Origin of the sequence: Mycobacterium sp. E183, assembly GCF_001667735.1 — a bacterium.
GTDB lineage: Bacteria > Actinomycetota > Actinomycetes > Mycobacteriales > Mycobacteriaceae > Mycobacterium.
Genome location: NZ_LZJN01000138.1, coordinates 1 through 57061, shown reverse-complemented (window position 1 = coordinate 57061; position 57061 = coordinate 1). Strand labels below are relative to the sequence as shown.

52 protein-coding genes and 3 pseudogenes are annotated in these 57061 nt (G+C 70.3%); 17 read left to right on the top strand and 38 right to left on the bottom strand.

Going from position 1 to position 57061, the window contains the following annotated elements; genetic code table 11:
* Positions 1-260: 260 nt before the first annotated feature.
* The 4 genes and pseudogenes from A5691_RS15460 to A5691_RS15445 form a co-directional block, all read left to right on the top strand.
* Positions 261-1922: a PP2C family protein-serine/threonine phosphatase gene (locus A5691_RS15460; protein WP_067758618.1), complete on the top strand. Its 1662-nt coding sequence runs from the start codon at positions 261-263 to the stop codon at positions 1920-1922.
* Positions 1919-3016, top strand: coding sequence for a B12-binding domain-containing protein (locus A5691_RS15455; protein ID WP_067886771.1), 1098 nt, complete (start codon positions 1919-1921; stop codon positions 3014-3016). The genes A5691_RS15460 and A5691_RS15455 overlap by 4 nt, the downstream gene beginning before the upstream one ends.
* Entirely contained in the window at positions 3013-3378 is a 366-nt protein-coding gene (locus A5691_RS15450; protein ID WP_067886768.1) for an STAS domain-containing protein, read from the top strand. The genes A5691_RS15455 and A5691_RS15450 overlap by 4 nt, the downstream gene beginning before the upstream one ends.
* A 39-nt stretch (positions 3379-3417) precedes the next feature.
* Positions 3418-4095: pseudogene (locus tag A5691_RS15445) on the top strand (phosphoribosyltransferase); the annotation flags it as partial.
* A 3-nt stretch (positions 4096-4098) separates the two neighbouring features.
* Here A5691_RS15445 and A5691_RS15440 read toward each other — a convergent pair.
* The 20 genes from A5691_RS15440 to A5691_RS15345 all read right to left on the bottom strand — a co-directional run bounded on the left by A5691_RS15440 (position 4099) and on the right by A5691_RS15345 (position 26526).
* On the bottom strand, positions 4099-4452 hold the full coding sequence (locus tag A5691_RS15440) for a hypothetical protein (protein WP_067758607.1): 354 nt from the start codon (positions 4450-4452) through the stop codon (positions 4099-4101).
* A 96-nt stretch (positions 4453-4548) separates the two neighbouring features.
* Positions 4549-5355, bottom strand: a complete 807-nt coding sequence (locus tag A5691_RS15435; RefSeq protein ID WP_067758604.1) for a DivIVA domain-containing protein — start codon at positions 5353-5355, stop codon at positions 4549-4551.
* 316 nt (positions 5356-5671) lie between these two features.
* Entirely contained in the window at positions 5672-5962 is a 291-nt protein-coding gene (locus tag A5691_RS15430; protein ID WP_068018198.1) for a YggT family protein, read from the bottom strand.
* A 145-nt stretch (positions 5963-6107) separates the two neighbouring features.
* Positions 6108-6749, bottom strand: coding sequence for a cell division protein SepF (locus A5691_RS15425; protein ID WP_067274456.1), 642 nt, complete (start codon positions 6747-6749; stop codon positions 6108-6110).
* 62 nt (positions 6750-6811) lie between these two features.
* A complete protein-coding gene (locus tag A5691_RS15420) occupies positions 6812-7582 on the bottom strand; it encodes a YggS family pyridoxal phosphate-dependent enzyme (protein WP_067758685.1) in 771 nt (256 codons plus the stop codon).
* 5 nt (positions 7583-7587) lie between these two features.
* A complete protein-coding gene (pgeF, locus tag A5691_RS15415) occupies positions 7588-8295 on the bottom strand; it encodes a peptidoglycan editing factor PgeF (protein ID WP_067758601.1) in 708 nt (235 codons plus the stop codon).
* 101 nt (positions 8296-8396) lie between these two features.
* A complete protein-coding gene (gene ftsZ, locus A5691_RS15410) occupies positions 8397-9548 on the bottom strand; it encodes a cell division protein FtsZ (protein ID WP_067758682.1) in 1152 nt (383 codons plus the stop codon).
* A 219-nt stretch (positions 9549-9767) separates the two neighbouring features.
* Positions 9768-10709 carry a cell division protein FtsQ/DivIB gene (locus tag A5691_RS15405; protein WP_067758598.1) on the bottom strand — a complete coding sequence of 314 codons (942 nt, stop codon included), beginning with the start codon at positions 10707-10709 and terminating at the stop codon, positions 9768-9770.
* Positions 10706-12166: a UDP-N-acetylmuramate--L-alanine ligase gene (gene murC, locus A5691_RS15400; RefSeq protein ID WP_068018197.1), complete on the bottom strand. Its 1461-nt coding sequence runs from the start codon at positions 12164-12166 to the stop codon at positions 10706-10708. The genes A5691_RS15405 and murC overlap by 4 nt, the downstream gene beginning before the upstream one ends.
* Complete coding sequence (murG, locus tag A5691_RS15395; RefSeq protein WP_067758591.1) at positions 12163-13374, bottom strand: undecaprenyldiphospho-muramoylpentapeptide beta-N-acetylglucosaminyltransferase; 1212 nt, start codon at positions 13372-13374, stop codon at positions 12163-12165. Before murG ends, murC begins: the two co-directional genes overlap by 4 nt.
* A complete protein-coding gene (gene ftsW, locus A5691_RS15390; RefSeq protein ID WP_067758588.1) occupies positions 13371-15008 on the bottom strand; it encodes a putative lipid II flippase FtsW in 1638 nt (545 codons plus the stop codon). The genes murG and ftsW overlap by 4 nt, the downstream gene beginning before the upstream one ends.
* Before the next feature lie 7 nt (positions 15009-15015).
* The gene (gene murD / locus A5691_RS15385) at positions 15016-16473 is read right to left on the bottom strand and encodes a UDP-N-acetylmuramoyl-L-alanine--D-glutamate ligase (protein ID WP_369827138.1); all 1458 of its coding nucleotides are present in this window, start codon (positions 16471-16473) and stop codon (positions 15016-15018) included.
* A 1-nt stretch (position 16474) separates the two neighbouring features.
* Positions 16475-17554 (bottom strand): phospho-N-acetylmuramoyl-pentapeptide-transferase, encoded by a 1080-nt coding sequence (gene mraY / locus A5691_RS15380; protein WP_067758585.1) that lies wholly within the window; start codon positions 17552-17554, stop codon positions 16475-16477.
* Entirely contained in the window at positions 17551-19164 is a 1614-nt protein-coding gene (gene murF, locus A5691_RS15375; RefSeq protein WP_082950338.1) for a UDP-N-acetylmuramoyl-tripeptide--D-alanyl-D-alanine ligase, read from the bottom strand. The genes mraY and murF overlap by 4 nt, the downstream gene beginning before the upstream one ends.
* On the bottom strand, positions 19161-20741 hold the full coding sequence (locus A5691_RS15370) for a UDP-N-acetylmuramoyl-L-alanyl-D-glutamate--2,6-diaminopimelate ligase (RefSeq protein WP_067758677.1): 1581 nt from the start codon (positions 20739-20741) through the stop codon (positions 19161-19163). The genes murF and A5691_RS15370 overlap by 4 nt, the downstream gene beginning before the upstream one ends.
* A 151-nt stretch (positions 20742-20892) precedes the next feature.
* On the bottom strand, positions 20893-22932 hold the full coding sequence (locus A5691_RS15365; RefSeq protein WP_156670197.1) for a penicillin-binding protein 2: 2040 nt from the start codon (positions 22930-22932) through the stop codon (positions 20893-20895).
* A 14-nt stretch (positions 22933-22946) separates the two neighbouring features.
* The gene (locus tag A5691_RS15360; RefSeq protein ID WP_067758576.1) at positions 22947-24134 is read right to left on the bottom strand and encodes a hypothetical protein; all 1188 of its coding nucleotides are present in this window, start codon (positions 24132-24134) and stop codon (positions 22947-22949) included.
* A complete protein-coding gene (gene rsmH, locus A5691_RS15355; RefSeq protein WP_156675691.1) occupies positions 24131-25288 on the bottom strand; it encodes a 16S rRNA (cytosine(1402)-N(4))-methyltransferase RsmH in 1158 nt (385 codons plus the stop codon). The genes A5691_RS15360 and rsmH overlap by 4 nt, the downstream gene beginning before the upstream one ends.
* Positions 25263-25694: a division/cell wall cluster transcriptional repressor MraZ gene (gene mraZ, locus A5691_RS15350; RefSeq protein ID WP_007170790.1), complete on the bottom strand. Its 432-nt coding sequence runs from the start codon at positions 25692-25694 to the stop codon at positions 25263-25265. The genes rsmH and mraZ overlap by 26 nt, the downstream gene beginning before the upstream one ends.
* Positions 25695-26121: 427 nt before the next feature.
* On the bottom strand, positions 26122-26526 hold the full coding sequence (locus A5691_RS15345) for a DUF3040 domain-containing protein (protein WP_067274495.1): 405 nt from the start codon (positions 26524-26526) through the stop codon (positions 26122-26124).
* A gap of 326 nt (positions 26527-26852) precedes the next feature.
* On the opposite strand from A5691_RS15345, the gene A5691_RS15340 reads away from it, so the two are divergent.
* Together A5691_RS15340 and A5691_RS15335 are read left to right on the top strand one after the other, a co-directional pair.
* Positions 26853-27461 (top strand): N-acetyltransferase, encoded by a 609-nt coding sequence (locus A5691_RS15340; RefSeq protein WP_068018194.1) that lies wholly within the window; start codon positions 26853-26855, stop codon positions 27459-27461.
* A gap of 140 nt (positions 27462-27601) precedes the next feature.
* The gene (locus tag A5691_RS15335; RefSeq protein WP_067758674.1) at positions 27602-28249 is read left to right on the top strand and encodes a DUF3153 domain-containing protein; all 648 of its coding nucleotides are present in this window, start codon (positions 27602-27604) and stop codon (positions 28247-28249) included.
* Here the strand turns inward: A5691_RS15335 and A5691_RS15330 are convergent.
* Positions 28246-29142, bottom strand: a complete 897-nt coding sequence (locus A5691_RS15330) for a mycobacterial-type methylenetetrahydrofolate reductase (RefSeq protein WP_067782927.1) — start codon at positions 29140-29142, stop codon at positions 28246-28248. The genes A5691_RS15335 and A5691_RS15330 overlap by 4 nt on opposite strands.
* Positions 29143-29406: 264 nt before the next feature.
* On the opposite strand from A5691_RS15330, the gene idsA2 reads away from it, so the two are divergent.
* Both idsA2 and A5691_RS15320 read left to right on the top strand, forming a co-directional pair.
* On the top strand, positions 29407-30456 hold the full coding sequence (idsA2, locus tag A5691_RS15325) for a bifunctional (2E,6E)-farnesyl/geranyl diphosphate synthase (protein ID WP_067758557.1): 1050 nt from the start codon (positions 29407-29409) through the stop codon (positions 30454-30456).
* Positions 30457-30460: 4 nt separating this feature from the next.
* A complete protein-coding gene (locus tag A5691_RS15320; protein WP_067758553.1) occupies positions 30461-32008 on the top strand; it encodes an alpha-(1->6)-mannopyranosyltransferase A in 1548 nt (515 codons plus the stop codon).
* Positions 32009-32041: 33 nt separating this feature from the next.
* On the opposite strand, the gene A5691_RS15315 is transcribed toward A5691_RS15320, so the two are convergent.
* Positions 32042-32446, bottom strand: coding sequence for an Rv2175c family DNA-binding protein (locus A5691_RS15315; RefSeq protein ID WP_067758550.1), 405 nt, complete (start codon positions 32444-32446; stop codon positions 32042-32044).
* Positions 32447-32525: 79 nt separating this feature from the next.
* Between A5691_RS15315 and A5691_RS15310 the strand changes: the two genes are divergently transcribed.
* Positions 32526-33815, top strand: a complete 1290-nt coding sequence (locus A5691_RS15310) for a protein kinase (RefSeq protein ID WP_068018186.1) — start codon at positions 32526-32528, stop codon at positions 33813-33815.
* Here A5691_RS15310 and A5691_RS15305 read toward each other — a convergent pair.
* Genes A5691_RS15305 through A5691_RS15295 form a run of 3 tightly spaced genes read right to left on the bottom strand, consistent with a single transcriptional unit; the run spans position 33812 to position 36669 of the window.
* Positions 33812-35200 carry a class II 3-deoxy-7-phosphoheptulonate synthase gene (locus A5691_RS15305; protein ID WP_067758544.1) on the bottom strand — a complete coding sequence of 463 codons (1389 nt, stop codon included), beginning with the start codon at positions 35198-35200 and terminating at the stop codon, positions 33812-33814. The genes A5691_RS15310 and A5691_RS15305 overlap by 4 nt on opposite strands.
* Before the next feature lie 60 nt (positions 35201-35260).
* Positions 35261-35782, bottom strand: a complete 522-nt coding sequence (locus A5691_RS15300; protein WP_067782938.1) for a polyadenylate-specific 3'-exoribonuclease AS — start codon at positions 35780-35782, stop codon at positions 35261-35263.
* Positions 35783-35802: 20 nt separating this feature from the next.
* Positions 35803-36669 (bottom strand): hypothetical protein, encoded by an 867-nt coding sequence (locus A5691_RS15295; RefSeq protein ID WP_156670200.1) that lies wholly within the window; start codon positions 36667-36669, stop codon positions 35803-35805.
* 108 nt (positions 36670-36777) lie between these two features.
* Here A5691_RS15295 and A5691_RS15290 point away from each other — a divergent pair, with 108 nt between their 5' ends.
* Complete coding sequence (locus A5691_RS15290; RefSeq protein WP_068018183.1) at positions 36778-38061, top strand: glycosyltransferase 87 family protein; 1284 nt, start codon at positions 36778-36780, stop codon at positions 38059-38061.
* Between the two features lie 10 nt (positions 38062-38071).
* Here A5691_RS15290 and A5691_RS15285 read toward each other — a convergent pair whose 3' ends face one another.
* From A5691_RS15285 to A5691_RS15265, 5 genes are all read right to left on the bottom strand, one after another.
* Complete coding sequence (locus A5691_RS15285) at positions 38072-38809, bottom strand: 1-acyl-sn-glycerol-3-phosphate acyltransferase (RefSeq protein ID WP_067758531.1); 738 nt, start codon at positions 38807-38809, stop codon at positions 38072-38074.
* Between the two features lie 84 nt (positions 38810-38893).
* Entirely contained in the window at positions 38894-39274 is a 381-nt protein-coding gene (locus A5691_RS15280; RefSeq protein ID WP_067758528.1) for a hypothetical protein, read from the bottom strand.
* Positions 39271-40539: an ArsA family ATPase gene (locus A5691_RS15275; RefSeq protein ID WP_197694445.1), complete on the bottom strand. Its 1269-nt coding sequence runs from the start codon at positions 40537-40539 to the stop codon at positions 39271-39273. The genes A5691_RS15280 and A5691_RS15275 overlap by 4 nt, the downstream gene beginning before the upstream one ends.
* On the bottom strand, positions 40536-40970 hold the full coding sequence (locus tag A5691_RS15270; RefSeq protein WP_067758522.1) for an SRPBCC family protein: 435 nt from the start codon (positions 40968-40970) through the stop codon (positions 40536-40538). Before A5691_RS15270 ends, A5691_RS15275 begins: the two co-directional genes overlap by 4 nt.
* Positions 40971-41085: 115 nt before the next feature.
* Positions 41086-41475 (bottom strand): polyketide cyclase / dehydrase and lipid transport, encoded by a 390-nt coding sequence (locus tag A5691_RS15265; RefSeq protein WP_067758671.1) that lies wholly within the window; start codon positions 41473-41475, stop codon positions 41086-41088.
* Positions 41476-41609: 134 nt separating this feature from the next.
* On the opposite strand from A5691_RS15265, the gene A5691_RS15260 reads away from it, so the two are divergent.
* A complete protein-coding gene (locus A5691_RS15260; RefSeq protein ID WP_068018177.1) occupies positions 41610-43412 on the top strand; it encodes a long-chain fatty acid--CoA ligase in 1803 nt (600 codons plus the stop codon).
* Between the two features lie 140 nt (positions 43413-43552).
* On the opposite strand, the gene pimB is transcribed toward A5691_RS15260, so the two are convergent.
* From pimB to A5691_RS15240, 4 genes are all read right to left on the bottom strand, one after another.
* Positions 43553-44695, bottom strand: a complete 1143-nt coding sequence (gene pimB / locus A5691_RS15255) for a GDP-mannose-dependent alpha-(1-6)-phosphatidylinositol monomannoside mannosyltransferase (protein WP_068018173.1) — start codon at positions 44693-44695, stop codon at positions 43553-43555.
* Positions 44696-44743: 48 nt separating this feature from the next.
* Positions 44744-45595: a hypothetical protein gene (locus A5691_RS15250; protein WP_068018260.1), complete on the bottom strand. Its 852-nt coding sequence runs from the start codon at positions 45593-45595 to the stop codon at positions 44744-44746.
* 25 nt (positions 45596-45620) lie between these two features.
* Positions 45621-46772, bottom strand: a complete 1152-nt coding sequence (gene ripC, locus A5691_RS15245; RefSeq protein WP_067758514.1) for a peptidoglycan hydrolase RipC — start codon at positions 46770-46772, stop codon at positions 45621-45623.
* 184 nt (positions 46773-46956) lie between these two features.
* Positions 46957-47211, bottom strand: a complete 255-nt coding sequence (locus A5691_RS15240; RefSeq protein WP_067758511.1) for a hypothetical protein — start codon at positions 47209-47211, stop codon at positions 46957-46959.
* A 168-nt stretch (positions 47212-47379) separates the two neighbouring features.
* On the opposite strand from A5691_RS15240, the pseudogene A5691_RS15235 reads away from it, so the two are divergent.
* Positions 47380-49212 (top strand): annotated as a pseudogene (locus tag A5691_RS15235) (DEDD exonuclease domain-containing protein); the annotation flags it as partial.
* Here the strand turns inward: A5691_RS15235 and trpD are convergent.
* On the bottom strand, positions 49150-50259 hold the full coding sequence (trpD, locus tag A5691_RS27395; protein WP_231968675.1) for an anthranilate phosphoribosyltransferase: 1110 nt from the start codon (positions 50257-50259) through the stop codon (positions 49150-49152). The pseudogene A5691_RS15235 and the gene trpD overlap by 63 nt on opposite strands.
* A 138-nt stretch (positions 50260-50397) precedes the next feature.
* Between trpD and A5691_RS15230 the strand changes: the two genes are divergently transcribed.
* From A5691_RS15230 to A5691_RS15215, 4 genes are read left to right on the top strand one after another with little or no spacing between them, the layout of a single operon-like run.
* The gene (locus tag A5691_RS15230) at positions 50398-51009 is read left to right on the top strand and encodes a heme-copper oxidase subunit III (protein WP_067274561.1); all 612 of its coding nucleotides are present in this window, start codon (positions 50398-50400) and stop codon (positions 51007-51009) included.
* A 40-nt stretch (positions 51010-51049) separates the two neighbouring features.
* Entirely contained in the window at positions 51050-51904 is an 855-nt protein-coding gene (locus A5691_RS15225; RefSeq protein ID WP_082950336.1) for a cytochrome c, read from the top strand.
* The gene (locus A5691_RS15220; RefSeq protein ID WP_067758505.1) at positions 51901-53112 is read left to right on the top strand and encodes a ubiquinol-cytochrome c reductase iron-sulfur subunit; all 1212 of its coding nucleotides are present in this window, start codon (positions 51901-51903) and stop codon (positions 53110-53112) included. The genes A5691_RS15225 and A5691_RS15220 overlap by 4 nt, the downstream gene beginning before the upstream one ends.
* Complete coding sequence (locus A5691_RS15215) at positions 53109-54806, top strand: cytochrome bc complex cytochrome b subunit (RefSeq protein ID WP_067758502.1); 1698 nt, start codon at positions 53109-53111, stop codon at positions 54804-54806. The genes A5691_RS15220 and A5691_RS15215 overlap by 4 nt, the downstream gene beginning before the upstream one ends.
* Here A5691_RS15215 and A5691_RS15210 read toward each other — a convergent pair.
* Complete coding sequence (locus tag A5691_RS15210) at positions 54803-55261, bottom strand: DUF5994 family protein (RefSeq protein ID WP_067758662.1); 459 nt, start codon at positions 55259-55261, stop codon at positions 54803-54805. The two genes, A5691_RS15215 and A5691_RS15210, sit on opposite strands and share 4 nt — an antisense overlap.
* 338 nt (positions 55262-55599) lie before the next feature.
* Here A5691_RS15210 and A5691_RS15205 point away from each other — a divergent pair, with 338 nt between their 5' ends.
* Positions 55600-55833 carry a hypothetical protein gene (locus A5691_RS15205; RefSeq protein ID WP_067758499.1) on the top strand — a complete coding sequence of 78 codons (234 nt, stop codon included), beginning with the start codon at positions 55600-55602 and terminating at the stop codon, positions 55831-55833.
* Positions 55834-55840: 7 nt separating this feature from the next.
* Here the strand turns inward: A5691_RS15205 and A5691_RS15200 are convergent, their stop codons facing one another.
* Entirely contained in the window at positions 55841-56482 is a 642-nt protein-coding gene (locus A5691_RS15200) for a DUF2561 family protein (protein ID WP_068018171.1), read from the bottom strand.
* Positions 56482-56757 (bottom strand): annotated as a pseudogene (locus A5691_RS15195) (MmpS family transport accessory protein); the annotation flags it as partial. The pseudogene A5691_RS15195 and the gene A5691_RS15200, both read right to left, overlap by 1 nt.
* Positions 56758-57061: the final 304 nt, after the last annotated feature.

Sequence of the window (57061 nt, the reverse complement as noted above, 5' to 3'; positions counted from 1 at the left end):
CGACTGAGGCGAGGAAATGAACGCTCGCGTTTATTTCCGAGCCGATGGAGTGTGTTGAGCGGCGAAGCCGCAATCACACGCGTGGCGCAGGTCTTCAGGTCCGGGCCTGCCGCAGTCCCGTACTCGGGGTCGAGAAATGGCTCCTGCACTGCATCTTCGACGCACGGCCCGCACGAGCGAATCTCTCCCGCAATTCCGCACACGTACAGTCGGACGTAACGCTAGCCAACTCCGACTCCCCGCGTTGACAGGTCAACCGCATGCATGATGGTGCCCACGTAGGCGTCGAGATCGACCTCGACGGCTTGTGGGCCGCTGTGCCCTGTCCCACCCTGGTCATCGACCGCGCGGGAATCGTGCAGGCCTTGAGCGGGTCCGCCGAGTCCTTGTTGCCAGGCGCGGCCCAGGGCGGTCGAATCGACGAGACGGTCGAATGGCTTTCGCACGCGCACCATCGCCTCGTGCAGCTGCATCCCGACTCGGTCGGCCCGGACGCCTCGCTGGTATCGGGAAACGTGGGCAGCCGCAAGTTCGATGCGCACGCGGCGGTGCTGCCCAGCGGCGAGGTGGCATGGTCGCTGGTCGAGGACACCGGTCAGCTGTTGCGCGAGGCCCAAGAAGCGCTGGCACGGGAACAGGAGCGCACCGCGATCCTGCTCGAGGCGTCGTCGGTGCTGACGGCCTCGCTCAACGTCGACCGCTGCAGGGAAGCGACTGTGCAGATGGCCGCCCAACACCTGGCGGACGCGGCGGTACTGGTGGCCCCCGCGGGCCGCGGCCGTCGGCTTCCGGTCTTCTACAGCGCCGCGGCCGGGGCGGTGGAGCAGTGCAGTGTGGACGCCGACCCCGCGATGGTGGCGGGGTTGAGCGAGGCGCTGCATGGGTTCCCGCCGGTCTCCTCGAGCTGGATCGACCCCGTTTCGGTTCCGGATTGGCTCCTCCCGCAAGACTTCTCAGGTGCGGCCGGGTCCGTGATGATCCTGACGCTCCCGGGCCACGGCGTGTCGGCCGGCGCGTTGGTGTTGCTGCGGCGCACCGGTCGGCCGGTGTACACCGCCGACGAGGAGACCTTCGCCGGCTTGTTCGCCGCCCGGGCGGGGGCTGCGCTGTCCGCCGCGCGGCTCTACGCCGAGCAGGCCGCCATCACCCGCACGCTGATGCGTGACCTGCTACCCCCGCCGCTGCACGGGCTGCACGGCATCGAATTCGCCGGCGGCTACCGGGCGTCCAAGGATTACGAGGTCGTCGGCGGCGACTTCTACGACTTCCATCCCGCGCAACGTCCCGAGGACGAGACGCTGGTGGTGCTCGGCGACGTGTGCGGGAAGGGCCTGGAGGCCGCCGTGATGACCGGCAAGATCCGCAACACGCTGCAGGCGCTGACACCGCTGGCGCAGGACCACGAGGGCGTGCTCACGCTGCTCAACCGTGCCATGTTGTCGTCGGACCACACGCGGTTCGCGACGTTGGTGCTGGCGTCGGTCGCCTACCGGGACGGTCAGGTGGTGCTGCGCCTGACCTGCGCCGGGCATCCCCCTCCCTTGATCGTGCGCGACAACGGGCAAGTGGAAGAGGCCAACACCAAGGGCACACTGGTCGGCGCCCTGGAGCGCATCACTGTGCAATCTTTCGAGACCTCGCTGGCGCCGGGCGAGACGTGCGTGCTGTACACCGACGGCATCACCGAAGCGCGCGGCGGCCCGCTCGGCGACGACTTCTTCGGCGAACAGCGCCTGGCGGCCGCGCTGACCGGTTGCGCCGGGATGCCGGCCGAGGCGGTCGTCGAACGCGTCCTGATGCTGGCCTCGGACTGGGTGGGGCAACGCGTGCACGACGACATCGCCGTCGTCGCCATCACCGCCCCGCAGCGGACCCACCTCAGCGCCGTCGACGGGCACACCCGGGGCAGGTACGTGGCATGACGTCCTACGACACCGACATGACGTCCGCCACCGGTGCCGCGGACGATCTCGTTGTCCGCGAACGGCTCTGGGGGGCCCTGACCGACCGTGACGAGTACGCCGCGGCCGCCACCGTGTTCGCCGCGATGGAAGCGGGCATGACGCCCGAGGACGTGCTGCTGGAGGTGATCGCCCCCGTCCAGCACAAAGTGGGCGCGGAATGGGCCGCGAACAGGATCAGCGTCGCGCAGGAACACGCCGCCTCGGCGATCAACGATCGCGTCATCGCCGCGCTGGCCCATCACGCCGCCGGCAAGGTCTCCAGCCACGGCGGCCGGGTCACGCTGGCGTGCGTCGACGGCGAGTGGCACGCTTTGCCCGCCCGGCTGCTGGCTGAGGTCCTGCGGCTGCGTGGCTGGCAGGTCGACTTCCTCGGCGCGCAGGTGCCCACCCCGCACCTGGTCGCCCACCTGCACCAGCACGGCCCGGACGTCGTCGCGCTCTCCTGCTCGATCCCCACCCGGTTACCCAACGCGCACGCCGCGATCGTCGCGTGCCAATCCGCCGGCTTCCCCGTCCTGGCCGGCGGCGCCGCGTTCGGCCGTGACGGCCGCTTCGCCCGCCAGCTCGGGGCGGACGCGTGGGCGCCGGACGCGCGCACCGCCGACGAGCGGCTGAGCCGCGGGTTAAGCCCCGTTCGGCGGGCGTCCAACCGCCAGCCCGTCGATGACCTGCCGCATCTGGCCGACCAGGAATACACCATGGTGAGCCGGAGTGCGGCGCGGCTGGTCAAGTCCACCGTCGCCGACCTGGAGGACCGCTTTCCCGCCATGCGCGCCTACTCCCCGCTGCAGCATCAGCGCACCGTCGAGGACATCGCCCACATCGTCGACTTCCTCACCGTGAGTCTCTACACCGACGACGACGCTCTGTTCACCGACTTCATCAGCTGGACCGCCGAAATCCTCACCGCGCGCGGCGTTCCGGCGGCTTCGCTGCACCCGGCGCTGGATTCGCTGACAGTGCAGCTCAACGAGTTTCCCCGCGGCCAGCGCCTACTGACCGCAGCAAACGATGCCCTCACCGCCATCGCAGGCCCAGGAGCGTCCGAATGAACCTGTCTCTGAACACCACCACCTCCGGGCGGTCGGCCTGCGTGCGGGTCTCCGGTGATCTGGTCTACGAGACCGTGGACGCGATGGTCGAGGCCGCCGTCCAGCTCCTCACCCGCCAGCCCAACCTCGCTGACCTGCATCTCGACCTGGCCGAACTCGTCTTCTGCGATTCCGCAGGCCTGTCCGGCCTGCTGCTGGTCCACCGCCGAAGCGCTCAGGCCGGTGTGCTCCTGCACCTCGACCATCGACCGCGATTCCTCGACCGCATCCTGGACGTCACCGGCACGTTCGAGCACCTCGTCACCGCGTCCGTCTCGGATGCGGGCGGCCAGAACGCCCCGGGAGAAACCGGGGTTCGCTGACCCCTCGGCCGCCGGGGCGAGAGCCCGTAGGCTGGAACGCGACCGATGGCACCCGACGGATTTCTCCGGCACTCTGCGACGCGCACCTTCCGCGACCGCCGCGAGGCCGGTCGCGCGCTGGCCGAGCAGCTGGTGTCCTACCGCGACAGGGACGACGTGCTGGTGTTCGGGCTCGCCCGCGGCGGCGTGCCGGTGGCGTGGGAGATCGCCGCCGCGCTGCACGCCCCGCTGGATGTGTTCCTGGTCCGCAAGCTCGGGGTGCCGCGGTGGTCGGAGCTCGCGATGGGCGCGTTGGCCAGCGGCGGCGTCGTCATGAACGACGACGTGGTTTCGAGCCTGCAGATCAGCGACGAGCAGGTCCGTGAGGTAATCCGAAGCGAGACAACCGAACTCGCCCGCCGTGAGCGCGCGTACCGGGGCGATCGCGCGCCGTCCGACCCCCGCGGCCAGGTGGTGATCCTGGTCGACGACGGCATCGCGACCGGGGCCAGCATGCTGGCCGCCGTCCGGGCGGTGCGAGCCGCGGGCCCGAGATCGATCGTCGTCGCGGTGCCGGTGGGACCGCGGTCGACCTGCCGTGAGCTCACCCTCGAGGCGGACGAGGTGGTCTGCGTGACGATGCCGCCCGGATTCGAAGCGGTCGGCCAGGTGTACGACGACTTCCATCAGGTGAGCGACGACGAGGTGCGTGAGACACTCGCCACGCCCACCTGCTGACTGTTACTTGGCGGCCTCGTCGCCGCGGCCCTCCGCGGCCACCGCCGACTGTTCGGTCGCCTCCGCCGATGGCGGCGCGCCGGCTTCCGCCGGCGCTTCGTGGGCGCCCTCGTCGGGCGCTTCCTCGGTTGCTTCCTCGGGGTAGTCGACGGCCTCTTCGCCGGCCTCATCCTCGTGTTGCTCCGTGGCGCCCGCGTCGCGGCGCTGCCGCTCCTGCAACGCGTCGATGATCAACAGGACCACGCCGAGCACGCTGGCGCCGATGCACACCCAGGCCACCAACTCGTTGCTCGTGACGACGGCGAACACCAACGCGACGAGCCCGACCAGGGCCAGCACCAGCGCAATGATCAGCATCGGTCATCCTCCAAGCGGCGAGCGGGAGAGCCAGTTCGTGTGCAGGTCTAGTGTGCCGACCGCGCAGCTGGGCGAGTGTCCGGCACGCCTGTGAGGCTAGTTGTTACCCCGATTGAATTGGTCGAACCCGCCGGCGTCGGCACTGGAGTCGACGGGCGCCGCCGATCCACGCTGGCCGAGCTCCTCCAGCTGCGATTCCAGGTAGGTCTTGAGCCGGGTCCGGTATTCGCGTTCGAAGGTACGCAGCTGCTCGAGCCGGCCTTCCAGGACGGTGCGCTGCTGGTTGATCGTTCCCATGATCTCGGAGTGCTTGCGCTCGGCGTCGGCCTGCAGGGCGTCGGCCTTCTCCTGCGCCTGGCGCAGCTGGGTCTCGGAACGGGTTTGGGCGTCGGCGAGCATCGCGTCGGCGCGCTGCCGGGCCTCGGTGACCGTGGTCTCGGCCGTCTGGCGGGCCTCGGAGAGGATCTGGTCGGCGTTGGCGCGGGCATCGGCCAGCATCTTGTCCGACTCCGCCTTGGCCGTGCTGGTCAGCCGGTCGGCGGTGTCCTGGGCCAGGCTGAGCACCCGAGCCGCCTTCATGGCCTGTTCCTCGTTGCTCGACGAGGACGCGGCAGGCGCGGCCACCGGCGCCGCCTTGGGGGCCGGCTCCGGCTCGGGGACGGGAATCGCCTGAGTGGGGGCGGCCGCGGCGGCTGGGGCGGCGCTCGCGCCGCCGCCGGAGGCCAGCTCCTGGTCCAGCTCCTCGATCCGCTGACGCAGATCGCTGTTCTCTTCGATGAGCCGCGTCAGCTCGGCTTCCACCAGATCGAGGAAGGCGTCGACCTCGTCTTCGTTGTACCCCCGCTTGCCGATCGGTGGCTTACTGAACGCCACATTGTGGACGTCGGCTGGTGTAAGCGGCATTGTTTCGTCCCCTCAAGTTCCTGTCTAACGTTCTGGAAAGTGTAGAACGCAGTGGTAGCCGTCGTGCAACTGCCGTCCATCCTGTCACACCAGGCGCGACCGTTGCTGTTTAGGCCAATAAATAAGAACCAATTTCAAACGCTCAGGGCAATAAAATCCGAAACCTTAGAATTTTTAAATCGCAGCCACCAAACCGAGGCGAAAACGTGGCCGAACCGTCTCCGGGCACCGAAGCCGGCCCGCGGACAGGGACCGAAACGGCCCGGAGACAAGGCGCCGGAGACAGGGCGCCGGAGACAGGGCGCTGGAGACAAGGTTAGGCCGCGGCGCCGAAGGCGAGCTGCATGCCGATGAACGCGACCAACAGCAGCACCATGATGGACAGGTCGAAACGGAGCGCCCCGATGGTGAGTTGAGGGATCAGCCGGCGCAGCAACTTCACCGGCGGATCGGTGATCGACATGATGATCTCGAGGATCACCACGGTGATGCCGGTGGGATGCCAGTCGCGGCTGAACGATCGGATGAACTCGACGACGACCCGGGCGATGAGCAGCAGCCAGAAGATGAACAGCGCAAACCCAAGGATCTGAAAGAACAGCACCAACTGAAGAGCCCCGACCTTACCGATGAGATGTCATGCGCCGCAGGCATGCGCGGCGCCTGCCAGCGTACCGACTCCGGGCCCTCGACCACATCTCAGCTCGCCCGGCCAGCGAAGGTGGCGGCCGACCGCCGCCGCCGAGCCGGGTTTATTGGTAAGCGTAGAAGCCGGTTTCGGCGATCCGGCGACGCTCCTCCGGGGACACGTCGACGTCGGCGGGCGACAGCAGGAACACCTTGGTGGCCACCTTGTCGAAGGAGCCGCGCAACGCGAAGGCCAGGCCCGCCGCGAAGTCGACGAGCCGCTTCGCGTCGGCGTTGTCCATCGACACCAGGTCCATGATGACGGGGGTGCCGTCGCGGAACCGCTCGCCGATGGTGCGGGCCTCGCTGTAGTCCTTGGGCCGCAGCGTGGTGATCTTGGAGAGCGGGTGGCCCTCCTCGAACATCATCGCCATCCGGCGCGGGTCCATCGCCAGCGCGCCGCGGGTCGAATTGCGCAGCCAGGACCCGAAGCGCGGCCTGCCCATCTCGGGCCGCTCGAACTCGCGGGGGTGGACGGCGCCGTACCGCGACTCCTCCGCGTAACCGCCGCGGTAGCCGCCAGGCGGCGGGTAGTCCGCGGGCTCGCGCGGGTCGTCGTAGTCGCGCCCCTCGTAGCGGCCGTACCCGTCGTCGAAACGGGGGCGCGGGAATCCGCGGGAGGGCGCGTGGTCGTCGTAATACTCGTCGTCGTAGTCGTCCATCGGGGCCATACCGAAATAGGCCTTGACTTTGTGCAGTGTGCTCATTGCGTTGACCCCTTCTAGCCCCTGATGCTTGGTGTCAGTGATGAAGATGTGACTACAGTGACTTAATACGGTGACGGTAGCGGCCGCGGGCCCAATAGCGCGGTACCGACACGCACACATGTCGAACCGTGTTTGACGGCAATTTCGAAATCGTCGGACATGCCGGCGGACAGTCCGACGGCGTTGGGATGCGATTCCAGCACGCGCAGATGCTCCGTTCGCAGGCGCCCGAAGGCCGCGTCAGGGTCCGAGCCCAGCGGCGGGATGGCCATCAGCCCGGCCAGTTCCAGGTGTTTTGACTCCTCGGCCTGCGCGCAAAGCTGGTCGACCGCGCCCGGCAGCGAGATGTCGACGCCGCCCCGCGACTCGTCGCCGTCAAGGCTGATCTGGACGTAGATCCGCATCGGATCGGCGCGGCGGCCCTCCGCCAGGGCGGCCGAGACGCCCCGATCGAGGGCGCTGACCAATTGCGAGCTGTCCACCGAGTGAGCGGTATGCGCCCAGCGGGCGACCGAGCGGGCCTTGTTCCGCTGGATGTGGCCCACCATGTGCCAGCGCATGGCCGGGACGTCCACCCGCGATAAGAGTTTGGTGACTTCGCTCACTTTTTCCGATGCTTCCTGATCCCGCGATTCGCCAACGGCCCGGCAACCCAAACGCGACAAAGTCACCACATCGGTTGCTGGGAAGAATTTGGTAATCGGCAGCAGTTCGATTTCACCGACATTGCGACCCGCCGCTTCGGCGGCCGCCGCAAGGCGCGAGCGCACCGCCGCTAATGCGTGGGTCAATTCCGTTTCGCGGTCACCCCCCGCAGGCATGTCCACCGCCATCGCGGTCACTCCATCCACACCAGGGAGGCCAGCCGGCCGGTGGGCGCGTCCCGGCGGTGGCTGAACAACGTCGGGTCGTCGACCGTGCACCGCGGATCGATGTCGATGGCCCTCACACCCAAATCCGTTAACTGGCAAGCGATTCCGGCCCGAAGATCGAGGCCGGGGGTGCCCGCCGAGGTGGTGGTGCGGCTGCCGGGCAGCGCGGCCTCCACCTCGTCGGCCATGGCCGCGGGCACCTCGTAGTTGCGGCCGCTGACCGCCGGGCCCAGCAGGGCCGAGATGTCCTCGGGGCGCGCGCCCAGCTCGACCATCGCCTCCACGGTGCGGGCCACCACCCCGCGCTGGGCGCCGACGCGGCCTGCGTGCACGGCCGCGGCCACTCCGGCGCGCGCGTCGGCGAGCAACACCGGCACGCAGTCGGCCGTCACCACCGCCAGAGCCAGCCGCGCGGTGCCGGTCACCAGCGCGTCGGTGTTCTCGACCGCGCCGCCCCGTGGCCGGTCGACCACCTCCACCCGGTCACCGTGGACCTGGTCCATCCACACGACGCGCTCGGGCTTGAGCCCGATGGCGGCGGCCAGCCGGTTGCGGTTGGCGGCCACCGCCGCCGGATCGTCGCCGACGTGGTCGCCCAGGTTGAAGGTGTCGAACGGTGGACCCGAGACACCACCGGCGCGGGTGGTGGTCACCCGCCGGATGCGCACGCTCACTTCTTCAGTATCCGGAGCCCCCCGGCTGCCAGCGGGCAGCGCCATCCTGCCCGTGCTTTTCGTGGCCGGTTTGTCGCGCACTGGCAAGCAGATCGAGACCCTCAGCGGCGCATGAACGGCGGCACGTCGACGTCGTCGTCGTCGCCACCGATATTCAGCGTGGCGCCGTTGGTGTGAACCGGGACGCTGACCGCGTCGACGGGTTCAAACAGTGTCGAGGTGAGCTTGCCGGCCTTCGCCGATTCGATGCGGTGCGCGCCGCCTTTTTCGGCGGCGCTGTCCCCGGTGACCGGTCTGCGACCGGGACCGGTCGCGCTGAAGCCCGCGGCGATGACGGTGACGCGCACCTCGTCGCCGAGGGAGTCGTCGATGACGGTCCCGAAGATGATGTTGGCGTCCTGGTGGGCGGCGTCCTGCACCAGCGAGGCGGCCTCGTTGATCTCGAACAGGCCCAGGTCGCTGCCGCCGGCGATCGACATCAGCACGCCCTGGGCGCCCTCCATGGACTGCTCCAGCAGGGGTGAATTGATCGCGATCTCGGCGGCCTTGAGCGACCGGCCCTCGCCGCGGGCCGAGCCGATGCCCATCAGCGCGGTCCCCGCGCCGGACATGATGCCCTTGACGTCGGCGAAGTCGACGTTGATCAGGCCCGGCGTGGTGATCAGGTCGGTGATGCCCTGCACGCCGTTGAGGAGCACCTCATCGGCGCTGCGGAAAGCGTCCATCAGGGACACCGCGGCGTCGCCCATCTGCAGCAACCGGTCGTTGGGGATGACGATCAGGGTGTCGCAGCTTTCCCGCAGCGTGTTGATGCCGCCTTCGGCCTGCGAACCGCGCCGCTTGCCCTCGAAGGAGAACGGCCGGGTGACCACGCCGACGGTCAGCGCGCCCAGCTTGCGGGCGATGCTGGCGACGACGGGCGCGCCGCCGGTGCCCGTGCCGCCGCCCTCGCCGGCGGTCACGAACACCATGTCCGCGCCACGCAGCAGCTCCTCGATCTCGTCCTTGGCGTCCTCGGCGGCCTTGCGGCCGACCTCCGGGTCGGCCCCGGCGCCGAGCCCGCGGGTGGAGTCGCGGCCGACGTCGAGCTTGACGTCGGCATCGCTCATCAACAGCGCCTGCGCATCGGTGTTGATCGCGATGAACTCCACGCCCTTGAGGCCCTGTTCGATCATCCGGTTGACGGCGTTGACGCCGCCACCACCGATACCCACAACCTTGATGACGGCCAGGTAGTTATGCGGGGGGGTCATCATCTCGTCTTCCTCCCTGGTGGGGATTCGGTTTCTCCGGTCACTCACGGTCCCTCTGGCAAACCCTCAACCTCAACCATAGAGTTAGAGTTATGTCAAGTAGTTCCGCGCAACCAGAACGGTATGGGCATGGCGCGCCCTAACCCCGCAGGCGCGCCGACGCGCGGCTCGCAAATTTTTTCTGTTACGACCGTCACACGCCGCGCTTGACCGGCGTCGCTACTTCACCGTCGGCAGGTCGGGGCTCGACACGTCGTAGGTCCGTCCGGGCTGGGTCAGCAGCGCGGCCAGCTTCTCGGCCTTCTCGTCGGTGCGATCGGTCGTCCCCCAGATGACGACCCGGCCATCGCCCAGCGTCAGCGTGATCGAGGCGACCGAGGGGGCTGCGACCCGGCCCACCTGGCCCGCGACCTCGGGTCGCAGCGCGGTCAGCACCTGCAGCGCGGCCTTGGTCGCCGGGTCGTTGGGGCCCGGGTTGGCGACATCGAGGTACGGCAGCGCCGGCGGCGGCGGCCCGGTCGCGAAGTCGACGCCGTCGCGGTCGAACAGGTGCGGGCCGTCGGGAAAGTCCTTCACCGCCACCGCGATTCGCTCGACGATGGTGATGCGCAGCGCCGACGGGTACTGGCGCTGCACCCGGGCGCTGGCCACCCGCCGGATGGCGGCCACCCGGTCGGCGACCTGGTTGGTGTTGATCTGCAGCAGCGGCGTGCCCGGCCGCACCCGGGCGGCGTCCAACACCTCTTCCCGGGTCACCACCCCGGTGCCGACGACGACGATGTTGCGGGCCGACATCGCGGGGGTGAAGTACAGGATCAGCGCGAGCCCGATCCCGAGGGCGACCAGCAGCACCGTCACCAACAGCATCTTCAGGCCGCGGACCACACCCCGGGCCACGGGTTTGGGCTCGTCGGCCGCGCGGCCGGTGGCCCGGCGTTTGGCCTCCCGGCGGGCCTCTTCGATGGCGGTGGCGCGTGCCTGCGCCGCGCGGCGCTCGGCTCTTTCCCGGCGCGCCCGTCGGCGCGGCCCCTCGAATTCCTCGTCCTCCGTGGGCTTCTCGACGTCGGGCCCCGCGGCGAAGATCGGTTCGGTGATCGCGCCGTCCGCCGAACCGGAGGCCGATTCGCCGGCGACACCCACGGGGTCGTCCGGCTGGGTCATCGCGGCACTCCCGGCCGGCCGGGCGCGCTGCGGTTGTCCCGGATCCGCAGCTCGGTGACGATCTCCGGCCCGAGCAGGGTCACGTCGCCCGCGCCCATCGTGACGATGACGTCGCCCGGGCCGGCAGCCGCGGCCACCTGCTCGGCGACCGCGGAGAAGTTCGGCAGGTAGCGCACGGGCACGCTGACGTGCTCGGCGACGCTGGCGCCGCTGACCCCGGCCAGCGGTTGTTCGCGGGCGCCGTACACGTCGAGGACGAACACCTCGTCGGCGGCGTCCAGCGCGCGACCGAATTCCGCGGCGAATTCCTTTGTGCGCGAATATAAGTGAGGCTGAAAAACCACGAGGCTGCGGCCGCCGGAGCTCTGCTCGAGGACCGTGCGGACGGCGGCCAGCGTCGCGCTGATCTCGGTGGGATGGTGGGCGTAGTCGTCGAAGACGCGCACCGACCCGGAGTTGCCGACCAGTTCGAACCGCCGGCGGACCCCCTCGAAACCAGCCAGCCCGTCCAGCACCGCGTCCGCCGGGGCGCCGATCTCGAGCGCGGCGAGCAGGGCGCCAAGCGCGTTGAGCGCCATGTGCCGACCGGGCACCGACAGCCGCATCACGTGGGGATGCTGTTCGCCCGCCAGCTGGACGTGGGCGACCGCCTCGGTGCCCTGCTGCTCCCAGGACAGCAGGGTGGCGGCCTGGTCCACGCCCGGGTCGGATCCATAACGCAGCACCCGGATTCCCAGCTCGGCCGTGCGGTCCGCCAGCGCGGCCGCGCCCGGATCGTCGACGCACACAACCAACGCCCCACCCGGGGCCAGCCGCTCCACGAAGGCGTCGAACACCCGGACGTAGGCGTCGGCGCTGCCGTAGAAATCCAGGTGATCGGTCTCGATGTTGGTGACCACGGCGACGTTCGGCGTGTATTCCAGCAGCGAGCCGTCGCTCTCGTCGGCCTCCGCCACGAAGCAGTCACCGCTGCCGTGATGCGCGTTGGTGCCGGCCTCCCCCATCTCACCGCCGACCGCGAACGACGGGTCGCGCCCGCAGTGCTGCAGCGCCACGATCAACATCGACGTCGTCGTCGTCTTGCCGTGCGTGCCGGTGACCATCAGCGTGGTGCGCCCGTCCATCAGCTTGGCCAGCACCGCCGGGCGCAGGATGATCGGAATGCCCCGCCGGCGGGCCTCGACGAGCTCGGGGTTGGTCTTCGGAATGGCGGCGTGGGTGGTGATGACCGCCGTCGGGCCGCCCGGCAGCAGGTCGAGCGACGACGCGTCATGGCCGATGCGGATCGAGGCGCCCCGGGCGCGCAGGGCGTGCACGCCGCGGGACTCCTTGGCATCGGACCCCGAGACCAGCGCGCCGCGGTCCAGCAGGATGCGGGCGATGCCCGACATGCCGGCTCCGCCGATGCCCACCATGTGCACCCGCTGCAGGTCGGGCGGCAGCTGTTCGGCGTTCACCGCCGCCCTCCCGCGGCTGCCTTCCTGGCGATGTCCAGCGCCGCCTGCGCCACCTGGCGCGCCGCGTCGGGGTGCCCGACCCGCGCGGCGGCCGTCGTCATAGCCGCCAACCGGGGCGGGTCGTTGAGCAGGGCGGACACCTCGCGGGCCACCAGTTCCGGCGTCAGCGCGGCGTCGGCGACCACCATGCCGCCCCCGCCGTTGACCACCGGCAGCGCGTTGAGCCGCTGTTCGCCGTTGCCGATCGGCAGGGGCACGTAGATGGCCGGCAGCCCGACCGCCGAGACCTCGGCGACGGTCATGGCGCCGGACCGGCAGATCGCCAGGTCGGCGGCGGCGTAGGCCAGGTCCATCCGGTCGAGGTAGGGCACCGCGACGTACGGCGGATCGCCCGGTTGGCTCTCCCGCAGGTCGAGGGTGTTCTTCGGCCCGTGCGCGTGCAGCACCGACACGCCCGCGGCCGCCAGGTCGGCGGCGGCGCCGGACACGGCCCGGTTGAGCGACACGGCCCCCTGCGAACCGCCGAACACCAGCAACACCCGCGCGTCCTCGGCGAAGCCGAAATGCCTGCGCGCCTCGGCGCGCAGCGCCGCGCGGTCCAGCGACGTGATGGCCGCCCGCACCGGCACCCCCACCACCTCGGCGCGCGGCAAACCGCAGTCGGGAACCGCGGACAGCACCCGGTCGGCGCCGCGGGCGCCGACGCGGTTGGCCAGGCCGGCGCTGGCGTTCGCTTCGTGGATCAGCACCGGGACGCGTCGCCGACGGCTGAGGCCGCGGGGAATCCCGCGGGCGGCGAGGTAGGCCGGCAGCGCCACGTACCCACCGAAACCGATGATGACGTCGGCGTCCACCGCGTCGAGCACCGCGCGGGTCTCGCGGACCGCGCGCCACACCCGCGGGGGCAGCCGCGCGAGGTCGCCGCTGGGCTTGCGTGGCAGCGGCACCGGCGTGATCAGCTCGAGGTGGTAGCCGCGCTGGGGCACCAGCCTGGTCTCCAGCCCGCGGTGGGTGCCGAGCGCGGTGATGCGCACCTGCGGATCGAGTGCGCTGAGCGCGTCGGCCACCGCCATCGCGGGCTCGACGTGGCCCGCGGTGCCCCCGCCGGCCAGCACGACCGACAGGGGTTTAAATGCCGACAACGCGGCACCGGCGGGCTGGGGACTTGTCCCCCGCCCGCCGGTCGGCTTGCTGACCGTGTCGTTCACCCGTAACGCTGACCTTCCAGTGCGCGTGCGCGCCGTGCCTGACGCTGGCCGGCCCCGCGAGTGGCGGAGCGCTGGCCAGATCCATGATGCACCGCCCTGCGCGCCGGCCGTGCGGCTGTGCGGGAGAACGCCGGCCGCAGCGGTTCCTGGGCCGTGCGGGCGGGCTTGCGCGCGCCGTTGCGCGGCGGGCTTCCCTTGCCCGGTTGCTTGCCGCCGCGCTTGCGGTCGCGGAACGATTCCAGCCGCGTCGGCACGTACGGCTGCGGCAGCGGCAGCCGCAGGAAGCGGTTCACCTTGTCGTCACGGCCGGCGCGCAGCGCGGCCACCGCCTCCGGTTCGTGACGGGCCGCGTTGGCCATGATGCCGATCATGAAAAGCGTTGCAGCCGTGGAAGTTCCACCCGCTGAGATGAGCGGCAGCTGGATGCCGGTGACCGGCAGGATCCCGATCACGTAACCGATGTTGATGAACGCCTGGCCCAGCACCCACATCGTCGTCGTGGCGGTTAGGAGCCGCAGGAAGGGGTCGGCCGACCGGCGGGCGATGCGCATCCCGGTGTAGGCGAACAACCCGAAGAGCACCAGCAGCCCGAACGCGCCGACGAAGCCCAGCTCCTCGCCGATGATCGCGAAGATGAAGTCGTTGTGGGCGTTGGGCAGGTAGTTCCACTTCGCGACGCCCTGGCCCAGGCCGTCGCCGAAGATCCCCCCGTGGGCCAGGGCGAACTTCGCCTGGCGGGCCTGGTAGCCGGTGTCCATGGGGTCGTTCTCGGGGTTCATCCAGGACTTCACCCGGTCCGAGCGGTAACCCGCGGACATGGCCAGGACCGCGCCCGCCATGAAGACGGCCAGCAGCGAGGTGGCGAAGACGCGCAGCGGCAGCCCGGCGTACCACAACAACGCCAGCAGGATGATGCCCAGCGACACCGTCTGCCCCAGGTCAGGCTGGGCGACGATCAGCGCCAGCGCGATGACCGCCGCCGGCACCAGCGGGATCAGCATCTCGCGCAGCGAGGCGCGCTCCAGGCGGCGTGCCGCCAGCAGGTGCGCGCCCCAGATGGCGAAGGCGATCTTCGCCAACTCCGAGGGCTGCATCGAGAAGCCGGCGATGACGAACCACTTCCGGGACCCGTTGGCCAGGTTGCCGATGCCGGGCACCAGCACGAGCACGAGCAGGATGACGGTGACGACGTAGCCGGTGAAGGCGACGCGGCGGATGAACCGGACCGACATGCGCAGCGAGGCGTAGCAGGCGATCAGGCCGATCACCGTCCACAGCACCTGCTTGCCGAAGATCACCCAGGCCGACCCGTCGGCGTCGTAGGACCGCACGCCCGAGGCCGACAGCACCATGATCAAACCGAGCGTCGTCAGCAGCCCGGCCACGGCGATGATCAGGTGGAACGAGGTCATGGGCCGGCTCAGCCAGGCGCCGAACCGGTTACGCCCCTCGCCTCCCGCCTGCGGCTTCGTGGACGGCCTGGCCTCCGAGCTGCCTGCGGCGCTGACGGGGCCGGTCGCCGCGTCGTCGTCGGCGTCCGGCTGCTCCGGTGCGGCGGCGTCGGTGGCCTTGGTGGCGCCGGCCTCTGCAATGTCCTTGCCCCGGCGTCTGAGCCGGGCCAGCGGGTTACCCATTCCCGCCCTACCGGGTGGCCGCGCGGACGGCGGCGGCGAAGGCGTCGCCACGGTCGGCGTACCCGGTGAACTGGTCAAACGAGGCGCCCGCGGGTGCCAGCAGCACCGTGTCGCCGGGCCGGGCCAGGTCGCGGGCCGCGGCCACCGCCGCGGTCATGACGGAAGTGCCGAGATCGTCGCCGGAATATTTCACTTCTGTCACATTTGCACCAACAACCACAGCCGTCGCATTCATATCAGCATCCTCGCCTGTCACAACCTGGACGACGGGGACATCCGGCGCGTGTCGCGATAACGCCTCTGCAACCTCTTGCCGATCCCGGCCGATCAGCACGGCCCCGACCAGGCGGGAGGCCATCCGGGTGACCTCGGCGTCCACCGACGCGCCCTTGAGCAATCCGCCCGCCACCCACACCACGCGGGGGTAGGCGAGCACGGACGCCTCGGCGGCGTGCGGATTGGTGGCCTTGGAGTCGTCGACGTAGGTGATGCCGTCGGCCACCGCGACCACCTCCGCCCGGTGCCGGCCCACCCGGAAGGACGCGACCGCCTCCGCGATCGCCTCGGCGGGCACGTCGACGCTGCGGGCCAGCGCGGCCGCGGCCAGGGCGTCGAGGACGCCGACGGGCCCGGGCACCGGGATCGAGTCGACCGGCAGGAGCGCGAGGTCGTCGGCGAATGCGCGGTCGACCAGCCGGCCGTCGCGCACGCCGAGTTCGCCCACCGCCGGCTCGCCGAGCCGGAAGCCGACGCGCACCGGCGCCGCGGCGGTGCCCAGCAACGCCGCGGCGCGGGGGTCGTCGAGCCCCACCACCGCCACCCGGCCGCCCAGCACGCGCGCCTTGGCCGCCGTGTAGTCGGCCATGGTCGAATGCCAATCCAGGTGGTCCTCCGCGATGTTGAGCACGACGCCCGCCTCGGGCCGCACCGAGGGCGCCCAGTGCAACTGAAAGCTGGACAGCTCAACGGCCAGCAGGTCGGCCGGCTGCTCGAGCACGTCGAGCACCGGGTCGCCGATATTGCCGCACAGCACGCTGCGCCGGCCCGCGGCGGTCAGCATGGCATGCAGCATCGACGTCGTGGTCGTCTTGCCGTTCGTGCCGGTCACCACCAGCCAGCGGCGCGGTGGCCCGTAGTAACCCGCCGTGTCCAGCCGCCAGGCCAGCTCCACGTCGCCCCAGATCGGCACGCCCTCCGTCGCGGCGGCGGCCAGCAGCGGCGTGTCCGGCGAGAACCCGGGGCTGGTGACCACCAGGGCGTACTGCGCAAGGCGCTCCGCGGACGTCGACGTCGTCATCGTCGCCACGCCGCTCTCGGCGTAGCGCCGCAACGTGGCCGGGTCGTCGTCGCACAGGGTCGGCACCGCGCCGAACCGGATCAGCGCGGACAGCACCGCCTTGCCGGTCACCCCGCCGCCGGCCACCAGCACCGGCGCGCCCGGCACCAGAGGCTCGAGTCCGGGCACGTCAGGCACCGATCGCGCCCAGCCACTCACCGTAGAAGAGGGCCACGCCCAGCCCACACGTGATCGCCGTGAGCAGCCAGAAGCGAATGATCACCGTGGTTTCGGCCCAGCCCGCCAACTCGAAATGGTGGTGGAACGGCGCCATCCGGAACACCCGGCGACCGGTGGTGCGAAACGCCAGGATCTGCAGCACCACCGAGGTGACCTCGGCGACGAACAGCGACCCCAGCACGACGGCGAGGATCTCGGTGCGGCTGGTGACCGACAGGCCCGCGATGATGCCACCCAGCGCCAGCGAGCCGGTGTCCCCCATGAAAATCTTTGCGGGAGCGGCGTTCCACCACAGGAAGCCGATGCAGGCGCCCGCGGTGGCGGCCGCGACGAGCGCCAGGTCCAGCGGGTCGCGCACGTTGTAGCAGCCCAGGCCCGGCGCCGTCACGCACGCGTTGCGGTACTGCCAGAAGGTGATCAACACGTAGGCGGCGGTGACCATGGCCATGCACCCGGCGGCCAGGCCGTCCAGACCGTCGGTGAAATTGACCGCGTTGGACCACGCGCTGACGACGACCACGCAGAACAACACGAACAGCGCCGGAGTCAAAGTGACGGTGGCGATTTCGCGTACATAGGACAGGTCCGAGCTGGCCGGTGTCAATCCGCTGCCGTTGCGGAACTGCAAGACCAGCACGCCGAACAGCACCGCGGCGGCCACCTGCCCAATGGTCTTGGCCGTCTTGTTCAACCCGAGGTTGCGCGACCGGCGGACCTTGATCAGGTCGTCGAGGAAGCCGACGCCGCCGAGCGCGGTCGCCAGGCCCAGCACCAGCAGGCCCGACGCGGAGACGCCCTCGCCGTCGAACGCCAGCCCGGCCAGGTGGGTCCCGAGGTAGCCCGCCCAGATGCCGGCGAGGATCGCCACGCCGCCCATCGACGGCGTGCCGCGCTTCGAATGATGGCTGGGCGGCCCGTCCTCGCGGGTGTGATGGCCGAAACCCTGCCTGGTGAACAGGCGAATCAGCGCCGGCGTCAACAGGATTGACACCGCGAGCGCGATCGCGACGGCGATCAGGATCTGCCTCACGAGCCGGTCCCCCCGTCGCCCGATGGTGACGACCCGCTTCGCCCGGCTTCGCCGCCCTCGCGATCGACGCCCGATGGTGACGACCCGCTTCGCCCGGCTTCGCCGCCCTCGCGATCGTCACCAGCCAGGGCGTCGGCCAGCGCTCCCAGCCCCGCCGCGTTGGAGGCCTTGACCAGGACCACGTCGCCGGGCTGCAGCTCGGCCCGCAACAGCGCCAGCGCCGCGTCGGCATCGGCCACGTTGACCGCCTCAGCTCCCCACGAGCCCTCCATGACCGCTCCGTGGTGCATGGCGCTCATCGACCTCCCACTTCCCACGACGACGAGTCGAGACACATCTAAGCGCACCGCCAGGCGGCCGATGCGATCGTGTTCGGCCACCGCGTCGTCGCCGAGCTCGGCCATTTCGCCCAGCACCGCCCAGCTCCTGCGCTTCTCGCCTGCGCGGTGGGCGATCCAGGCCAGCGCCTGCAGGCCGGCCCGCATCGAGTCGGGGTTGGCGTTGTAGGCGTCGTCGATCACCGTCACCCCGTCCGCCCGGGTGGTCACGTGCATCCGGTGCCGCGACACCGGCCCCGCCTGCGCCAGCGCGGCGGCGACCTGGTCGACGGTCGCGCCGCACTCCAGCGCGACCGCGGCGGCACACAGCGCGTTGGTGACCTGATGGTCGCCGAACACGCCGAGCTCAACCGCGACCGCGCTGTCCATCGCGTGCAGGGTAAAGCGCGGCCTGGCCAGTTCGTCCAGCGACACTCCGTCCGCCCAGACGTCGCTGGGACCCGCGTCGGTGCGGCTGGACCGGCTGACCCACACCACCCTCGCCCCGGTGACGCGGGCCATCGACGCCACCACCGGGTCGTCGGCGTTGAGGATGACCACACCGGACGGCGGAACCGATTGCGGCAGTTCGGATTTGGTCCGCGCGATGGCCTCCCGTGAGCCGAACTCGCCCAGGTGGGCGGTGCCGACGTTGAGCACCACCCCGATCGCGGGCGGGGCGATCTCGGCCAGCGCGGCGATGTTGCCGGGATGGCGGGCCGACATCTCGAGCACCAGGTAGTCGGTGTCCCGCGTCGCGCGCAGCACCGTCCAGGGGTGGCCCAGCTCGTTGTTGAACGACCCGGGCGGGGCGATGACCTCGCCCAGCGGCTCGAGCACGGTCTTGACGAGGTCTTTGGTCGACGTCTTCCCCGACGAACCCGTGATGCCGATGATGGTCAGGCCGCCGGCCACCAGCTCGGCGGCCACCGCCTTGGCCAGCCTGGCCAGCGCGGCGAGCACGGCCGCGCCCGAGCCGTCGGTGTCGTGTTCGAGCACCCCGGCCAGGCCGCCGCCGCGGCTCGCCCGCTGCGGGGGCACCACGATCGCCGGCACCCCCACCGGCCGGGCGGCCAGCACGGCCACCGCGCCGGCCGCCGCCGCCGCCCGCGCGTAGTCATGCCCATCGGCGTGCGCCCCCGGCAGCGCGAGGAACAACCCGCCGGGACCCACTGCGCGCGAATCGAATTCGACGGTTCCGGTGACGCGGAGCTCGGCGGCGGCCCGCGGTGAGATGTCGGCCAGCGTGCCGCCCACCAGCTCGGCGATCTGCGCGACGGTGAGGTCGATCATGACCGAGTCTCACGGGGCCGACGGGCCCGCAACGCCTCGGACAGCTCCACCCGGTCGTCGAACGGACGGGTTTCGCCGGCGGCGCGCTGCCCGGTCTCGTGCCCCTTGCCGGCGACCAGCACCACGTCGCCCGGTTGCGCCCAGGCGACGGCGTGCCGGATGGCCGCGCGCCGGTCCCCGATCTCGACGACCTCGGCCGCACCACCGCTTTCGGTCGCACCGGACAGTATCTCGCGGCGGATGGCGGCGGGGTCCTCGCCGCGGGGGTTGTCATCGGTGACGACGACCAGGTCGGCCAGCTCAGCGGCGGTCGCGCCCATCGGCGCCCGCTTGCCCGGGTCGCGCTCGCCGCCGGCGCCGAACACCACCGCCAGCCGGCGACCCGGCCGCGCCAGGGTGGTCAGCACCGCGCGCAGCGCGCCGGGCTTGTGGGCGTAGTCGACCAGCGCGAGGAAATCCTGGCCACCGTCGATGTCTTCCATGCGCCCGGGCACCCGGGTCTCCAGCAGTCCCGGCGCCGCTTGCTCGGGAGACACCCCCACCGCGTCCAGAAGCGCAAGCGCCACAAGGCAATTGGCGACGTTGTAATGCCCCGGCAACCGGATGCCGACCCGGTGGCGCACGCCGGTGGGGTCGATCGCGGTGAACTGCTGTCCCCCCGCACCCATCGGCATCACGTCCATGGCGCGCCAGTGCGCGGGCTCGCCGGCGGCGCTGACGGTGATGGCATCCCCGGCCCGCGCCGCCATGGCGCGCCCGGCTTCGTCGTCGACGCAGACCACCACCCGCCGGGCCCGCAACGGTGACGCGGGGTCGAACAGCTTCGCCTTGGCCTCGAAGTAGTCGGCCATGGTGGGGTGAAAGTCGAGGTGGTCCCGCGACAGGTTGGTGAAGCCGCCCACCGCGAAGCCGGTGCCGTCCACCCGGCCGAGCGCGAGCGCGTGGCTCGAGACCTCCATGACCACGGTGTCCACCCCGCGCTCGGCCATCGCCGCGAACATGGCCTGCAGCGCGGGCGCCTCCGGCGTGGTCAGCGCGCTCGGGACGTCGGCGCCGTCGATCCGGATGCCGATCGTGCCGATCAGCCCGGCCTTGCGGCCCCCGGCGCGCAGCCCGGATTCGACCAGATACGTCGTGGTGGTCTTGCCCGAGGTTCCGGTGATCCCGATGACCGTCGTACGCTCCGATGGGTTCCCGTACACCGTGGCGGCCAGGGCGCCGAGGACCCCGCGGGGCGCCGGATGCACCAGCGTCGGGACGGTCGAGGCCGACGCACCCATCTCCGCGACGCCGGCGGCGTCGGTGAGGACCGCGACGGCGCCGCGTTCGATCGCCTCGGGGGCGTACCGCGCCCCGTGGGTCGAGGCGCCCGTCAGCGCGGCGAACAGGTCGCCGGGCCGCACGTCCTGGGCGCGCAGCGTGACGCCGGTGACGGGCACGTCGGGCACCGCCGCGCCCCGGTCCGCGGGCACCGCCCCGACCTGGGCCGCCAGCGCGGGCAGGCGCGCGCCCGCCACGGCGCTGGGGCGCAAATCAGTGGGCACGGCACACCTCCCGTCCACGCACGTGGTCCTCATGATCGGCCATGACACCCTACCGAGAGGCGCCTGCCAGCCAGGTGGGCTCATCGATCGAGTGTGCGTTGAGGGCGGGATTTCGGCCCGAATCCCGCCCTGGACGCACACCCGACGTCACTGCACGACAGATCGGCCGGCGGTTTCCGGTTGGCTACGTCGCCTGCAGGGTCAGCGGCGGACCCGGGTCCGGCGACAGCGGCACGTTCTCCCGCTGCATGAGCCAGCCGGCGATGTTGTGGAACAACGGGGCCGCCGAGTGGCCCGGCGTACCGTCGGCGTTGCGATCCGGGTTGTTCATCATGATCCCGATGACATAGCGCGGGTTGTCGACGGTGGCCATGCCGGCGAAGGTTATCCAGTAGACGTTGTCGAAGTAGCAGCCGCAGGCCGGGTTGATCTGCTGAGCGGTGCCCGTCTTGCCGGCCATCTGGTAGCCGGTCACCGCGGCGGAGGGCCCGGTGCCCTGCTGGTAGCCCATCGGGTCGCGCTGCACGACGGCGCGCAGCATGTTGCGCACGGTTTGGGCCGTCTGCGGCGAAACCACCCGCACGCCCTCGGGACGCGCCTCCTCGGTCCGGGTGCCGTCGGGTGCGATGGTGGCCTTGACGATCCGCGGCGGGATGCGCACCCCATCGTTGGCGATCGTCTGATACATGCCGGCCATCTGCAGCAGCGTCATCGAAAGCCCTTGCCCGATGGGCAGGTTGGAGAAGGTGCTGCCCGACCATTGGTCGATCGGCGGCACCAGCCCGGCGCTCTCACCGGGCAGGCCCACGTTGGTGCGCTGCCCGAGCCCGAATTTGCGGACCATGTCGTAGAAGCGTTCCGGCCCGACGCGTTGCGCGAGCATCAAAGTGCCGACGTTGGAGGACTTTCCGAACACGCCGGTCGTGGTGTAGGGCATCACGCCGTGCTCCCACGCGTCGTGCACGTTCACGCCGCCCATGTTGATCGAGCCGGGCACCTGCAGCACCTCGTCGGGGTTGGACAGGCCGTACTCGATGACCGAGGACGCGGTGATGACCTTGTTCACCGAGCCCGGCTCGAACGGCGAGGACACCGCCAGGTTGCCCAGCTGCTTGTCGCCCTGGCGCCCGATGTCCTGGGACGGGTCGAAGGTGTTGTCGTTGGCCATCGCCAGAACCTCGCCGGTCTTCGAATCCAGCACGACCGCCGAAACATCATGTGCGCCGGACAGATTCTTGGCCTGCTGCACCTGCTGCTGCACGTAGAACTGGATGTCGTCGTCGAGCGTCAGCTGGACCATCGAGCCGTTGACCGCCCGGTGCCGGTTGCGGTAACTGCCGGGGATGACGACGCCGTCGGATCCCCGGTCGTAGGTGACCGAGCCATCGGTCCCCGACAGCACCGAGTCCAGCGACTCCTCCAGCCCCAGCAGCCCGTGGCCGTCCCAGTCAATGCCGCCGACGATGTTGGCCGCCAACGACCCGCCGGGGTACTGCCGCAGATCCTGCCGCTCCGAACCGACTTCGGGATACTTGTCGGAGATCGCGCTGGCGACCGCGGGGTCGACGGCGCGCGCCAGATAGACGAAGTTCTCGTCGCTCTGCAGCTTCTTCAACACGGTCGCGGAGTCGGGCTTGTTGCCCAGCCTGGTGGCGACCTCTTTGGCGATGTCCCGCAGCCGCTGCTGCGGGTCGGGGGCCGCCGAGTTCTTGCTCTTGGCCTCGTCGAGTTGTTTGCGAATCCTCTTGGGCTGGAACGTCAACGCGCGCGACTCGGTTGTGAACGCCAGCTGATCCTTGTTGCGGTCGACGATGCTGCCGCGCACGGCCTTCTCGACGTCGGTGACCTTGAGCTGGCTCGCCGCCTGGGCGCGCAGCGTCGGCGCGTTGGTCACCTGCAGGACGAACAGCTGGACCGCCGCCACCACGATCAGAAGCCCGATGGCCGCGTTCCCGGCCCGATGCCGGAACACGAACGACGCGCCGCGGCTGCCCGCCTGAACGAGCTTGCGGGTGCGCCGCTCCCGAGCGGAGTGCTCGGTCGCCGCGGCCTCCGGACGGTCGGCCGCGCGGCCCTGCTTGGCTTCCTTGGCTTTCCGGAATCGCTTCGGCTCCCGGACGTCCTGGGCCTGCTGTTGCTTCCCGCGGCGCTTCGGCTGGCGAACCCCCTTGGCTTCCTGCGCTTTACGGGGACCACGGCTCGGCTGCGACCGGCGGGCGCGCATGGAGTCGCCGCGGCTCACCGGGGCGCACCCGGCGTCACGGCGGGACCGGGAGCCACCGGCTGCGGCGCCAACACGGGGGCGGCGGGCACGACGGGAGCCACCGGCGGGGGAACCGCGGGGGCCCGTTGCACCGGCACCGGAACCTCAGCGGGCAGCGGTGCGGGCACCTGCCCGGGCGGCGGAATCGGCAAGCCGCCCAACGGCACCGGCACCTCGGCGGGCCCGGGAGCGGGCGCGATCACCGCAGGCGCGGGCAGCCCCGGCACCGGCACGCCCGGCACGGGCAGCGCACCCGGCACGGGCAGCGCAGCGGGCGCCTGCCCGGCTGCCGGTGCCCCCGGTATGCCCGGCGGTTGCGGCCCGGTCTGCGCCAGGTGCTGGCCTCCGAGCGTCGACGATCCGTCCGGTGCACGCAGCAGCGCCTCGGGACCGGACCGGGCCGGCGCGGGCGCCGCGGGGTCGGGCTGCAGCCGGACCGGGACCTCGGCGGGCGGCGCCGGCGGTGCGGGGGGCACCGGCGGGCCTTGGTCGGGAAGCTTGCTGTTCAACGGTGGTGGCGGCACCCCGTCAGCCGGCTTGGGCGTGCCGACGACCACCCAGTTCCCGGACGGGTCCTGGACCAGGTGCGCGGTGTCCCGCGTCGGGATCATGCCCTGTTTGCGGGCCGCCTCCGCCAGTGCCGGTGCGGATTCCGCCTCGCGCACATCACGTTCCAGCGCTTCTTTCTGCTGTTGCAGCAGCCGAGTCTTCTCGCGGGCGTGGCTCAATTTGTAGGAGCGCTCCGCGGAGTCCGTGGACAACCACAGGGTGAGACCCAGGCCGAGGCCCAGCGCGCCGATGACCAACACGACGAACGGGACCTTGGCCGCCAGGGTGCGGGGCCGCAGGTCGATCGAGGCCAGCCGGGTCGCCAGGCGCTCGCTCAGGCGTGGGCGAACGACCTTGGGCGCCTTGGCCTTCCGTGCCTTAGCCCGCGCCTTCGCCTGGCTCGTGCTCTTGGGCCGCGCGGGACGCTCGGCGGGCCGGGCGATGGGGCCGGTGAGCGGTCCGGATTTGGGCGCGCGGCTCTCCCGGGTGGGCGCCGCGCTCCGCCCCGGCCGGGTGCGGCGGGCCGAGCCGGGCTCGGCGGCCGAGCGCCTGCTGCGCCGGGCGGAACCGTCGCGCCCGCCGCGGCGATTCGGCGTCTCCCGCTTTGCTTTCATGCGTCGCCCTTTCCGGTTGCCTGCTGGACCCGTTGCACGGCGCGTAGTCGCACCGCGGCGCTGCGCGGATTGCGTTCGACCTCGGCGGCGTCCGCGCGTTCGGCGCCGTGCGTGAGCGACCGGAATCGCGGCTCGTGGCCGGGAAGCTCGACCGGCAGATCCACCGGCGTGCGGGACGCGACCGCTTCGGCGAACAACCGCTTGACGATCCGGTCCTCCAGGGACTGGTAGGCCAGCACCACCATGCGCCCGCCGACGGCGAGCGCGTCCAGCCCGGCCGGGATCGCGCTGCGCAAAGAGTCCAACTCGTCGTTGACCGCGATCCGCAGGGCCTGGAAGGTGCGCTTGGCCGGGTGGCCCCCGGTCCGCCGGGCCGGGGCCGGAATCGCTTGGTAGAGCAGGGCTACCAGCTCCGCGGTCGACGTGAAGGGTGCGCGGGCGCGCTGGCGCACGATCTGCGCGGCGATCCGGCGCGCGAACCGTTCCTCGCCGTAGCGGTGCAGGATGTCCGCCAGCGCGGCTTCGTCGTAGGTGTTGAGGATGTCGGCCGCCGTCAACGGCGACTCGGGATCCATCCGCATGTCCAGCGGCGCGTCCTGCGCGTAGGCGAAGCCCCGCTCGGCGCGGTCGAGCTGCATGGACGACACCCCGAGGTCGAACAGCATCCCGTCGAGCGATCCGACTGTGTCGTAACCGGATTCGGCCAGTGCCGCGGTGAGGCCGTCGTAGCGGCTGTGCACCAGCGTGACGCGGTCGGCGAATCGCGCCAACCGGTCGCCGGCGATTTCCAGCGCGCTGGGGTCGCGGTCGAGTCCGATCAACCGCAGCCCGGGCAGGTCGGTCAGGAACCGCTCGGCATGCCCGCCCGCGCCCAGGGTGGCATCGAGCAGGACGGCCCCCGACCCGTCGGCATGGTGACGGGTCAGCGCGGGGGTCAGCAGTTCGACGCAGCGCTGCAGCAGGACGGGTACGTGTCCGAAGTCGCCCGAATCGTCAGCCACCGCAACGCCTCCCCGGGTCCGGCGAGACGCCCCTGCATCGAGGTCCCTGTCCGAAGGCACGAACCTGGCGTTGGGGAAGTACGCCAGGGTCGGTTCGGGCAGAGGCCACGTTGCACGGGCGTGCGCCTCAGATGATGTCGCCGAGTGCTTCATCGCTGGCCGCGGAGAAGTTCTCTTCGTGGGTCTGCTGGTAGTCCTGCCAGGCTTGCGCATCCCAGATCTCGAGGTAGTCGACCGCTCCGATCACCACGCAATCCTTGGAGAGGTTCGCGTAGCGGCGGTGGTCAGCCGACAGTGTGATGCGGCCCTGCGCGTCGGGATGCTGCTCGTCGGTGCCGGCGGCGAGGTTGCGCAGGAACGCCCTGGCGTCGGGGTTGCTCCTCGACGCCTTGCTCGCCCGGCGCGCGAGCTGCTCGAATTCGCCCCGCGGGTAGACGGCGAGGCTGTGGTCCTGGCTCTTGGTGACCATCAACCCCCCTGCCAGCGCGTCGCGAAATTTGGCGGGCAACGTGAGCCGCCCTTTGTCGTCGAGTTTGGGCGTGTAGGTGCCGAGAAACACCGGCTCACCTCCCACTCGGGGTCACCCAAACACTGTGGCCACCATACCCCACAATCCCCCACTTCGCCCCATTCCGAGAGTGTCGTGGCGGACTTTTCCGGGTTATCCGCCACCCATGGGCGCACATGCCATCGCACCCGGACCCACCGGGCCCCGCCTCGCATTCCAGTAGAAGGTAGGAAACCGCAGCTCAAAGCCGCACAGGCCACGATGTGGGGCGAAGTGGAGGCACTCGGTGGGGCGCGGTGGGGCTCAACTCCTGCGCCAAAGCACGGTTGCGGCTCGATCCGGCCTCAAAACCGCATCACCGGCCCGGCGATACTCAGCCGAGCCGGATCAATCTGTGACGATGACGGCGCGCCCGGCTACGAAACAGACATGAAAAAGGGGGAGCCCGGTGGCTACCCCAGATTCGTTGGCGAGACCGCTAGTCGTCGAAGCGGCGGCGGAACCGGTCTTCCATGCGACTGGTGAACGAACCCCCGCCGCCCTTGTTGCGGCGCTGCCGCAGCGAGCCGGGCGCCGAGCCGGGGTGGTCGGGGCGGCCGGACAACCGTGGACCCGTGATGGCGAACACCACGCCACCGAACATCACGATGAACCCGAAGACGCTGAGAATCGGGAAGTTTCCGATCATGGTGGCCTTGAACGCCACCCCGGAAACCAGCATCGCGAGGCCGATCACGAACAGGGCCGCGCCCTGCAGGCGGCGGCGCGCGGTGGGCGCGCGCAACCCTCCGCCGCGGACGCTCGACGCGAACTTGGGATCTTCGGCGTAGAGAGCGCTCTCGATCTGATCGAGCATCCGCTGCTCATGATCGGAGAGTGGCATTCGTCCCTCCTTGCCGACAGTTGACGCGTATCTATCGATAACACGCGGATGCCCGTTGTAGGGCAACTAACTGAAATGATACGAGGTCAATCTGCGCCATACCACTGGTTCGGTGGCGATTCTATCCTGGCCCCGGCCGTGCCCCCGTCGGAGCCGGAACGGCCGTGCGCTACAACCGGCTTCCCCAGCCGGGATGGGTGGGCGGTTCGTTGCCGCGACCGCCCGCCGGACGGCCTCCCCACGCGTCCGATAATGGCGGTGGCGGCGCGGGCCGCGCGACAACGTGAACGCCGGCATGCGAGCACAGGGTGAGGAGGACACCGCGAGTGGCGATATTCCTCATCGATCTGCCGCCCACCGATATGGAGCGCCGTCTGGGCGAGGCCCTGAAGGTGTATGTCGACGCGATGCGGTACCCACGCGGCACCGAGAACCAGCGCGCCGCGATGTGGCTCGAGCACATCCGCCGGCGGGGCTGGCAAGGGGTGGGCGTCGTGGACGCCGAGCCGGCCGAGGGCGCGGACGGCGCGGTCCCGTCGGCGGCCGAATTGAGCAACGCCCCGCTGCTCGGCATCGCCTACGGGTACCCCGGGGCACCCGGGCAGTGGTGGCAGCAGCAGGTCGTCCTCGGACTGCAACGGGGCGGCCGGCCGGCGCAGGAGATCGCCGGGCTGATGAACAGTTACTTCGAGTTGACCGAGCTGCACATCCACCCGCGCGCGCAGGGTCGCGGCCTCGGCGAGGCGCTGGCCCGGCGGCTGCTCGCCGGTCGAGCCGAAGAGAACGTCCTGCTGTCCACGCCCGAGACCAACGGCGAACCGAACCGGGCCTGGCGGTTGTACCGCCGGCTGGGCTTCACCGACGTGATCCGCGGCTACCATTTCGCCGGTGACCCGCGCGCATTCGCGATCCTGGGCCGCAAGCTCCCGCTGTGATCGCCGGATCGCGGGCGCGCCCGGGCGGACCCGCGCTGGCGGCGCGCCGAATCTGGCACGATGACCTGGTGCGCGCCAGCCTCTCCCCGCCAAGATCCCGCGGATTCACCGCTCGGCGCCGCCGCCTGGTGGCCATCGCGATGCTGCTCATGCTGGTGCCGCTGGCCACCGGCTGCCTGCGGGTCAGGGCGTCGCTCACCGTCTCCCCCGACGACCTGGTGTCCGGGGAGATCGTCGCCGCCGCTAAACCCAAGACGCCCAAGGACACCGGCCCCCAGCTCGACAGCAACAACCTGCCGTTCAGCCAGAAGGTGGCGGTGTCGAACTACGACAGCGACGGCTACGTGGGATCGCAGGCGGTGTTCTCGGACCTGACGTTCGCCGAGTTGCCGCAGCTGGCCAACATGAACTCCGATGCGCAGGGGGTGAACCTGTCCCTGCGGCGCAGCGGCAACCTGGTCATCCTCGAGGGCCGCGCTGACCTGACCTCGCTGACCGATTCCGAAGCCGACGTCGAGCTGACCGTCGCCTTCCCCGGCGTGGTGACGTCCACCAACGGCGACCGGGTCGAGTCCACGGTGGTGTCCTGGAAGCTCAAGCCGGGCGTCGTGAGCACGATGACGGCTCAGGCCCGCTACACCGACCCGAACACGCGGTCATTCACCGGGGCGGGCGTGTGGCTGGGCATCGCGTCGTTCGCCGCGGCCGGCGTCGTCGCGCTGCTGGCCTGGATGAACCGCGATCGTTCCCCGCGGTTCACCGCACCGCGGGACCAGCCGCCGAGCTAGCTGTACTGGGCGGGCGACCAGTACGCCAGCATCTCCGCGAACGTCTGGAAGGCGGGCGCCGACACCCCGTAGGTGGCCTCGAGGTGGATGCTCAGCGGGAACCCCAGCTCGGCCACCCCGTCGATCACGCGCTTGTAGAGGTCGGTCATGAGCTGACGCTTCTGGGGCGGTTCGCTGGCGGCCAACCGCTTGACGAACTCCTGCTCGTCGGCCACCGCCGCGTTACCCGGGTCCTGAATCAGCCAGTTGATCAGGCCGACCCGGCCCTCCATCTTGGGGACGAAGCCGAAGGACAGCAGGATCTCCGGCCGGTGATCGGTGGTTTCGGCGAATTCGCGCAGGAAGCCGACGATCGCGTCGGAGTACAACAGCTGGGTCATGCCGTAGGTGGCGCCCTGATCGCACTTGAAGTTGAACCGGCCGTGCTCCCCCTCGCGGGTGGGTATCAGGATGACGCCGCGGTTGGGCACGAGCTCACGGTAGATCGACAGGGCGTCCGTGGGCGCGACGCCGGAGCCTTCGCCGTCGTTCATCGTGCGCGGGACGCCGACGAAGACCACGCCTTCCATCCCGGCCGCGCGCAGATCGGTCAGCCGCCGCCGCAAGGTCGGCTCGTCGGAGAAGGCGGTGACCTGGGTGCACAGGCCATGGAATCCCGGCAGCTCGGGCTTGACCATGGACCAGAAGTCCAGCACGTCGAGTTTGGGCTTCATCACGATGGGACGGTCGTCGTCCTCAGCGATGATGCCGGGGATCATCACGTGCCGCAGCCGGCCTGCCAGACCGGTTTCCGCCGAGTACTGCACCACCTTTCGCGCGTCCTCGAGCGCCCGCTCGCGGCCTTCGTCGGCGTTCGGCGGCACCAGCTCGAGCGCAATGGTGTTGAGTGTCACGCGGCTTCTCTCCATCCGACGATGCTTGGGGCGTCTCCCGGCCGCACAGCGGGCGGCTCCGACACCCCGCCAGCATAGGCGTGGGGGTGCCGCCCGCTTGCGGGGGAACAGTGCGGCGGTCGAAGCGATCAGCGCCACGCCAGGTTGCAAAGGTCCCCGGTGCCGCGCCGAATACACTGGTCGGGCCTGCCACACCAAGCACGTCGAGCAGAAGGGGGCGCGGCGCTGAGCTCGAAAGCCCCAGCAGCAGCGGCAACCGTCGAGTTGACCGGCGCGATCACCGATCGGCTCCGGCGGTATCTGCACGACCGGCGCGCGGACACCGCCTACATCGGTAGCGACTACGAGGTGCTGGTCGCCGCCCTGGAGAGCTTCGTGCTCAACGGCGGCAAACGGCTGCGACCCGCCTTCGCCTACTGGGGCTGGCGCGCCGTGGCCAGCGGGGAACCCGATTCCGAAGTGCTGCTGCTGTTTTCCGCGCTGGAGCTGCTGCACGCCTGCGCGCTGGTGCACGACGACGTCATCGATGACTCCTCCACCCGCCGCGGCCGCCCGACCGCCCATGTCCAGTTCGCCGACCTGCACCGCGGCAGGCGCTGGCGGGGTTCGCCGGAGCAGTTCGGCATGTCGGCCGCGATCCTGCTCGGCGATCTCGCGCTGTCGTGGGCCGACGACATCGTGTTCCACGCGGAACTGCCGCCCGACGCCGTGCGGCGGGTACAGCGCGTGTGGGCCGAAATCCGCACCGAGGTACTGGGCGGTCAATTCCTGGACATCGTCGCCGAAGCCAGCGCCGCCGAGTCGATCGCCTCGGCGATGAACGTCGACACCTATAAGACCGCCTGTTACACGGTGTCGCGACCGCTGCAGCTCGGGGCCGCCGCCGCCGCCGACCGGCCCGACGTGCAGGACGTCTTCGGCCGGTTCGGGACGGACATCGGCGTGGCCTTCCAGCTCCGTGACGACGTGCTGGGTGTGTTCGGTGACCCGGCGGTGACCGGCAAGCCGTCGGGTGACGACCTGCGCTCGGGCAAGCGCACCGTGCTGCTGGCCGAGGCGCTGGAGCTGGCCGACGGGTCGGATCCGTTGGCGGCCAAGTTGTTACGCGACTCGATCGGGGCGCAGTTGACCGATGCCGAGGTGGACCGGTTGCGCGGGGTAATCGAGTCGGTGGGCGCCCTGGCCGCGGCGGAGCGCCGCATCGCCGAGCTGACCCAGCGGGCCCTGGCGGCGCTGGCGGCCGCGCCGATCAACGCGGCGGCCAAAGCGGGGCTCTCCGAGCTGGCCAGAATGGCCACCGACCGGTCCGCTTGAGCCGATGACGACGCCGACGCACACCCCACCGTCCGACTCGCCGGAAGCGAAACCGGCTGGCGCCGGGTGGTTTTCACAGCTGCGCGCGTTCGCCGGCGCGGCGGAGTCCGGACCGGCGAAGCTGGGCATGCTCGGTTCGGTGCTGATCCTGGTGGGCGGCCTCGGCGCGGGCAGCACCCGCCAACACGACCCGCTGCTGGAGTCGATCCACATGTCCTGGCTGCGTTTTGGCCACGGGCTGGTGTTGTCGTCCGTGGTGTTGTGGGCGGGCGTGGGCCTGATGCTGATCGCCTGGCTGCGCCTGGGCCGGCGCGTGCTGGCCGGCGAGGTGACCGAGTTCATGATGAAGGCCACCACCGGCTTCTGGCTGGTGCCGTTGCTGCTCTCGGTGCCCGTCTTCAGCCGGGACACCTATTCGTACCTGGCGCAGGGCGCGCTGCTGCGCGACGGCCTCGACCCCTACGCGGTGGGGCCGGTCGCCAACCCGAACAGCTTGCTGGACAACGTAAGTCCCATCTGGACGATCACCACCGCCCCCTACGGCCCGGCATTCATCCTGGTGGCGAAGCTGGTCACCATGGCCGTCGGCAACAACGTGGTGGCCGGAACGGCGCTGCTGCGGCTGTGCATGCTGCCGGGGCTGGCGCTGCTGATCTGGGCCACCCCGCGGCTGGCCCGGCACCTGGGCACCGACGGATCGACGGCGCTGTGGATCTGCGTCCTCAACCCGCTGGTGCTCATCCATCTGATGGGCGGGGTGCACAACGAGATGCTGATGGTGGGCTTGATGGCCGCCGGCATCGCGCTGAGTTTCGCCGGGCGGCACGTGCTGGGCACGACGCTGATCACGGTGGCCATCGCGGTCAAGGCCACCGCCGGAATCGCGCTGCCGTTCATGGTGTGGGTCTGGACCCGCCACCTGCGCGACCGCCGCGGATACCGGCCGGCCACGGCGTTCGCGGCGGCCACGGCGATGTCGCTGTTGATCTTCGGCGTCGTGTTCGGCATCCTGTCGGCCGTGGCCGGGGTGGGCCTGGGGTGGCTGACCGCGCTGGCCGGTTCGGTGAAGATCATCAACTGGCTCACGGTGCCGACCGCCGCCGCCAACATCATCCACGCCGTGTTCAACGGGTTCTTCGTGGTGCACTTCTACCCGATGCTGCGCATCACCCGCCTCGTCGGAATCGCGGTCATCGCGGTGTCGCTGCCGTTGCTGTGGTGGCGCTTCCGGCGCGACGACCGCGCCGCGCTGACCGGCATCGCGGTCTCGATGCTCGTCGTGGTGCTGTTCGTGCCCGCGGCCCTGCCGTGGTACTACTCCTGGCCATTGGCGGTGGTCGCCCCGCTGGCGCAATCGCGACGGGCGATCGCGGTCATCGCCGGGCTGTCGACGTGGGTGATGGTGATCTTCAAACCCGATGGCTCGCACGGGATGTACTCGTGGCTGCATTTCTCGCTGGCCACGGTCTGCGCGCTGATCGCCTGGTACAGCCTGGACCGCGCGCCGGACCGGCGGGCGGGCGCGGCGGACGACGCGCTGGAAAAGGCGTAGTGCCGGCTCAATAGGCCGGCTCAGTAGGCCCGCTCAGTAGGCCATGGCCTGCGCCCGCCGCACGACCTCGCGCGCCTGGTGCGCGTGCAGGGCGTCGACGGGGCGGGCATTGCTGACGGCATCCCGGCTGCCGTCGCGGGTGATCGTCAGCGACGGGTCGGGGGTGAACAACCACCGCACGATCTCGGTGTCGTGGTAGCCGCCGTCGTGCAGGATCGTCAGCAGCCCCGGCAGGCTCTTGACCACCTCACCGGACTTGGTGAAGAACACCTGCGGCACCACCACGCCGCCGTCCCGCTTCACCGCGACCAGGTGGCCTTCCCGAAGCTGCTGCTGCACCTTGCTGACCGAGATTCGGAGCAATTCGGCGACCCGCGGCAGGTCGTAGGTGGGCTCGTCGGGGTCCAGAACATCGTCGCCGGCAGGAACACTGCTCACGGCGCAAGTGTAGGCCTTGCCACGCGGATTGAACCCAAGTTCCGGCGTCCAATCACACCGCCGCACCTACGATGGCCCCGTGGCCGAAGCTGAATCGCCCGGGTCGTCCGGCCGTCCCGGCCCGCACCGTCGCCCGGCCGACGCCGGCGCCGCAGACCCGCTGGACAACGCGTTGCTGGACGGCCGCTACCTGGTGCAGTCCAAGATCGCCAGCGGAGGCACGTCGACGGTGTACCGCGGCCTCGACACCCGGCTCGACCGCCCGGTGGCGGTGAAGGTGATGGATTCGCGCTACGCGGGCGACGACCAGTTCCTGACCCGCTTCCAGCGCGAAGCCCGCTCGGTCGCTCGGCTGAAGGATCCCGGCCTCGTCGCGGTCTACGACCAGGGCCTGGACTCCCGGCACCCGTTCTTGGTGATGGAGCTGATCGAGGGTGGCACGCTGCGCGAGCTGCTGGCCGAGCGCGGTCCGATGCCGCCGTACGCCGTGGCCGCGGTGTTGCGCCCGGTGCTGAGCGGGCTCGCCGCGGCGCACCGGTCCGGGCTGGTCCACCGCGACGTCAAGCCCGAAAACGTGCTGATCTCCGACCAGGGTGAGGTCAAGATCGCGGACTTCGGCTTGGTCCGCGCCGTCGCGGCCGCCGGAATCACTTCCACGAGCGTCATTTTGGGAACCGCGGCGTACCTGTCGCCCGAGCAGGTGCGCGACGGTGACGCCAGCCCGCGCAGCGACGTGTACGCCGCCGGGATCCTCACCTACGAGCTGCTCACCGGGCGCACCCCGTTCACCGGCGACTCGCCGCTGTCGATCGCCTACCAACGGCTGGATACCGATGTGCCGCCGCCCAGCGCGGCGATCGACGGCGTGCCCCCGCAGTTCGACGAGTTCGTCCGGCGCGCGACGGCGCGCGACCCGGCCAACCGCTACGCCGACGCGATCGAGATGGGCGCCGACCTCGAGGCGATCGCCGAAGAGCTTGCGCTGCCGGACTTCTCCGTCCCCGCGCCGCGCAACTCCGCGCAGCACCGGTCGGCGGCGCTGCACCACAGCCGCATGAGCCAACGCCCGTTTGCCGCGCCACCGCCGGCGGCGGCTCCGGTCCGCCACCCCACCCGCCAGTTGACCCGCGGCCCCGAGGACTGGTCCGAGCCGCAGCGCGCACCGGTGTCCGACGACGAGCCCGAGGAAGCCTACGAATACCAGCCTGTCACAGGCGAATTCGCGGGCATTCCGATCGGCGAGTTCGCCTACGCCCGCCAGCGCGGGCGGCGCTTGGTGCTGATCTGGGTGGCCCTGGTGCTGGCGCTCACCGGGATGGTCGCCACCGCGGCGTGGACGATCGGGAGCAACCTGAACGGGCTGTTCTAGTCGCGCAACATCTCGGCGACCAGGAACGCCAGCTCCAGCGACTGCTGGGTGTTGAGCCGCGGGTCGCAGGCCGTCTCGTACCGCCCCGCCAGATCCAGGTCCGAAATGTCTTGCGCCCCACCGAGGCATTCCGTGACGTCCTCGCCGGTGATCTCGACGTGGATGCCACCGGGGTGAGTGCCCAGCGCGCGGTGCACCTCGAAGAAGCCCTGCACCTCGTCGACGACGCGGTCGAAGTGCCGCGTCTTGTAGCCGTTGGACGACTCGTGGGTGTTGCCGTGCATGGGGTCGCACTGCCAGATCACCTGATGGCCGGTGGCCTGAACCTTCTCGACGATCGGGGGCAGCAGGTCGCGCACCTTGTTGTTGCCCATCCGGCTCACCAACGTCAACCGGCCCGGCTTGTTGTTCGGGTCAAGCCGTTCCACGTATTCGACGGCCAGCTCCGGGGTCATCGTCGGGCCGATCTTCACGCCGATCGGGTTGGCGATCACTTCCGCGAACGCGATGTGCGCGCCGTCGAGCTGGCGCGTGCGCTCGCCGATCCAGACGGTGTGCGCCGACAGGTCGAACAGCTGCGGTTCGCCGTCCTCGCTCTCCGACAGCCGCAGCATGGCCCGCTCGTAGTCGAGCACCAAAGCCTCATGGCTGGCGTAGATTTCGGCGGTCTGCAGGTTACGGTCGGCCACCCCGCAGGCGCTCATGAACTTCAGGCCGCGGTCGATCTCGTTGGCCAGCGCCTCGTACCGGGCGCCCGCCGGCGACGTCCGGACGAACTCGCGGTTCCAGTCGTGCACCAGGTGCAGCGACGCCAGCCCCGAGGACGTCAGCGCCCGCACCAGGTTCATCGCCGCGCTGGCGTTGGCGTAGGCGCGCACCAGCCGCGACGGGTCGTGCTCGCGGGCGGCCGCATCCGGGGCGAAGCCGTTGATCATGTCGCCGCGGTAGGACCGCAACCCCAGGGCGTCGATGTCCGCCGACCGCGGCTTGGCGTACTGGCCGGCGATGCGGGCCACCTTGACCACCGGCATGCTCGCGCCGTACGTCAGCACCACGGCCATCTGCAGCAACGCGCGGATGTTGCCCCGGATGTGGGGCTCGGTGTTGTCGGTGAAGGTCTCCGCACAGTCGCCGCCCTGCAGCAGGAACGCCTCGCCCCTGGCGACCTGGGCCAGCTGCTCCTGCAGCCGGAGGATCTCCGAGGGCACCGTCACCGGCGGCACGCTCTCGAGGACGGTCCGCATCGCCGTCGCCTGGTCGGCCGGCCAACTGGGTTGCTGGGCGGCCGGCTTGGCCAGTGCGGCGTCCAGCCGGGCCCGCAGGTCGTGCGGCAGCGGCGGCAGCGCCGGTAGCTGGTCGATCGGGATGTCGACGGTCCAGTTCATCGGTCCATGGTAACCGGGCGGCGAGGGTGACTGATCAGGGCGAACGCCGTTCGGACGGGCTCAGGCCGGCTCCCCGGTCGCGTCGCCGCCAGGACCGTCCGCGTCCGCCGCGGTGATGAGCCGGTATCGCCGCAGCTGGTCGCGGGCGTCGACCAGCGCGTCGTGGGCGTCGCGCGACCGCGGCGGCATCGGCGGGCACCCCCGGTCCTCCCACAATTGCCGCAGGTCCCGGGTGAAGCGGGGCAGCGCGCGCGGCAACTCGGGCATCGTGCCCCACAGCTGGCACAGGGCGACGTGGTCGTAGGCGCCGATCCACGCCCACAGCTCGATCGGGTCGGCCCCGTCGACGCCTAAGAAGTCCTCGAGGTCCGCGCGGATCTGCCTGCGTGAGCGCCACAGCTTCGACGCCGGGGACGGCAGCTTGGGCAGCACGTTGGCGCGCACCCAGCCACCGGCGCGCTCGGGATCGAATTCCGTGGACACGGCGTAATACTCGCGCCCGTCCTCGGCCACCACCCCGATCGAGATCAACTCGATGGTGCGGCCGTCCTCGATGAACTCGGTGTCGTAGAAGTACCGCACCTTGAAAGCCTATGAGTAGCCTATCTGCTGATCAGGATGGGCCCGGTCGGCGGCGGCGCGGGGTGCACCTCGTGGTCCAGCTGGGCGTCGACGACCCGCTCGTCGGGCATCCCGGGGGTGCCGGCGATCGCGCACTGCAGGTACAGCTTGGCCCGCACCACGGGGCGACGCAGCGTCCGTTCCCGCTGCAGCGCGCGGCGCATCTTCTCCGGCTGTGCGGTGTATCGCCAGCGGGCCCAGGGCGCGTGCGGGCGCGACAACCGGATCGCGCCGATCACCAGCAGGACGACGATGAACATGCCGAGCAGCCCGGTCCACACCTTGCCCTTGAGCACCACCACCACGGCCAGCGGCAGCGTCAACACCAGGCCGCCGGCCACCGCGGCACGCAGCGGCCACGAATCGGTGCCCTCCCAGATCGGCAGGAAGAACATCAGCGGGTGCAGCCCCATGATCAACAGGCCGGCCACCCCGACCGCGGCGAAGACGGCGTCCACCGACGTCCGACCGTCCTCCGACCAGTAGACGTCCGACAGGTGCAGGATCAGCGCGTACTCGTCGAGCACCAGGGCCGCGCCTATCCCGAAAAATATTGCGGACAGGGTGAATTCGGGCTCGTGACCGTCGATGGACAGGGTGACCAACGTCAGCCCGGACAGCAACACCAACACCACGCCGAACGTCACGTGGTGGATGTGGATGCCGCCGACATGGACGTTGCGCGGGTGCCACCATCGGGCCGGCCGGCCCGCGTCGGCGCGGTGCCGGATGAGCCGCACGAACGTCCGCGTGACGAAGAAGGTCAGGATGAACGCCACCAGGCAGCACAGCAGGGGCAACCGGCCGCCGCCGAGGATGTCGTTCGCGAACCAGTGCGTCACCCGCAGAACGAACCAGTGGAGCACTCTTGAAACGTACGCCTGTGGGCGTCCGCCCCGCGGGAGCCGCGCTGGGCCACCTCGCACGCCCAGGCACCCATTACGCTGTTGTGCGACATGAGTAGATCGCGGACGCCCGGCGCGGGCAGCCACCCCGGGCGCGTCCTGTTGTGGTGCGGGCTCTGGCTGCTGGCGGCGGCGGGGCTGGGCTATGTGGCCTGGCAGCTGTTCGGACACACGCCCTACCGCATCGACATCGACGTGTATCAGATGGGCGCGCAGGCCTGGATGCACGGGCATTCGCTGTACCACGGCGATGTGTTGTTCCACACACCGATCGGGCTCAACCTGCCGTTCACCTATCCCCCGCTCGCCGCGATCGTGTTCTGCCCGTTCGCCTGGCTGCACATGCCGGCCGCCAGCGTCGCGATCACGGCGCTGACGCTGGTGTTGCTGGTCGTGTCGACGCTGATCGTGCTGACCCGCCTCGACGTCTGGGCCGCGTCGACGGCGCTGCCCGGCCCGGCGTGGCTGCGCCGCTGGTGGCTCGCGGTCGTCATCACCGCGGCGGCGACGATGTGGCTGGAACCGGTCACGTCGAACTTCGCCTTCGGCCAGATCAACGTCGTGCTGATGACCCTGGTGATCGCCGACTGCGTGCCGCGCCGCACACCGTGGCCGCGCGGCCTGTTGCTGGGCCTGGGCATCGCGCTCAAACTCACGCCGGCCGTGTTCCTGCTGTACTTCCTGCTGCGCCGGGACAACCGCGCCGCGGTGACCGCGCTGATGTCCTTCGTGGGGGCGACGGCGCTCGGTTTCGTTCTGGCGTGGAGCGATTCGTGGGAGTACTGGACGCACACGCTGGCCCACACCGACCGGATCGGCGAGGCCGCGTTGAACACCGATCAGAACATCGCCGGGGCGCTGGCCCGCATCGGGCTGGGCGAGCAGCAGCGCTTCCTGCTCTGGGTGGCCGCCTCGCTGCTGGTCCTGGCGCTGACGGTGTGGGCGATGCGCAGGGTGCTGCGGGCCGACGAGCCCGTGCTGGCGGTCGTGTGCGTCGCGCTGTTCGGGTTGGTGGTCTCGCCGGTCTCCTGGTCACACCACTGGGTGTGGGGGCTGCCGACGGTCGTGGTGCTGGCCGTGCTGGCCTGGCGGCGCCGCAACGTGGCGCTGGGCGTGGTCGGCGCGGCGGGGGTGGCGCTGATGCGTTGGTCGACGATCGACCTGCTACCCAAGCATCACGAGGCGGCGGCCGTCTGGTGGCGGCAGCTCGCGGGGATGTCCTACGTCTGGTGGGCGCTGGCGGTCCTCGTCGCGGCCGGGCTGACGGTCACCGCGCGCACGCCCGCGCGGGATTCCGCCCCGCAGCGATTGACGCCGGTGACAGCGGTCGGCTGATCGCGACGGTTCAGCCGACGGCGGTTTCGGGAATCCGCGCGGCCTCGCCGGTCGATCCCTGACCGGACGCCCCGTTGCGGTTTTCCTTGACGCTGGCGGCGTAGATGTCGACGTACTCCTGGCCGGAAAGCCCCATCAGCTCGTAGATCACCTCGTCGATGACGGCGCGCTCGATGAAGCGGTTGCCGGCCAGCCCTTCGAAACGGGAGAAGTCCATCGGCTTGCCGAAGCGGACGGTGACCCGCCCGAAGCGCAGCATGTTCGAGCCGGGCGGGTTCACGACGTTGGTGCCGATCATCGCCACCGGGATCACCGGCACCCCGGTGTGCAGCGCCAGCCGCGCCAGACCGGTCTTGCCCTTGTACAGCCGGCCGTCCGGCGAACGGGTGCCCTCGGGGTACATGCCCAACAACTTGCCCGCCGACAGCAGCCGCTCGGCGGTGTTCAGCGCGGCCTGCGCGCTGTCGGCGTCGGTCCGGTCGATCGGCACCTGGCCCACCGCGGTGAAAAACCAGCGCTGGAACCAGCCCTTCAAACCGGTTCCGGTGAAGTATTCGGCTTTCGCCAGGAAGGTGATCCGGCGGCGCACCACCAACGGCAGGTAGAAACTGTCCATCACCGCTAGGTGATTACTGGCCAGGATCGCCGGGCCGGAACTCGGAATATGTTCCAGGCCTTCAACTTTCGGCCTACCGAGCAGGGCCAGCAACGGGCCGAGGAGTATGTACTTGAATAGCCAGTACCACATGGCCCTCCCTCTCGCCCGCCCGCCGGTGTTCTGCGCCAACTGTACCCATCGCGTGGGCGGCGGACCACCTCCGGCGCGGCCGGGTCACTCCTCGACGGTGACGGGGATGGGCTGATACCGGGTCCTGGTCGTGGCCTCGGGACTCGCCGGCCCGGCGCCACCGTCGTCGGTCGGCCCGTCGGGCGGCGGTTTGGCCGCGCCGTTGATGTCGTCGAGCATGGCGCGCACGACCTCGAGCAGGGCGATGCTGTGGTCGGCGATGACGGTGATCAGCGGGTGCTGATCACCGGTCGCCAGCGCGGCCAGCGCGCAGACCGGGCACCACACCTGCTGACACTTGCCGGTCCCGACTCCCCGGCCCGCCGTCAGCGCGGCCGCCGTCCGCATCGCCGGATCGATACCGTCCAGGATCGCCTGGGCGAGCCTGCGCAGCTCCGGACCGATTTCGGAATGACCCCCACTCACTTAGGCCACACCTCCGGGTCTGGTCGAAATCGGACTGTCAGCTCGCTACCGCGCAGGTGGGCGTCCAGCACCGTGCACCGTCGCAGCACGGATGCCAGGCGAACCCTGCGCCGCAACCCGCCCGCGCTGATGATCAGGTCGTCATCGACGCGCCCCAACGTCAGCCCCGACGGATCGAGTTGCGGCAACGCTAGCCGCATCCGGTAGATCGAACCAAGTCCCGTGCCGGATTCCAGGTCCACCGTCGGACGCAGCGGTCCCGGCGGGGGCGTTCCGCCACGGCGGCGGGCGTTGTCGAGCAAAGCGCCCAGCGCCTTGGGGCCGATCGGCTCGCCGGACAGATGCGGAGTCATGACCAGGGCCACCTCACCGATGGTGGCGTCGAGCTCGTCGAGAACACCACGTTGTTCGGAAATGCGTTCGGCGTACCAGTAAAACGCGGGGTGCTCCGGCAGGTTGCGGTATTCGTAGGACTCGTCCTCGGCCAGGACCTGGTTGACGATGAGTTCCTCGACGCGCACCCCCATCAGGGCCAGCGACCCGAGCGTCCTTGCCGCCTCGGCCGCAACCACCCGCTCGGGCGTCAACACCAAATGCGCGCTGACCAATTCGCCGTCGGTCAAAAGGGCACCGAGCCCCTCGACGCTTGCGCTGATGCGCTCCAGCAGTTCCACCGCCGCCGCGGACCGCGCGTCGTCGGCGCCGACGGAGAGCCGGCGATGGCGCGGCCACGCCCGCTCGACGTACAGCCCGAAGGTGGCGGGCAAGGTCAACATCCGCAGCGCGTCGGCGGTCGAGGCGCAGTCGACGACGATGCGGTCCCAGGCGCCGGAGCAGGCCAGCTCACCGACGGCGTGCAGGCCGAGCACCTCCTGAACCCCGGGCAGCGCCGAAAGCTCTTCTGGAGCAATGGTACTCAGCTCCGAGTCGGGAAATCGCCGATCCAGCGTCTCGACCACGTCACGCCACCGCACCTCGAGCAGGGCCAACGTGTCCAACGCCAGCGCGTCCAGAAAACCACCGCCGGCCTGGGCGTCATCGGCGAGGACCCGAACCAGTTCGTCCTGACTGGGCGGGACGGGAACACCGAGCACGTCGCCCAGCGAGTGCGCCTGATCGGTGGAGACCACCAGCACGCGCTGGCCCGCGCTCGCGGCGCTGACGGCCGTGGCGCAGGCCAGCGTGGATTTTCCTACCCCGCCCTTACCAACGAAGAGGCTGATCCGGGCCGGGGTGGGCGCCGGCGATTGGCTGGACTCACTCAGCCCTCGACTCGTTTCTTCAGATCCTTCAACGCGGTGTCGGTCAGCCGGCGTTCGGCCTTGCGCTTGAGCAGGCCGATCATCGGGACGGCGAGGTCGACCGAGAGCTCATAGGTCACCTCGGTGCCAGATCCCTTGGGCGCCAACCGATATGTGCCTTCCAGCGAGCGCAACAGCGAGCTGGAGACCAATGTCCAGCTGACCGATTGCCGGTCCTTGGGCCACTGGTAGGCCATGACCAAGGTGTCCTTGAGCACGGCGGCGTCCAGCACCACCCGCGCGACTTTCGGGTTGCCGTCGGCGTCCGTCTCCTGGACCTCGGCCTCGCGGTACTCCGAGATCCATTGCGGGTAGGAATCGATGTCCGCGATGACGTCCATCACGGTGCCCGGGTCGGCCTCGATGTAGATGGTCTGCGACGTTTTTTCCGCCACCTGGTGCTGCCCTCTCTCCCGCAAGCGGTCGACGCCGCCGGCGGGGAACTACCGTGCGGGTCTGACCCCCGGGCCTACGGCCCGAAACGGTACTCTCCCTGCAAGCCTGACCCGGCTAAACTACCGGAGAAACTCCGACCGGACGTGACCGTTCCAGTGTCGTCTTGACCTCGAAGGCCATTTTCTTGCCCGCCACCCGACGGCGGTGTGTCATTTTCGCCAGATTGAGCTTGGCCAGCTGCCAGGCCGCCACGCCGGTCGGCTCGGCATGCAGGAAGTAGTGCAGCACAACCCCGTCCAGTGACGGCTCCAGCCAGATCTCCATGGTGCCGGTCAGCGCGCCGGTGATCGCCCACCGGATGCCTTTGTCGGCCCGGTCCTCGACGACCTGCAGCCGCAGGTCCGGCCACCAGCGACGCCAGCACGACCGGTCGGCGACCGCGGCCCCGACCCGCGCACCGTCGGCGGCGATGAACGTCTCGTCCGCGATCTGGATGCTGTTCACCACCCCAGCTTCACACAGCTCTCCCGAGGCCCCGCAGACTGCCACCATTCCTGCACGAACGCGCGGATTAGGCTGGACCACAACCAGCCGTCCCCCCGGACCGTCAGCCAAGCCAAAAAACGAGGTCAGTAAGAGTGCGTGAGTACAGTGTCCCCGCCCGTTTCACCGTCGGCGAGCACGACAACATCGCGGCCATGGTCTTCGAGCACGAGCGATCAGATCCCGGCTTCGTCATCTTCCGCCGTCAGGTCGACGGCGTCTGGACCGACGTCACCTGCGCCGAGGTGGCCACACAGGTTCGCTCCGCGGCGCTGGGCCTGATCGGCCTTGGCGTGCAGGCCGGCGACCGGGTCTCCATCTTCTCGGCCACCCGCTACGAGTGGGCGATCATCGACCTCGCGATCCTGTCCGTGGGCGCCGTCACGGTGCCGATCTACGAGACGTCGTCGGCCGAACAGGTGCGCTGGGTGCTGCAGGACTCCGAGGCGGTGCTGGCCTTCGCCGAAACCGACGCGCACGCCGCGATGGTCACCGAACTCACCGCCGAGCTGCCCGCGCTGCGCCGCGTGCTGCACATCGACGGGTCGGGCCCCAAGGCACTCGACCAGCTCGCGGAGGCCGGCGCGTCGGTGGAGCCCGCCGAGCTCACCGCCCGCCAGGAGGTGCTGCGCGCCGACGACCCGGCGACGCTGATCTACACCTCCGGCACCACCGGACGGCCCAAGGGCTGCCAGCTCACCCATTCCAACCTGCTGTACGAGACGCGGGGCGCCAAGGAGTGCCTGCCGACGCTGCTGGACGAGGGTCAGCGGCTGCTGATCTTCCTGCCGCTGGCCCACGTGCTGGCGCGCTCGCTGACACTTTCGGCGTTCGCCAACAAGGTGACCGTCGGGTTCACCAGCGACATCAAGAACCTGCTGCCGATGTTCGCCGTGTTCAAGCCGACGGTGGTGGTGTCGGTACCGCGGGTGTTCGAGAAGGTCTACAACACCGCCGAGCAGAGCGCGGTCAACGACGGCAAGGGACGCATCTTCGCCGCCGCCGTGCAGACCGCGGTCGACTGGAGCCAGGCGCAGGACCGCGGGCGCACCGGGCTGGTGCTACGCGCCAAGCACGCGCTGTTCGACCGGCTGGTCTATCACAAGCTGCGCGCCGCGCTGGGCGGCGAATGCCACGCGTCGGTCTCGGGCGGCGCCCCGCTGGGCGCGCGGCTGGGCCACTTCTACCGCGGCGTCGGGCTGACCATCCACGAGGGCTACGGCCTGACGGAGACCAGCTCGGCCATCACGGTCAACCAGGTCGGCAACGTGCGGATCGGGACGGTCGGAACGTTGTTGCCGGGCAACAGCATACGCATCGCCGAGGACGGCGAACTGCTGGTCCGCGGCGGCGTGGTGTTCAGCGGCTACTGGCGCAACGAGCAGGCCACCGACGACGCGTTCACCGACGGCTGGTTCAGGACGGGTGACCTCGGCGCGCTCGACGAGGACGGCTTCCTGAAGATCACCGGCCGCAAGAAGGAGATCATCGTGACCGCCGGCGGCAAGAACGTCGCCCCAGCGGTGCTCGAGGACCAGCTGCGGGCGCACGCGCTGATCAGCCAGGCCATGGTGGTGGGCGACGCCAAGCCGTTCATCGGCGCGCTGATCACCATCGACCCCGAGGCGTTCGGCGCGTGGAAGGAGCGCAACCACAAGGCGGCCGGCGCGGCGGTGGCCGACCTGGTCAACGACCCCGACCTGGTCGCCGAGGTGGACGCCGCCGTCAAGCACGCCAATCAGTCCGTGTCGCACGCCGAGTCCATCCGCAAATTCCGCATCCTGCCGGTCGATTTCACCGAGGACACCGGTGAGCTGACGCCGACGATGAAGGTCAAGCGCAACGTGGTGGCCGAGAAGTTCGCCTCCGACATCGACTGGATCTACGAAAAGGAATAGCTAGCCGCGCCCGGCAGCGGTGGGCGACCATCCCGTTCTCCCCAGTTCGAGGTGGCGCACTGAGGACCGCCACCGCTTGCGAGCGTCACGCCAGCATGACGAGGGGCGTCGAGCGTCACGCCAGCGTGACGCTCGAGCGGCTAGGCGCGCAAAAGCTCGGCCAGCCGGGCCGCGAGCGTGTCCCACCGCCAGTGGGCCTGCACCCACTCGCGTCCGGCCGCCCCCATTGCCGCGGCCCGGTCCGGATCGCCGAGTACCTCGGTGACGGCGTCGGCGACGACGTCCGGCGACCGTCCATCGACCACCAAGCCAGTCTTGTTGTGCTGCACGGCTTCCGGTGCCCCGCCGGAGTCGCCGGCGATCACCGGCTTGCCGGTCGCGGACGCCTCGAGGAACACGATGCCCAGGCCCTCGACGTCCATGCCGGCGCCGCGGGTGCGGCACGGCATCGCGAAGACGTCGGCCAGCGCATGGTGGGCGGGCAGTTCGGCGGCCGGCACGCCCCCGGTGAACGTCACGTGCTCGGCGACCCCGCAGTCGCGGGCCAGCTTTCGCAGCGAGTCCAGGTAGGGACCGCCGCCGACGATCACCAGGGCCGCGCCGTCTACGCGTTGTCGGATCGACGGCAGCGCCTTGATCAGGGTGTCCTGGCCCTTGCGCGGCACCAGCCGGGACACGCACACGACCGTCGGCCGCTGGCCCAGCCGATACCGGTCGCGCAGCTCGGCGCCGGCCGCCGGGTCGGGCCGGAACCGGTCGGTGTTGACCCCGGGCGGCAGGTATTCCAGCGAGGCTTTGGGTCCGAACGCCGGCGCGAACCGGGCGCGGGTATAGCGGCTGACGAACGTGACGACGTCGGTGGTGTCGCCGATGCGGCGGAGCACCGACCGGGCGACCGGGAGCATCGACCAGCCGACCTCGTGGCCGTGCGTGCTGGCCACCACCCGGGTCGCGCCGGCCTGGCGCGCGCGCGACGCCAGCAACGCCAGCGGCGCCGCCGCCCCGAACCAGACGGTGTCGATGTCGTTCTCGGCGATCAGCCGGCGCATCCGAGCGTCCACCGCCGGTCCCGGCAGCATCAGCGTGCCCGGGTGACGGAACACCCGGTAACCGGCCGCCCCGGCCGACTCGTCGAAGGCGTCGGCGCCCTTCCACTGCGGCGCGTACACCGTCACCGAATGCAACCGGGCATCGACCAGCCGTCCGACGAAGTCGTTCAGGTAGGACTGGATCCCGCCCGGCCGGGGCGGAAAGTCGTTGGTAACCAGCAGGACCCGACTCACCGCGTCAGGCTAGCCTGCGCGCGCACCCGGGCCGTGCGGGGCATCTCCTCAGCCCGGGTGGGTCAGCCAGTCGTGCCAGCGCGCGAGCAGGCCGGCCGAGTCGGTCGCCAGGACGTCGTGGACGGCGGCGGGCACGTCGGTGTGGCGGACACCGCAGACGGCCAGATACAGGTCGCGCAGCTTGGCCGCGCCGTAGGTGTCGGCGACGAAACGCGCGAACCACCAGGCCCGGTCGTAGGCGAGCGAGCGCTGCGACCCGGGCGCGTCCAGGTCGGCGTCCGAGGGCAACGTCAGCGGCACCGGCAACGCGTCGGCGGACACCGGCGTGCGGGGCCGGGCGACGAAGTCGGCCACGCCCTCGGCCAGCCATCGGGGCGCGTCCGCGGCGGTCTCCGCCCGAGCGGCGTAGTGAAAAAGCTCGTGCGCCAATACGATTCGGAGCGCCCCCTCGGTCATGGTGGCCGCGCCTGGCGCAAAGACGATCCGCTCACCCACCGCCGCCCGGTGCGCCGGATCGACGCGGTCGGCAACTGTTACCGCCGCGATGTCGACCCACTGCGCCGCCGGTCCCCCGCCGGCGGCGGCGCGAAACTCCTCGTCGGTGCGCGCCGCGACCAGCGAGATCTCGCGCGACCATTGCACGCCCCAGAACACCTCGACCGCGTCGATCGCGGCGCCGAGGTCGGAGGCCAGCCGCGACAGCAGGCGATCACTGGCCGGGCCGCCGAAACCGGCCAGCCGAACGGTGCGGTCACCGATGACCAGCGACTTCGTCGTGGCGCTCGCCTGGGTGCGCGTCGGCGTGACCAGCTGCGCCGGCCGGATCCCGACACCGCGTCCGGCTTCGAGCGGCACGGCCGCCGCGACGATGAGCTCGACCAGGAATACCCAGGCCAGCAGCAGCGTGAGCCGACGGGCGGGGCCTCTAGTAGCGGCGGGCGTCGTGGACCGGGCCTGCGGCATTCATCGGCACCACCCGCACCGGCTGGCCGTAGGTGGAGGAATGGATCACCATGCCGTCACCGACGTAGAGGCCGCTGTGTGACGCGTCGTTGTAGAAGGTGATCACGTCCCCGGGCTGCAGGTCCGACAGCGCCACCGGTTGGCCGCCTGTGGCCTGCGCCTGGCTGGAGTGGGGCAGCGAAATGCCGGCCTGCTGGAACGCCCACATCACCAGCCCGGAGCAGTCGAACCCGCCGGGCGCGGCACCGCCCCACACATAGGGCGAGCCGACCTGGGTCAGCGCCGCCTGCACGACGGTCGCGCGGTCACCGCCGCCGACCCCGCCGCCGAACGGCCCGGGCATTCCGCCGGGAGGCGGCGCCTCACCGGGTGCCTGCCCCGCGGGCGGCGGCGCGCCCGGGGGCGCGGCCTCCGGCGCGGGCGCGCCGGGTGCCGGGAGACCGGCCGGGATGGGCCCGGGATCGGCGAGCGCCGTGCGCTGCTCGGGCGACAGCGAGACGTACTGCGACTTGACGACCGCGATCTGCACCTGCAGCTGACTTTGCTTGGACTGCAGGCTCGCGCGCACCGCGGCGGCCTGCTCGGCCGCGCTCTTGGCGTCGGCGGCGGCCTTGGCGGAATCCCGCTCGGCCTTGGCGGCCTGCTCGCCGGCGACCCGGAAGTTCGTCATCTGGTCGGCCATCTGCGTCGCCATCTGGCGCTGCATGGCCAGCTTGTCGATCAGCCCCTGCGGCGACCCGGCGGTCAACATGGCCGTCATGCCGTCCACGCGGCCGCCCATGTAGGTGGCGGCGGCGAGTTTGTTGACGGCGCTCTGGTAGGACGCCAACCGGGCCCTGGCCGCATCGACGGCGGCCTGGGCGTCGTCGTGCTTCTTGTCCGCCGCCCGCTCGGCCACCAACTTGTCGTTCAGGTCGAGCTGCGCGCTGTGCATCGCCTCGGTGGTCTGCTCGGCCTGGCGGGACAACTCGTTGAGTTTCGCCAGCGCGTCGTCGGCCGGGTCGGCCGAGACGTGCGCAGCAAGGACACCCGTTAACACAGTGAAGCCCGCTAGCGTCCCGATGGCAGTTCGTGTGAGGACACGCGCAAACGGGTATCTAGAGTCAAGCCTCAAGATTTTGCTTCCTTAAACGGCCACCGACGCGCCCTCGCGCCGTCGAGCTGGTTTAGGTCTCAAACAGGTTACGAAACGATATCGACGTTTGTCCAAAGCGAGCGGTTAAGAAATTGGATAGATTTCTGTCATTATCGTGTGAACGACGCTGACCCCCTCGTAAGCCTTTGGCACACAAAGCATCCTAGGCGACGCCCGAATCGTGCTCGCGGCGGATGGGCACCAGCCGCAATCGCGGCGCCAGGCCGACATCGGCGAGCACCGCCAATGCAGCGCATTCGTCTTCCAACAAAGTTTCCGGGACCCCGAGTATCACGCTGACTACGCAATCGCGGCACCCGGGCCCGCGCACCGCGCAGTCGTCGCAGTCGATCACCACCGGGGCGCCCGCATCCGGCGCCTTCGCGCCGTAGCCGTCGGGTCTGCTGCTTCGTGCCATCGGGATCGGTCCTCTCGGTCGGGCTGGGTGAACGTCAGGTCGGACTGTCCGAACGGTAACCGCAGCCACCGACAACCAGCCGGCACCGCGTTTCGGCTGGCAACAGGCTCGACTCGCCCCGGCGTGGGAGCCGCGCGGGTGTCGGTGGTCACGCTTAACCTCGCGGCCATGGGTGCCGGTGGTGCGACTCAGCTCAGCTTCGCCGACTTGGGGTCGCCCTTTGCCACCGCCGACGCCCCGCTGCGCGACACCACATTCGTGGTGGTGGACCTGGAAACCACCGGCGGCCGCACCAAGGGCACGGACGGAAACGCCCCCGACGCCATCACCGAGATCGGCGCGGTCAAGGTTCGCGGCGGCGTGGTGCTCGGCGAGTTTGCCACGCTCGTCGACCCGGAACGCAGCATCCCGCCGCAGGTCGTGCAGCTGACCGGCATCACCACCGCGATGGTGTCCGACGCTCCGAGGATCGACGCGGTGTTGCCGATGTTCCTCGAGTTCGCCGGGGACGCGGTGCTGGTCGCGCACAACGCCGGGTTCGACATCGGGTTCCTGCGCGCCGCGGCGGCGCGGTGCGACATCGCCTGGCCCCGACCGCGGGTGCTGTGCACGGTGCGGCTGGCCCGCCGGGTGCTCAGCCGCGAGGAAGCCCCCAGCGTGCGGCTGGCCGCCCTGGCGCGGCTGTTCGCCGTCGCCACACAGCCCACCCACCGCGCCCTCGACGACGCGCGCGCCACCGTCGACGTGCTGCACGCCCTCATCGAGCGCGTGGGCAATCAGGGCGTGCACACCTACGCCGACCTGCGCGCCTACCTGCCGGACGTCACGCCGGCCCAGCGGCGCAAGCGGGTCCTCGCCGAGGGCCTGCCCCGCCGGCCTGGCGTCTACCTGTTCCGCGGGCCGTCGGGCGAGGTGCTCTACGTCGGCACCGCCGTCGACCAGCGCCGCCGGGTCGGCCAGTACTTCACCGGCGCGGACCCGCGCGGCCGGATGAAGGAGATGGTCAACCTGGCCACCTCGGTCGACCACGTCGAGTGCGCCCACGCCCTGGAGGCCGGCGTCCGCGAACTGCGGCTGCTGGCCGCGCACGCCCCGCCCTACAACCGCCGGTCGCGGTTCCCGCACCGATGGTGGTGGGTGGCGCTCACCGACGAGGCGTTCCCGCGGCTCGCGGTGGTGCGGGCGCCCCGCCATGACCGCGCCGTCGGCCCGTTCCGCTCGCGTGCCGACGCCGCCGACACGGCCGCCCTGCTGGCCCGCTTCACCGGGCTGCGGACCTGCACCGCCCGGCTGGGGCGCTCGGTCCTGCACGGCCCGGCCTGCGCCGAGGTCGAGGTCTCGCCGTGCCCCGCGGCGCGCGGCGTCACGGCGACCCAATACGCCGCGGCCGTCGCGCACGCCACCGCCTTGATCGACGGCCTGGAGAATGCCGCCCTGGCCGCCGCCGTGGACCAGGTCGCGGCGCTGGCCGACCGCCGCCACTTCGAGAGCGCCGCCCGCCTGCGCGACCGCACCGCCACAGCCGTCGAGACCCTGTGGCGCGGCCAGCGGCTGCGCGCCCTGGCCGCGCTGCCCGAGCTGATCGCGGCCGCGCCCGACGGACAGGGCGGCTACCACCTCGCCGTCGTCCGGCACGGCCAGCTCGCGGCGGCGGGCTCCGCCCGGCGCGGGGTGCCCCCGATGCCGGTGGTCGACGCGATTGTGGCTGGGGCACAAGCGATTCTGCCGAGCCCGGCCCCGCTCGGCGGTGCGCTGGTGGAGGAGTCCGCCCTCATCGCGCGCTGGCTGGCCGGCCCGGGGGTGCGCATCGTCCGCGTCGACGACTCCCCCGACGCGGCGGGGTGGGCGTCACCGTTGCGCTCCGCCGGCGGGTGGGCGGCGTGGGCGGCCTCGGCGCGCTCGGCCCGGTTGGCGTACGAGCAAGCGGCCCAACGTGATTCAGACCTGCTGGCCGAACCGCACCCATCGCGCCAGCAGCTGTTCGGCCGCACCGGAATCGATCGCCGCGCCGGCGCGCCGCAGCCCGTCCTCCCACGCCGGCAACCATTCAGCGCGGCTGGATAGCCCGGCGTGCGCGACGATCGCACCGGCGGCGTTGAGCACGACGGCGTCCCGGACCGGGCCCTTTCCGCCGGCCAGCACCGCGCGCACCTCCGCCGCGTTGGCTTGCGCGTCGCCGCCCAGCAGATCGCCCAGATCGGCTCGGGCGAAACCGAAGCCGGCCGGATCGAAGGTCAGCCTGTCCACCGTGCCGGCCTGCACGCGCCAAATCGTGCTGGTGGTGGTCGTGGTCAGCTCGTCGAGCCCGTCGTCGCCGTGCACCACCAGCACGCTGGACCGGCGACCGGCGAACACCCCCGCCATCACCTCGGCCAGGTCGGCGAATGCGCAGCCGATCAAGCCCGCCCGCGGCCTGGCCGGATTGGTAAGCGGCCCAAGAAGATTGAACACCGTCGGCACGCCGATCTCGCGGCGCGCCGCGGACGCGTGCCGGTACGACGGGTGAAACAGCGGCGCGAAGCAGAACCCGATGCCCACCTCCGCGAGGCTCCGCGCGACCTGCTCGGGTTCGAGCTCGATGCGCACCCCGAGCGCCTCCAGCGTGTCGGCGCCGCCGGCGAGCGACGACGACGCGCGGTTGCCGTGTTTGACCACCGGCACGCCCGCGGCGGCGACCACGATCGCCGCCATGGTGGACAAGTTGAAGGTGTTGGCGCCGTCACCACCGGTTCCGACGATGTCGACGGCACCGGAGGCGATGTCGCGCACGCCCGCGGGCAGCGGGCGGGCGTGGCTCAGCATGACCTCGGCCAGCTCGCTGACCTCGGCCGAGGTGGGCACCTTCATCTTCATCGCCACCGCGAAGGCGGCGACCTGGGCCGGGCTCGCGTCGCCGGACATGATCTGGGCCATGGCCCAGGCTGCCTGGCCGCGGGGCAGATCGTGGCGGTCGGTCAACCGGCCCAGGATCCGCGGCCACGACGGCGCCGTTCCCGCCGCGCCCGCGGCGGAACCCCCGAGGGATGAAGCCTCAGATGACAGAGCCACGCGCCGATGGTCCCACGAGGACCGAACCTCCCCCAACCGTCGCATACGGCCGCCCGCTCCCGCCGTGGTCGCGACGCGAAAACATCAAATGCCGCCCCGGGTGGAGTTCAACAACTACAAAGCGTCATACTTGCGGATGTGACCAGCGCTGTAGGGACCTCAGGTACTGCAATCACGTCGCGGGTTCATTCGTTGAATCGACCCAACATGGTCAGTGTCGGCACCATCGTTTGGCTCTCCAGCGAGCTGATGTTCTTTGCCGGCCTGTTCGCGATGTACTTCACCGCGCGTGCGCAGTCGGGCGGAAAGTGGCCGCCGCCGCCGACCGAACTCAACCTCTATCAGGCCGTACCGGTGACGCTGGTGCTGATCGCGTCGTCGTTCACCTGCCAGATGGGCGTGTTCGCGGCCGAACGCGGCGACGTCTTCGGGCTGCGCCGGTGGTACGTGATCACCTTCCTGATGGGCCTGTTCTTCGTTTGCGGGCAGGGCTACGAGTACTACCACCTGGCCACCCACGGCACGACGATTCCGGGCAGCGCCTACGGCAGCGTCTTCTACCTGGCGACCGGTTTCCACGGGCTGCACGTCACCGGCGGTCTGATCGCGTTCATCTTCCTGCTGGCCCGCACCGCGATGAGCAAGTTCACTCCGGCGCAGGCCACCGCGAGCATCGTCGTGTCCTACTACTGGCATTTCGTCGACATCGTGTGGATCGCGCTGTTCACCGTGATCTATTTCATCCGATGAGCCGACGGCTCCGAATAACGGAATGAACAGGAGTGCTCGGTTGAAGAAGCTGGGGTCCATGCGAAACCGGAAGCCGCGAAAAGCAGCGAGTGATCGCTCCCGGCGGCGGCTGCGCCGCCGCTTGTCCGGCGGGCTGCTGCTGCTGATCGCGCTGACCATCGCCGGCGGGCTGGCGGCCGTGCTGACGCCGCGCCCGCAGGTGGCCGTCGCCGACGAGTCGTCCTCGGCGCTGCTGCGGACCGGCAAGCAGCTGTTCGAGACGTCGTGCGTCTCTTGCCACGGCGCCAACCTGCAGGGCGTGCCCGACCGCGGCCCCAGCCTGATCGGGGTCGGCGAGGAGGCCGTCTACTTCCAGGTGTCCACCGGCCGGATGCCCGCGATGACGGGCGAGGCCCAGGCGCCGCGCAAGGAGCCGATCTTCGACGAGGCGCAGGTCGACGCCCTGGGCGCCTACGTGCAGGCCAACGGCGGCGGCCCGACCACGGTGCGCAACCCCGACGGCAGCCTGGCCATGAAGTCGCTGCGCGGCGAGGACCTGGGCCGCGGCGGTGACTTGTTCCGGCTGAACTGCTCCTCCTGCCACAACTTCACCGGCAAGGGCGGGGCGCTGTCGTCGGGCAAGTACGCGCCGCCGCTCGAGCCGGCCAACGAGCAGCAGATCCTGGCGGCGATGCGGACCGGCCCGCAGAACATGCCGAAGTTCTCCGACGGCCAGCTGTCCTTCGAAGCCAAGAAGGACATCATCGGCTACATCAAGGCGGTCACCGAGGAGCGCCAGCCCGGCGGCTACGGCCTCGGCGGCTTCGGGCCCGCGCCCGAGGGCATGGCGGCGTGGATCATCGGGATGGTCGCCGCCATCGGTTTGGCACTGTGGATTGGGGCACGAGCATCATGAGCGAAAAGGACGTTCGCGGCTCCGACACCGGCGGAACCGCCCATGGTGTCGGCGAGAGGGAACCCGACGACGCCGCGCTGGCGGCCATGTCGCGCGACGAGCTGGTGGCGCTGGGCGGCAAGCTCGACGGCGTCGAGACGATCGTCAAGGAACCCCGCTGGCCCGTCGAGGGCACCAAGGCCGAGAAGCGCGCCGAGCGTGGGGTCGCCCTGTGGCTGCTGCTCGGCGGCGGCTTCGGCCTGGCGCTGCTGCTGGTCTTCCTGTTCTGGCCGTGGGAGTACAAGCCCAAGAGCGCCGCGGGCAGCCTGCTCTACGACCTGGCCACCCCGCTGTACGGGCTGACCTTCGGGATGTCGATCCTGTCGATCGCGATCGGCACCATCCTCTACCAGAAACGGTTTATCCCGGAAGAGATTTCGATCCAGCAGCGCCACGACGGCGCCTCGCGGGACGTCGACCGCAAGACGGTGGTAGCGAACCTGACCGACGCCCTGGAGGGCTCGACCGTCCGCCGCCGCAAGGTGATCGGGGCGTCGCTGGGGCTGGGCCTCGGCGCGTTCGGCCTGTCGACCCTGGTGGCCTTCGCCGGCGGCCTGATCAAGAACCCGTGGAAACCGGTGGTGCCCACCGCAAACGGGAAGAAGGCGGTGCTGTGGACGTCCGGGTGGACCCCGCGGTACGCGGGCGAGACCATCTTCCTCGCGCGGGCCACCGGCTCCGCAGGCGCGTCGCCGTTCATCAAGATGCGGCCCGAAGACCTCGACGCAGGCGGCATGGAGACCGTGTTCCCGTGGCGGGAATCCGACGGTGACGGCACCACGCCGGAATCGCAGGAGAAGCTGCGGGCGATCAACCAGGGCGTCCGAAACCCCGTGATGCTCATCCGGATCCGGCCCACGGACATGCCGCGGGTGGTCAAGCGCCAGGGCCAGGAGAGCTTCAACTTCGGCGAGTTGTTCGCCTACACCAAGGTCTGCTCGCACCTCGGTTGCCCCGCGTCGCTGTACGAGGAGCAGTCCTACCGAATCCTGTGCCCCTGCCACCAGTCGCAGTTCGACGCCCTGCACTTCGCCAAGCCGATCTTCGGCCCGGCGGCCCGTGCGCTGGCGCAACTGCCCATCACGATCGACTCCAACGGGTATCTGGTCGCCAACGGTGACTTCGTCGAACCCGTCGGACCGGCATTCTGGGAGAGGACGACAACATGAGTCCCAAACTGAGTCCCCCGAAACCGCCGAAGATCGGCGATGTTCTGGCCCGTCAGGGCGAGGACATCGACACTCGCTATCACCCCTCGGCGGCGGTGCGCAGGCAGCTGAACAAGGTCTTCCCGACGCACTGGTCGTTCCTGTTGGGTGAGATCGCGATGTACAGCTTCATCGTGCTGCTGCTCACCGGCGTGTACCTGACGCTGTTCTTCGACCCGTCCATGGCCGAGGTCACCTACAACGGCGCCTACCAGCCGCTGCGCGGCGTGGACATGTCCAAGGCGTTCGCCTCGACCCTGGACATCTCGTTCGAGGTGCGTGGCGGCCTGTTCGTTCGGCAGGTACACCACTGGGCCGCTTTGATTTTCGCCGCCTCCATCATGGTCCACCTGGCCCGCATCTTCTTCACCGGCGCGTTCCGGCGGCCCCGCGAGGCGAACTGGGTGATCGGCTCGCTGCTGCTGATCCTGGCGATGTTCGAGGGGTACTTCGGCTACTCGCTGCCCGACGACCTGTTGTCGGGTATCGGCCTGCGCGCCGCGCTGTCCTCGATCACGCTCGGGATGCCGGTGATCGGCACCTGGCTGCACTGGGCGCTGTTCGGCGGCGACTTCCCCTGCGGCGGCATCGGCAACGAGTGCGCGACGGTGGGCACCATCATCCCGCGGATGTACGCGCTGCACATCCTGCTGCTCCCCGGGATCATCCTGGCGCTGATCGGGCTGCACCTCGCGATGGTCTGGTTCCAGAAGCACACCCAGTTCCCCGGCCCGGGCCGCACGGAGCAGAACGTCGTGGGCGTGCGCGTGATGCCGATCTTCGCGGTGAAATCCGGCGCGTTCTTCGCCGCGATCGTGGGCGTGCTCGGACTGATGGGTGGGCTGTTGCAGATCAACCCGATCTGGAACCTGGGCCCCTACAAGCCATCTCACGTCTCCGCCGGCTCACAGCCCGACTTTTACATGATGTGGACCGAGGGCCTGGCGCGTATCTGGCCGCCGTGGGAGTTCTACTTCTGGCACCACACCATCCCGGCGCCCGTCTGGGTGGCGCTGCTGATGGGCCTGATCTTCGTCCTGCTGATCGTCTACCCCTTCTTGGAGAAGCGGTTCAGCGGCGACTACGCCCACCACAACCTGCTGCAGCGGCCGCGTGACGCCCCGGTGCGCACCGCGATCGGTGCGATGGCGATCGCGTTCTACATGGTGCTGACGCTCAGCGCGATGAACGACATCATCGCGTTGAAGTTCCAGATCTCGCTGAACGCGACGACCTGGATCGGCCGCATCGGAATGGTGGTCCTGCCGCCGGTGGTCTACTTCATCGCCTACCGGTGGTGCGTGGCGCTGCAGCGCAGCGACCGGGAGGTGCTGGCGCACGGCATCGAGACGGGCATCATCAAGCGGCTGCCGCATGGCGCGTACATCGAGCTGCATCAGCCGCTCGGCCCGGTCGACGACCACGGCCACCCGCTACCGCTCGAGTATCAGGGCGCGGCACTGCCGAAGCGGATGAACAAGCTGGGCTCGGCGGGTTCACCCGGGCACGGCAGCTTCCTGTTCGCCGACCCGGTGTCGGAGGATGCGGCGCTGCGCGAGGCGGCACACAGCTCGGAGCAACGCGCCCTCACCGCCCTGCGCGAGCACCAGGAGAGCACCGTCGGTTCAAACGGCAAGAACGGCGAGCACCACTAGCCTCGCGCTGGTTCGGTGACAGCCGTGCCGCACTGTTGGTGCGCGGCCCGCAGGATGGAGCCGGCGGTCAGAAACGCCGGCTTCACCTGGTCGCGCGCCTCGACGGGTAGGTCGGCCGCGCAGCGCAACACCATCAGGGCGAGCGCGCTGTAGGTCGCGTACGGGATGACCAGCAGGTTGACGCGTGCGTCGGCCCCGATGACGGTCATCACGTGCTGACGTTTCCGTTCCCATCCGGACCAGTTCAGGTCGGGCGGCCGCTGCAGCGGTGGCCAGTTGACGTTGATGGACTCGACCTCCCCAAGCAACGGGGTCAGGACGGCGATCAGCTCGGGCAACTCGTTGGTGATGCGGTCCGCGCGTGGCCACCACGCGCCGTCGATCGCCCGCCCGAGCTCACGCCCCACCGACAGCCGGACGGGGTTGGCTCGACGTCGGCGTTCCGGCGCGCTCATCGACGGGCTCGGCGGTCGTGGCCGGTTGTGGCATCCACGGGCGGTTTCCTTCACGTCGGCGTCGTTCGCCCCGGCGGGCGCGGGGCGGACGGAGGAATCGCATTGCCCGTGGGTGGCACCCGCACCGATCGCACGGACCACCGCTGACAACGAAACGGCTCGCCGTCGACGCTACGCCCCCGGTGACCTGTCGGGACGGCCAGGGTGACCCCACCGACGCCGGAATCGCCCCGGTGTCGCGGCAACCGGCTCGGCCCCGCCGGTCCACTAGAGTTGTGGGTGCCTGACCGTGGCGCTGTCCTGGTGAGCGGGGGGCCGAAACGGTGAGGACGGGCGTAATGGCAATACAGGACTGGGCCGACGCGCCAGAGATCCATCCCTCGAAGATCCGCGTCGGTGACATCATCGGCACGCTGCGTCCCACGCAGCTGCGCTACACCGTCAAGATGATCAGCGGACCGCAGACGACCCCGCGGCGCTGGACGTTCTTCGGCCGCGACGCCAACGGCGCGCAACACACCGGCACCTTCGGCGAGGACGAATCGGTTCGCCGGTACGGCAAGGCGTCCTGACCGGCGCCTACCCCCCGTCGACGACCCGGCGCAGCTGGCGAACGTGCAGCCATTCGATCGCCGGCATCCCGGCGGTGACGACACCGGCGACTGCGTACGCGGCCCAGGACGGGCCGTCGTGGCCCACGGCCATCAGGTAGGTGGCCGTCGCCACCGCGACCAGCGCCCCGCCCAGCGCGGTCACCAACAGCACGGTGCCGCGCAACCAGACCCGATCGACGGTCTCACCCGACCAGTCGGAATCTCCCGCCGGAGCCGGCGCCTGGGGCCGCGGTTGCCGCGCCCGCTCGGCCGCGGTGCGCGGCGCCTGCGACATCAGCCGCACCGGCGGCCTGCTGGGCGCGGTCATCCCCCGGGCGGCCGGGTCGGTCTGGGCCATCCGGCGCGCCCGTATCAGCATCGGAATCGCCCCGGCGATGATCAGCGCGGACACGATGATCACGGCATACAGCACCCACGAGGTGGAATGCGTGTTGCTGGCCGCCTTGTGAAAGCCGCGGCCCAAGTCCGCCAGCGCGACGGTCGCGGCCACGCTCACCCCCAGCAACACCAGCCAGATCGCCGCGCACGCACCGATCAGGATGCGGTCGATCACGTCCGGCGAAATGGTGTCGTCGCCGCGGCGGTACGCCGAATACCTGCTGACCATCAGCAGCTCGTCTGCGGTGCGTCGTTGGTGTTCGACGAGAGGACCGTTCCGTCGCTCGTCGTGATCGAGCAGTTGAGCCGGCTGACCCGGAAGAGGCTGGACGCCTCGACGGAGCCCACGTCGGACTGCGAGATCGGCGTGACCGTCATCGACCACGGGATGTACACGTTGTGCTGCGTACGCCGCCGCCCGGACGCGTCGACGTAGGTCACCGAGATGATGTCCCCGGGCGCCTTGGTGCCGGTGACCGAGTAGGTCACCTGCCGCGGGGTCGTCTGCGGTCCGCTGATCATCTTGACGGTGTAGCGCAGCTGCGTGGGACGCAGCGTGCCGATGATGTCACCGACGCGGATCTTCGAGGGATGGATCTCTGGCGCGTCGGCCCAGTCCTGTATTGCCATTACGCCCGTCCTCACCGTTTCGGCCCCCCGCTCACCAGGACAGCGCCACGGTCAGGCACCCACAACTCTAGTGGACCGGCGGGGCCGAGCCGGTTGCCGCGACACCGGGGCGATTCCGGCGTCGGTGGGGTCACCCTGGCCGTCCCGACAGGTCACCGGGGGCGTAGCGTCGACGGCG

What these genes read in the sequence shown, in the direction of transcription:
- A5691_RS15440 (WP_067758607.1), bottom strand. Translation starts at nt 4,452, where the DNA reads ATGCTGATCATTGCGCTGGTGCTGGCCCTGGTCGGGCTCGTCGCGTTG.
- rsmH (WP_156675691.1), bottom strand. Translation starts at nt 25,288, where the DNA reads ATGAAGCACTCGGCGACATCATCTGAGGCGCACGCCCGTGCAACGTGG.
- A5691_RS15200 (WP_068018171.1), bottom strand. Translation starts at nt 56,482, where the DNA reads ATGGTCAGCAGGTATTCGGCGTACCGCCGCGGCGACGACACCATTTCG.
- A5691_RS15220 (WP_067758505.1), top strand. Translation starts at nt 51,901, where the DNA reads ATGAGCGAAAAGGACGTTCGCGGCTCCGACACCGGCGGAACCGCCCAT.
- A5691_RS15360 (WP_067758576.1), bottom strand. Translation starts at nt 24,134, where the DNA reads ATGAAAGCAAAGCGGGAGACGCCGAATCGCCGCGGCGGGCGCGACGGT.
- A5691_RS15285 (WP_067758531.1), bottom strand. Translation starts at nt 38,809, where the DNA reads ATGTGGTACTGGCTATTCAAGTACATACTCCTCGGCCCGTTGCTGGCC.
- murF (WP_082950338.1), bottom strand. Translation starts at nt 19,164, where the DNA reads ATGATCGACCTCACCGTCGCGCAGATCGCCGAGCTGGTGGGCGGCACG.
- A5691_RS15345 (WP_067274495.1), bottom strand. Translation starts at nt 26,526, where the DNA reads ATGCCACTCTCCGATCATGAGCAGCGGATGCTCGATCAGATCGAGAGC.
- A5691_RS15210 (WP_067758662.1), bottom strand. Translation starts at nt 55,261, where the DNA reads ATGAGCGCGCCGGAACGCCGACGTCGAGCCAACCCCGTCCGGCTGTCG.
- A5691_RS15370 (WP_067758677.1), bottom strand. Translation starts at nt 20,741, where the DNA reads ATGAGGACCACGTGCGTGGACGGGAGGTGTGCCGTGCCCACTGATTTG.
- A5691_RS15365 (WP_156670197.1), bottom strand. Translation starts at nt 22,932, where the DNA reads ATGCGCGCCCGCCGGTCGCAGCCGAGCCGTGGTCCCCGTAAAGCGCAG.
- A5691_RS15455 (WP_067886771.1), top strand. Translation starts at nt 1,919, where the DNA reads ATGACGTCCTACGACACCGACATGACGTCCGCCACCGGTGCCGCGGAC.
- A5691_RS15320 (WP_067758553.1), top strand. Translation starts at nt 30,461, where the DNA reads ATGACGACGCCGACGCACACCCCACCGTCCGACTCGCCGGAAGCGAAA.
- A5691_RS15450 (WP_067886768.1), top strand. Translation starts at nt 3,013, where the DNA reads ATGAACCTGTCTCTGAACACCACCACCTCCGGGCGGTCGGCCTGCGTG.
- A5691_RS15460 (WP_067758618.1), top strand. Translation starts at nt 261, where the DNA reads ATGCATGATGGTGCCCACGTAGGCGTCGAGATCGACCTCGACGGCTTG.
- A5691_RS15405 (WP_067758598.1), bottom strand. Translation starts at nt 10,709, where the DNA reads ATGACCCAGCCGGACGACCCCGTGGGTGTCGCCGGCGAATCGGCCTCC.
- A5691_RS15425 (WP_067274456.1), bottom strand. Translation starts at nt 6,749, where the DNA reads ATGAGCACACTGCACAAAGTCAAGGCCTATTTCGGTATGGCCCCGATG.
- ftsZ (WP_067758682.1), bottom strand. Translation starts at nt 9,548, where the DNA reads ATGACCCCCCCGCATAACTACCTGGCCGTCATCAAGGTTGTGGGTATC.
- ftsW (WP_067758588.1), bottom strand. Translation starts at nt 15,008, where the DNA reads ATGGGTAACCCGCTGGCCCGGCTCAGACGCCGGGGCAAGGACATTGCA.
- A5691_RS15290 (WP_068018183.1), top strand. Translation starts at nt 36,778, where the DNA reads ATGAGTAGATCGCGGACGCCCGGCGCGGGCAGCCACCCCGGGCGCGTC.
- A5691_RS15305 (WP_067758544.1), bottom strand. Translation starts at nt 35,200, where the DNA reads ATGAACTGGACCGTCGACATCCCGATCGACCAGCTACCGGCGCTGCCG.
- A5691_RS15420 (WP_067758685.1), bottom strand. Translation starts at nt 7,582, where the DNA reads ATGGCGGTGGACATGCCTGCGGGGGGTGACCGCGAAACGGAATTGACC.
- A5691_RS15240 (WP_067758511.1), bottom strand. Translation starts at nt 47,211, where the DNA reads ATGGCACGAAGCAGCAGACCCGACGGCTACGGCGCGAAGGCGCCGGAT.
- A5691_RS15205 (WP_067758499.1), top strand. Translation starts at nt 55,600, where the DNA reads ATGGCAATACAGGACTGGGCCGACGCGCCAGAGATCCATCCCTCGAAG.
- A5691_RS15435 (WP_067758604.1), bottom strand. Translation starts at nt 5,355, where the DNA reads ATGCCGCTTACACCAGCCGACGTCCACAATGTGGCGTTCAGTAAGCCA.
- A5691_RS15335 (WP_067758674.1), top strand. Translation starts at nt 27,602, where the DNA reads ATGCTGCTCATGCTGGTGCCGCTGGCCACCGGCTGCCTGCGGGTCAGG.
- A5691_RS15215 (WP_067758502.1), top strand. Translation starts at nt 53,109, where the DNA reads ATGAGTCCCAAACTGAGTCCCCCGAAACCGCCGAAGATCGGCGATGTT.